The following is a 56,859-nucleotide window of genomic DNA, read 5'->3' as shown; positions in this document are numbered from 1 at the left end:
ATCACATGCTCCAGCCACTGCTCGCCCACGCCCTCGGCACGACGCTTCAGCAGTACCGGGTAGACCGCGTTCACCACCGCCTCCCGGTCCACGGTCTCCATGGCACGGCCGAACGCGGAGGAGATCTGCAACAGGTTGGCCATGCGGCGGATGTCCGCGGAGCGGTTGGTGCCGGCCGCGTGGAACAGCGCGGGGTTGAAGAAGACCGCGTCGCCCTTGGCGAGCGGTAGTTGGACCTGGTGCGCCTCGAAATAGGCCCGGAACTCGGGGAGCCGCCAGGCCAGGTAGCCGGGCTCGTACTTCTGCGAGTGCGGCAGGTACATCGTGGGCCCCGACTCCACGGGCATGTCGCGGTGCGCGACGGCGCCCTGGAGGGTGAGCGCGGGGGAGAGGCGGTGCACGTGCGCCGGGTACGCGGCGGCGACTGCGCCCGAGAGGAAGCCCAGGTGGTAGTCGCGGTGCACGGTCTGGGCGGCGCCGCCCGGGTTGACCACGTTGATCTGCGAGGTGACCTGGTAGCCGGGGCCGAGCCAGGCGCGGGCGACCAGGGCGAGCGTCTCGTTGGCGTAGTACTCGGCGAACGCGTCGGGGTCGTGCAGCGCCGCCTTCTCCAGGGCGTTCCACACCCGGTCGTTGGCGCCGGGCGCGGCGAAGTGGTCGCCGGAGCCGGCGCCCGAGGCGCGCTGCCCGTCGATCAGCGCGTCGAACACGGCGGTGGCCCGGTCGACGACCGCCGGGTCCCAGAACGCGCCCTTGAGAACGACGATGCCGGGGCCGTCGGCGAGGGCGTGGACCAGTTCGGCCGCCGTCTCCCGGTCGTCGTGCAGCCGGCCGGCCTCGTAGACCGGGACGTTCCGCTCCACGGCGCAGGCCCGCGGATACGCGGCGGGGTCGGTGGCGCGCTCGACGAGCGCGCGGAACGTGCCGAGGTCGCAGTCCCCTTCGGAGAGCCAGGCGCGGTGGGCGGGGACGGGAGTGGAGGACATCGGCGTCCTTTCGCTGACAGGGGCCACGCGGTGCTGCCATTCTTGTCCTGACAAACGCGGCGAACAACCATCAGGCAGCCATCAAAAATCCCTCAAGCCGCAGCCGTGGTCAAACCAAGGAGACGGTGATGGGCCACCCCTTCCCGATCAGGGAGATCGCACGTCAGGCGGGCCTGAGCGAGGCCACGGTCGACCGGGTGCTCAACGGCCGGGGCGGGGTGCGGCAGAGCACCGCGGACGAGGTGCGCCGGGCCATCGCCGACCTGGACCGGCAGCGCACCCAGGTCCGGCTGGTCGGCCGCACCTTCATGATCGACATAGTGATGCAGACCCCGGACCGCTTCTCCACCGCCGTGCGCGCCGCGCTCGAGGCCGAACTGCCCTCCCTGCACCCCGCCGTCGTACGCTCCCGCTTCCACTTCCGCCAGACGGGCCCGGCCGGGGAACTGACCGCCACCCTGGACCGGATCGCCCGGCGCGGCTCGCAGGGAGTGATCCTCAAGGCGCCGGACGTCCCCGAGGTGGCCGCCGCGGTGGACCGGCTGACCGCCGCGGGCGTGCCCGTCGTGACCCTGGTGACCGACCTGCCCGTCAGCACCCGGCTCGGCTACGTCGGCATCGACAACCGGGCGGCCGGTGCGAGCGCCGCCTACCTCGTGGGCCAGTGGCTCGGCGAGCGGCCCGGTAACGTCCTCACCAGTCTCAGCAGCGGCTTCTTCCGCAACGAGGAGGAGCGCGAGATGGGCTTCCGGAGTGTCATGCGCGCCCGGCACCCGGAGCGCCGGCTCGTCGGGGTCGCCGAGGGCCAGGGCCTGGACGCCACCCAGTACGAACTGGTCCGGGCCGCGCTGGAACGCGACCCGGACATCCGTGCCGTGTACTCGATCGGCGGCGGCAACATCGCCACCCTGCGGGCCTTCGACGACCTCGGCCGTTCCTGCGCGGTGTTCGTCGCGCACGACCTCGACCAGGACAACACCCGCCTGCTGCGCGAGCACCGGCTGTCCGCCGTGCTCCATCACGACCTGCGCCAGGACGTACGGGAGGCCTGCCGGCTCGTGATGCGGGCCCACGGCGCGCTGCCGCCCGCGGGCCCGACACTGCCGTCCGCGATCCAGGTGGTCACGCCCTACAACATGCCGCCCGGGGCCGGGGCCGGGGCCGGGGCCGGGTCCGTGTGACGTGCGGCGCCGCCCCTCGGCATCCTCCTCGGTATCCCCTTCGCCCCGGCGACCGGCCCGGCGGCCATGGGGAGCCGGCTCGTCGCGGTCCCCCGCAAGGTCCCGCCCGGCCGGTGGGCGGTCGGGTCGCGGCGCTGCCCGCACGCCGTCACGGAACCTCGGGAGTGACCCACGCACCGCTCTCCGCCGACCGCGTCATGGCCTCCAGAACGGTCGCGCTGTGCACCGCGTCCGGCAGGGTGGCGCCGTGCGGGACGCCCTCCGCGATCGAGCGCAGGAAGCGGTAGGCCTCCACCACCTTCAGGTCGTCGTAACCCATGGCGTTCGCGGCACCCGGCTGGAAGGCGGCGAACTCGCCGTGCCCCGGGCCCACATGGACGGTGCTGACGGGCTGGTCCTGGTACGCGGTGCCGCGACTGACGCCCAGCTCGTTCATGCGGCGGAAGTCCCAGAACACCGCACCCCTGGTGCCGTGCACCTCGAAGCCGTAGTTGTTCTGCTCGCCGACCGAGACCCGGCAGGCCTCCAGGACACCGCGGGCGCCGGAGGCGAAGCGCAGCAGGCAGTCGACGTAGTCCTCGTTCTCGACCGGTCCCGGCTCGCCGCCCGCGGCCCGGGCGTGACCCGCCGTGGCCGTCGTGGGGCGGGCCCGCTCGGGCAGGAAGACCGCCGTGTCGGCGGTCAGGGACGCGATGTCGCCGAGCAGGAAGCGGGCCAGGTCGGCGCCGTGCGAGGCCAGGTCGCCCAGTACTCCGCTGCCGCCGCGCTCGCGCTCGAAGCGCCACGTCAGGGCGCCCTCGGGATGGGCCGCGTAGTCACTGAAGAGACGGATGCGGGCATGCGTGACGGCGCCGATCTCGCCGGTGGCGATCAGGTCGCGGGCGGCCTCGACGGCGGGCGCGTTGCGGTAGTTGAAGCCGACGGCGCCCTGTACACCGGCCTCGGCCACCGCGTCCGCCACCGCGCGGGCGTCCCCGGCGGTCAGTCCGACGGGCTTCTCGATCCAGATGTGCTTGCCCGCCTCGGCCATCGTCACGGCGATCTCCCGGTGCAGGAAGTTCGGCGCGGTGATGCTGACCGCCCGCACGCGCGGGTCGGCGGCCACCTCGCGCCAGTCGCGGGTCGTCGAGGCGAACCCGAACTGGGCGGCGGCCTCCTCGGCCCGCCCCGGCACCTCCTCGGCGACCGTCACCAGTTCCGGGCGCAGCGCGAGGTGCGGATAGTGGTGCCGGACGCGGGCGTACGCCTGGGTGTGCACCCGGCCCATCCAGCCGAAACCGACGACCGCGACACCGAGTGCGTCGACCATGAGAGCCCCTTTTCGGACCTGTCCGTGATCTGTCCAGGCCACCCTGGGCGGGCATCCGCATCATGTCAACCTTTTGACAGGACAAACATCGGAGCATGAAAAACGCAAACAAAATTGTTGACAATGTTGTTTGGCTAGATTTACGTTCGACAGGCACTCACTCAGGGAGGGCAACCATGCCGAACCAAGCCCGTCCGGGCACCGGGGAGCAGGCCAAACAGCTTGCGCTCGGGCAGTTGCGACAGGCGATCCTGCGCGGCGACATGGCACCCGCGCAGCGGCTGGTGGAGAACGAACTCGCCGAGCAGTTCGGCGTGACCCGGGCCAGCATCCGGGCCGCGCTGATCGACCTGGAGTCCCAGGGGCTCGTCGAGCGCATCCGCAACCGCGGTTCACGGGTGCGGGTGGTGACCGTGGAGGAGGCGGTCGCCATCACCGAGTGCCGCCTGGTCCTCGAAGGGCTCTGCGCGGCCAAGGCCGCCGCCGCCGTCGACGACGGGCAGATCGCCCGGCTCAAGGACCTGGGCTCGGCGATGCGCAAGGCCGTGGGCGACGGGGAACCGCTGACCTACTCGGACCTCAACCACGAACTCCACGCCAGAATCCGGGAGTTCTCCGGCCAGCTCACGGCCGTGGAACTGCTGGAACGACTCAACGCCCAACTCGTGCGTCACCGCTTCCAGTTGGCGCTGCGTCCGGGGCGCCCGCAGCAGTCCCTGAACGAGCACCTGGCCATGATCGAGGCGATCGAGGCCAGGGACCCACAGGCCGCCGAGGCGGCCGTCCGGGCCCACCTCACCAGCGTGATCGAGGCGCTGCGCGACTGACACACGCACCTGACACACGCACCTGAGGCACCCACGTGAGGCACGCACCTCAGACACGCACCGAGGCGGGCGCCACCTGTCCACCAAGGAGAATCACCCATGACGTACGGCAACGCGCCCGCCGCCGTCCCCCGCTCGACCCTCGTCGTCACCGCGCACGCGGGGGACTTCGTGTGGCGGGCGGGCGGCGCCATCGCACTGGCCGCCTCGCGCGGGGAGAAGGTCACCATCGCGTGCCTGACCTTCGGCGAGCGCGGCGAGTCCGCCAAGGCCTGGCGCGAGGGCAAGAAGCTGGCGGAGATCAAGGCACTGCGCCGGGAGGAGGCCGAGAAGGCCGCCGCCACGCTCGGCGCCGAGGTCCGCTTCTTCGACGCCGGCGACTACCCGCTGACCGCCACCCCGGAGCTGACCGACCGGCTCGTCGAGGTCTACCGCGCCACCCAGCCCGACATCGTGCTCACCCACCCGGTCGAGGACCCGTACAACGGCGACCACCCGGCCGCCAACCGCATGGCACTTCAGGCGCGCATCCTCGCCCAGGCCATCGGCTACCCGGGGGAGGGCGAGATCATCGGCGCCCCGCCCGTCTTCTACTTCGAGCCGCACCAGCCCGAGATGAGCGGCTTCAGGCCCGAGGTCCTGCTCGACATCACCGAGGTGTGGGAGACCAAGCGCAAGGCGATGGAGTGCCTCGCCGCGCAGCAGCACCTGTGGGGCTACTACACCGACCTCGCCGTCCGTCGGGGCGTCCAGCTCAAGCGCAACGCGGGCCCCAATCTGGGCCTGGCGCACAAGACCATGGCCGAGGCGTTCATGCGCCCCTACCCGCAGATCGCGAAGGAGCTGGCATGAGCGGCGTCGTCGTCACCAACCCCCCCAAGGCCGACCCCGAGGACGTCGAGGCACTCGCCGCGTACGGTGTCGCCACCGTCAGCGAGGCCATGGGCCGCACCGGCCTGCTCGGCCCGGAGATCCGTCCCGTCCAGCAGGGCGTACGGGTCGCGGGCACCGCGGTCACCGTGCTCAGTTGGCCCGGCGACAACCTGATGATCCACGCCGCCGTGGAGCAGTGCGGCGAGGGCGACATCCTGGTCGTCACCACCACCTCCCCGTCCACCGACGGCATGTTCGGCGAGCTGTTCGCCACCGCCCTCCAGCGGCGCGGCGTCCGCGGCCTGGTCACGGGCGCGGGCATCCGCGACACCCAGGAGCTGCGGGAGATGGGCTTCGCCGCCTGGTCCCGTGCCGTCTCCGCACAGGGCACGGTCAAGGCCACCGGCGGCTCGGTCAATGTGCCGGTCGCCGTCGACGGACGGGTGATCCGCCCCGGTGACGTGATCGTCGCCGACGACGACGGCGTGGTGGTCGTCCCGCGCGAGCAGGCCCGGCAGGTCGCCGACGCCTGCGAGGCGCGCGAGCAGAAGGAGGCCGCCACCCGCGCCGCCTTCGTCGAGGGACAACTCGGCCTGGACCGCTACGGATTGCGCGAGAAGCTGAAGCAACTGGGCGTCACCTACCAGCCGTACGAGGAGTACGCCGCCGGGGAACGGACGTGACCGGCACCGAGGAGGTGCGCTGCACGCTGATGCGCGGCGGCACCTCCAAGGGCGCCTACTTCCTCGCCGACGACCTGCCCGCCGGCCCCGGCGCCCGCGACGGTCTGCTGCTGCGGACCATGGGCAGCCCCGACTCGCGCCAGATCGACGGCCTGGGCGGCGCCCACCCGCTGACCAGCAAGGTCGCGGTGGTCTCCCGCTCGGCCGACCCGGACGCGGACGTCGACTACCTGTTCCTCCAGGTCGCCGTGGACGCGCCGGAGGTCACCGACCGGCAGAACTGCGGCAACATCCTCGCCGGGGTGGGCCCGTTCGCCGTGGAGCGCGGACTCGTAGCGGCAGGCGACGCCGAGACGTCCGTACGCATCCGGATGCTCAACACCGGTGAACTCGCCGTCGCCACCTTCCCGACCCCGGGCGGACGCGTCGACTACACGGGGGACACCGCGATATCCGGCGTTCCCGGCACCGCCGCCGCGGTCGTCATCGAGTTCCCGCAGGGCGCCGGCCCCCTCCTGCCCACGGGCAACGTCCGCGACACCGTCGCCGGCACCGAGGTGACCTGCGTCGACAACGGCATGCCGGTCGTGCTGATCCCGGCCGCCGCGCTGCAGGCCACCGGCTACGAGACGCCCGCGGAACTGGAGCAGGACGCGGCGCTCACCGACGGCCTCCACGCCATCCGGCTGGCCGCCGGGCACCTGATGGGCCTCGGCGACGTCGAGGGCGCCACCGTGCCCAAGCTGACCCTGCTCGCCCCGCCCCGCGACGGCGGCGCGGTCGCCACCCGCACCTTCATCCCGGTGCGCTGCCACACCTCCATCGGCGTCCTGGGCGCCGCGAGCGTGGCGGCGGGGCTGCGCGTACCCGGCGGCGTGGGGGAGGGGATCGCCCAACTCCCCGAGTCGGGCGACCGCGTCCGGGTGGAACACCCCACCGGCTTCCTGGAGGTCGGCGTGGATCTCGACCCCGGCCCGCTCGTGGTCCGCCGTACCGCCGTCGTACGCACCGCGCGCAAGATCTTCGACGGCACCGTCTTCCCCCGGTCCGCCGCGACGGCGCCGGTCCCCGCACAACGCCCTGGAGGCCACCATGACTCCGCCGCTCGGTGACATCGCCCATGTCGGCCACGCCCAGCTCTTCACGCCCGACCTGGACGCGAGCGTCGCCTTCTTCACGGACTACCTGGGCCTGACCGTCAACGGACAGGGCGGCGACACCGTCTACCTGCGCACCTACGACGACTACGAACACCACAGCCTCGTCCTCACCGCCCGTGCACAGCCCGGCCTCGGCCGCCTCGCGCTGCGCACCTCGGGTGAGGAGGCGCTGCGGCGCAGGGTGGCGGCGCTGGAGGCGGCAGGGCGGCCGGGCAAGTGGGTCGAGGACGAGCCGGGCATCGGCGAGCTGTACCTCACCACCGACCCCGACGGGCACGAGCACGCCCTGTACTGGGAGAGCGAGCACCACCGGGCGCCCGCGGAACTGAGGCCGGCCCTCAAGAACCAGCCGCAGGCCAAACCCAACCGGGGCGTGGGCGTCCGCCGCCTGGACCACATCAACTTCCTCGCCGCCGACGTGCTCGCGAGCGCAGAGTTCCAGGAACAACTCCTCGGCGCCCGGCCCACCGAGCAGATCCGGCTCGACTCCGGGAAGATCGCGGCCCGTTGGCTGACCTTCACGAACAAGTCGTACGACGTCGTCTACACCGAGGACTGGACCGGTTCCTCCGGGCGCCTGCACCACATCGCCTTCGCGGCCGACACCCGCGAGGACATCCTGCGCGCCGCCGACCTCGCCATCGACACCGGCGTGTTCATCGAGACGGGCCCGCACAAGCACGCCATCCAGCAGACGTTCTTCCTGTACGTCTACGAGCCCGGCGGCAACCGCATCGAACTGTGCAACCCGCTCACCCGCCTGGTGCTGGCGCCCGACTGGCCGCTGATCACCTGGACCGAGGCCGAGCGCGCCAAGGGGCAGGCCTGGGGCCTGAAGACCATCGCGTCCTTCCACACCCACGGCACCCCGCCGGTCGCCTGACCGCACCGCTTCCACCGGGGGTGGGCCGCACGTCCACGTGCGGCCCACCCTTTAAATCGTTGCTGAGATTGTTAACAAAAGCGTTGACACATCTGGAGTGCGGTCTTTAGCGTCGCCCCATCACACGTCCCCCGTCCCCATCCCCTCCCCGTCCCCGTCTCCGTCCCCTCCAGGCACCGCCCCCTGGACGAGAGGAAACAACGATGTCCTCCTCCCCACCCGCGCTGTCCGCCCGCGCCAGCAGACTGGCCCTGCTGGTCGTCGGCCTCTGCTGGCTGGCCGTCCTCTTCGACGGCCTGGACATGTTCATCTACGGCTCGGTGCTGCCCCACATGCTCGAGGAGAAGGCCCTCGGCATCACCTCGGGCCAGGCCGGTGACCTCGGCAGCTACGCCACCTTCGGCATGCTCGTCGGCGCGCTCGCCGCGGGGACGGTGGCCGACCGGATCGGCCGCAAGAAGCTGATGGTCTCCTGCGTCACGCTCTTCTCGCTGGCCTCCGGCCTCTGCGCGGTCGCCGGGAGCGTCTCCGTCTTCGGCCTCGGCCGGACCCTGGCCGGTGTCGGCCTCGGCGGACTGCTGCCGACCGCGATCAGCATGGTCTCCGACTACGCCCCCCGGGGCCGCGCCGCCATCACCATCGGCCTGCTGATGACCGCGCACCACGCCGGCGGCATCCTGTCCGCCTACGTGGCCCTGTGGATCGTCGAGCCGCTCGGCTGGCGCGCCGCCTTCTGGGTCTGCGTGGTGCCGCTGCTCTTCGTCCCGCTGCTCCTGAGGTTCCTGCCCGAGTCGCTGACCTTCCTCGTCGCCCACGGCCGGGCCGAGGAGGCCCGCACGCTGGCCGGCCGCTACGACGTCGAACTCCCCGCGGCGCCCGCCGGGAAGCCGGTCACCGCCCGCTGGGAGAACCTGGCCAACCTCTTCCGCGGCCGCGAGTGGATCCAGACCCTGCTGTACTGGCTGGCCTCCTTCGGCGGACTGCTGCTCGTCTACGGCGTCGCCGTCTGGCTGCCCACCCTGATGCGCGGCGAGGGCTACGAACTGGGCTCCGCGCTGACCTTCGTCGTGCTGTTCAACCTCGGCGGCATCGTCGGCATGCTGCTCGCCGGCCGCGCCTCCGACCTCCCCCACGCTCGGCTTCGCTCGCGCGGGGGGACCCCCACCGGCGCGCCGCGCATCTCGGCGATCTGGTTCGCGCTGACCGCCTGCGGCGTCTTCCTGCTCAGCGTCCACATGCCGCTGACGCTGACCTTCGTGGTCGTCTTCCTCACCGGCGTCTTCCTCAACAGCGCCCAGACCATGGTCTACGCGACCGTGTCCATCGGCTCCGCCCCGGCCAACCGGGCCACCGCCGTCGGCTGGACCTCCGGCATGGGCCGCTTCGGAGCCGTCTTCGGCCCCTGGCTCGGCGGCCAACTGCTCGCCGCGAACAAGGGCGAGTGGGGCTTCACCGCCTTCGCGATCGCCGGCTTCTCCTCGATGGTCTTCATCGGCATCGCGGCCCTGCGCACGGCGAGGCGAACGGCTGCCGCGGGCCCGGTCGAGCGGAAGCTGTCTCCGGCCCACTGACCGCCCCGGGCTGTCAAGGGGCGCGGGGCTGTGACGTTATGCGGCTCCGCCGCGCGAGCGCGACCAGCCACGACGGACCCGCAGTCGGACACCGGCCCCGGCGCAACGGTGCTCAACCCCGCTCAGCCGACCGCAGGTCACGTCACCGTCCCCGGCGCGACAGCCACGCGGCCACCACCGCGCCGGAGACGTTGTGCCACACGGAGAAGACCGCGGCCGGGAGCGCCGCCAGGGGGCTGAAGTGGGCGGTGGCCAGGGCGGCGGCGAGGCCGGAGTTCTGCATGCCGACCTCGAAGGCCATGGCGCGGCTGCCGGGCTCGCCGAGCCTGCCGAGGCGCCCCGCGCCGTAACCGAGCGCCAGACCGAGCCCGTTGTGCAGCACGACGGCGACGAACACCAGCCCCGCGGCCGACTTGATGGCATCCGCGCTGCCCGCCACGACGACCGCCACGATCACGGCGATCGTCAGCGCGGACAGCCAGGGCAGCACCGGCAGCGCCCGCTGCACGTACCGGCCCGCGACGAGCCGTACGACGACGCCCGCCAGGACCGGCAGCAGCACCGTCTTGAGGATGTCGGTGACCATGGACCCGGCGTCCACCGGGAGGTACTCGCCGGCCAGCAGCAGCGTCAGCGGCGGGGTGACCAGCGGGGCGACGAGCGTGGAGACGGTCGCGACGGAGACCGACAGGGCGACGTCGCCGCGGGCCAGGTAGGTCACCACGTTGGAGGCCGTACCGCTGGGCGCGCAGCCGACCAGGATGACGCCGGCGGCGAGCTGCGGGGGGAGGCCGAGCAGGTGGGCGATCGCCCAGCCGAGGCCCGGCATGATGACGTAGTGCGCGACCAGCCCGAGGGCCACCGCCCAGGGACGTTTCACGACGCCGCGGAAGTCCTCCGGGGTCAGGGTGATGCCCATGCAGAACATCACGACACCCAGCAGGTACGGCACCGACTCGCTCCACCCGGTGAAACTCCCGGGGAGCAGCAGGCCGAGCGCGCCGGCCAGGAGGACGAGGACCGGGAAGACGGTCACGGCGCGGCGCGCGGAGCGATCGCCGGTGGCGCCGCCGCCGAGGGGCTCCGGCTGCTCCTGCTGCTCCTGCTGCTCGGGCCGCTCGGGCTGCTCGGGCTGCTCGGGCTGCTCGGGGCTGTCAGGCTGCTCGGGTCGCTCGGGGTGTTCGGGGTGTTCGCTTCTTTCGGTTCGCACCGTGCGAGGTAACGCCCGGTGGGCGGCGTGACGCAAAGCCGTCTCGCGATGTGATCATCCCAAGGATTCGCTGCGCCCGTTCGGGCCGGGCGTTCCCTCAGTCGCGGCCCATCTGGTCCTCGGCCGACAGGTGCTCCACCGTCCGGCCGGTCTCCGTGAACGTCCGCGTCACATGGCCCGATGAGTACACCCACAGGATGCGCAGCGGCGTGTCGCCGACGTTGCGGAACAGGTGGGGGACGGGGGAGGGGATGTACGTGGTGTCGAACCGCTCCAGCTTCGTCACCTCGCCGTCGACCCACACTTCCGCGTCACCTTCCAGGACCGTCACGTGCTCGTCGCAGTTGTGCGAGTGCAACGGCGCTCCGGAGCCCACCGGGTACACGCTCATGCCGCTGGTGATGCGGTTCTCCCCGCCCGCCGACGGCGTGGTGATCAGGGGCGTGGTGACGACGGCGCCGCCCCGGTCGAGCAGGGGCACGGACGCGGCCTTGACGATGGTGGTCATCCCGGGATTCCTCTCCACTTCAACATGTCGCGACGACCGACGTTAGGTCGCGCGGGCGGGAAACGGTGCCCTCTGGCGTGCAGGTTTACGTTGCAGTCCGAGAGGGGTGAGCATCTTCCGCCCGGCTGTACCGTCACCTGTCACCGCACGGCTCCCGACCCGTTTGCGGCAACGCGCCGGAAAGAAAAGGCAGGTATCGGCCAGATGAGGCTCCCCGTTCTCACCGAAGCGGAAATGGACCAGCGGCAGCAGGAGCTGGCCGCCCGAATCGCCGGCCGCCGCGGCGCGGTCCGCGGCCCCTTCCGGGTGTGGCTGCACAGCGCGGAGATGTGCGAACGGGCCGAGTCCCTCGGCGCGTTCGCCCGCTTCGACTGCAGCCTGCCGAAGCGCCTGCGCGAGCTGGCGCTGCTGATGGCGGCCCGCAACTGGGACGCGCAGTACTCGTGGAACGCGCATGTGCACCAGGCGATCGAGGCCGGAGTCCCCGAGGCCGCCGTCAAGGCCGTCGCCGAGAAGCGCGAGGCCACCTTCGACGACGCGGCGGACCAGGCGTTCTACCGGTTCTGCCGCGAGGTCCTGGAGGAGCACTTCGTCTCGGACGAGACCTTCGCCGACGCGCTGGCGCACTTCGGGTCCAGGGGCCTGGTCGACACCATCGGCGCGCTCGGCAACTTCACCATGCTCGGCATGTGCCTGAACACGTTCCAGGTGGACCTCCAGCCCGACAAGGAGCCCCCGTTCCCCGACGTCCGCGGCTACGGCCGGGTCGTCCCCCAGTCCGACGGGCCACGGCCGTGACCTCGCCCGCCACGACGGCCGACGCCGTCGTCCGCGTACGGGGCGTCACCAAGAGCTTCGGCGGAGCGGCCGCCCTCAAAGGCGTCGACCTCGACCTGCACCCCGGTGAGATCCACGCCCTCATGGGCATGAACGGCGCAGGCAAGTCCACCCTCGTGCAGGTGCTGTGCGGCGTACATCAGCCCGACGGCGGCACCGTCGAGGTGGACGGTCACCGGCACACCGGGCTGAACGTGCGCAAGGCCCGCAGGCTCGGCATCTCCTCGGTCCCGCAGCGCCGCGAACTGGCGATGGGCCTCACCGTCGCCGAGAACATCATGCTGGGCGACCTGCCGACCCGGCGCCTGGGCACCGTCGACTGGAAGGCCGTGCGGGCCCGGGCCGGCACGGCCCTGTCCGGTCTCGGCATCGGCATCGACGTCGACCGGATCGCGGGCTCGCTCACCGTCGCCGAGCAGACCATGGTCGAGGTGGCGCGGGAGGTCAGGCGCGGCGGCAAGGTGCTGATCCTGGACGAGCCGACCGCCTGCCTCAGCGCCCGGGACGCCGGACAGGTCCGCGCCCTGGTGCGCAGACTGCGCGACGAGGGCGTCGCCGTCGTCTACATCTCCCACTACATCGACGAGGTCATGTCCCTCGCCGACCGGGTCACCGTGCTGCGCGACGGCGGCCTCGTGCGCAGCGCCCCGGCCACGGAGACCGATCCCGCCGCACTGGTCCGCGACATGGTCGGCCGGGACGTCGTCTCGCGGCGACCCCGGCGCCCCGCGCACCGGGACGAACACGGACTCGCCGTCCGCGGACTCAGCCACGGCCACGCCATCCGCGACTTCACCGTCGAGGTGCGCAAGGGCGAGATCGTCGCCGTCCTCGGCCCCGCGGGCGACGCGCAGTCCCGGCTCTTCGACCTGCTCTCCGGACGGCGGCGGCCCGACGCCGGCGAGGTCCGCGTCGACGGCCGGCCCGTGCCCCCGGGTCGCGTCTCGGCCGCGCTCGCCGGCGGACTGCGCTGCGTCACCGGGGACCGCCGCTCGCTCGGCCTGGTCCAGAGCATGACAGTGGACGAGAACCTGATGCTGGCCGGCGACCGTTTCGCCCGGCGCAGGCTGCACCGCACCACCGACCTCGCCCGCCGCGCGGCCCCCGTGCGCGACACCTACGGGGTCGTCGCCCTCAGCGGCAACCCGCCGGTCGGCTCCCTGTCCGGCGGCAACCAGCAGAAGGTCCTGCTCGGCAAGTGGCTGGAGACCGAGCCGGTGGCCTGCTTCCTGGAGGACCCCACCAATGGCGTGGACGTCGCCGCCATGGCCGACATCCACACCCTCGTCGACGACCTCGCCGCACGCGGTGTCGCCGTCCTGCTCGCCTCCTCCTCCGCCGAGGAGGTCATGCGGCTGGCCGACCGGGTCGTCGTCGTGAGCGCGGGCCGCACGGTCGCCGAACACGACATCACCACCATCACCCGCGACGAGCTGGTCGCGACGGCACTCGGAGGTCAACCCCAGTGAGCCTCAAAACCCCCTCCGCCTCCCCGGACCTCGCGGCCGCCCCACCCCCGCGCCGCCGTGACCCCTCCCGGTCCGGGGCCCGCGGGCTGCTGCACGTCCCGCACGGCGGACTGGTCGTCGTCCTGATCCTGGTGTGCGTGTTCACCGCCGTCCAGGCCGACGCCTTCACCTCCTCGCAGAACCTGCTCAACGTGCTGCGCCAGGTCAGCGTGAACGCCGTCATCGCAGCCGGACTGACCCTGCTGATGACCTCGGGCGGCATGGACTTCTCCATGGGCAGCAACGCGGCCGTCACCCTGTGCGCGGGCGCCCAGTTGATCGACGGCGGCTGGTCCACGCCCGTGGTCGTGATCGTATGCCTGGCGCTGGCCACGCTGATCGGGCTGGTCAACGGGCTGGTGGTGACGTACACCCGGGTCGCGCCGTTCGTCGCCACGCTGGCCTCGGCGATGCTCCTCGACGGCGTCGCCCTGCTGGTCCTGGACGGCATGAGCGTCACCATCGGCGACAAGATGTCCTCGCTCGGCAACGACGAGATCGTGGGCGTGCCGTACCTGACCGTCGTCGCGGTACTGGTCCTGGCGCTGACCGGCGTCACCATGCGCTTCACCACCTTCGGCCGCGACGCCTACGCCATGGGCGGCAACGAGCACGTCGCCCTGCTCAGCGGCATCAACGTCAACGGACGCAAGCTCGCCCTGTACGCGCTCGCCGGTGTGCTGGCGGGCCTCGCCGGCCTCATGCTGCTCTCCCGGCTCGGCGCCGCCGCGCCCAACACCGCAGGCCTGCAGACCCAGTTGACCGCCGTCGCCGCCGTGGTCATCGGCGGCACCTCACTCGCCGGCGGCCACGGCACCGTCGTCGGCACGGTGTTCGGCGTCGTCCTGCTCGGCGTGGTCGCCAACGCCCTGAACCTGCTCCAGGTCAACAGCAACTACCAACTCGTCGTCACCGGCGGCGTCCTGCTGGTCGCGGCGATCATCAACGAGATCCAGCGCAGATCCTCGCCGGGCCATTAGAGGGCGTCATTCGGTCGACGACACCCCCTAGCCACGCCCGACCCCTCTCTCCCACGATGCAGGAAAGGCCCGACCCCATGATGCCCATCGCCCCCTCCCGTCGCCGCGCCGCCGCGGCCTCGCTCGCCGGCGTCGCCGCCCTGGTCCTGGCCGGCTGCGGCTCCGGGAACGACAGCGGGGGCGCCGCCGACGGCTCGGTCTCCCTCGGGTTCGTCAACGGCTCCAACACCCACTTCCACACCTGTCTGCTCCGCGCGGTCGAGCAGGAGGCCGAGGCCCAGGACGCCAAGGTCTACTCGGCCAACTCCAAGCAGGACGCCGGCACCGAACTGTCCAACATCGAGGACATGATCGCCCGGAACGTGGACGCCCTGATCGTCCAGACCGTGAACGTCGACGCGCTGGAGGGCGACATAACCAAGGCCAAGAACGCGGGCATCCCCATCTACCTGACCTCCGTGGCCACCTCCGACATGGCCGACGTGCTCGGTGCCGCCGTGGTCGACCTCAAGAAGGTCGGCGCGATGGACGCCGAGTGGATCTCCAAGGACGCGGCCGGGAAGGACGTGAGGGTCGGTATCGTGGCCGGCGCCCCGGGTGCCGCCTCCGACCTGTTGGTCGGCGGCTTCGAGGACGCCCTGCCGAAGACCGCGAAGGTGGTCGCCAACCAGCCCGGCATGTTCAACCCCGCCAAGGCCCAGGCCGTCGCCGAGAACATGATCCAGTCCCATCCCGACCTGGACTACGCCTTCGTCGCCAACGAGGAGATGGCCTTCTCCGTCCGCAAGGCCTTCGACGCCGCCGGCGCCAAGGACGTCAAGATCGTGTCCGTCAACGGCACCGAGGAGGGCGTCGCCGCTCTGAAGGACGGCCGTCTGTCCGCCACCGTCGCGAACTCGGCGGCGACCATCGGGCGGACCGCGGTCAAGAGCACGGTCTCGCTGCTCGACCAGCAGCAAGGTGATGACAAACAAGGTGTTGACAAGATCTCTGACATTCCTCTTGTCTTGGTCACCAAGGAAAACCTGAGCGAGGCTCCCCAGTACTGCCCGAAGTAGGGCCCCCACCGGGAACCGGCGCCCGACTCATCGTGTCTGAGCCGGCTCTTGCTCCCCGCCCCCGCCGCCGGTCGGGGCGGGGAGCGGCCTTCGGAGGAAGAACATGGACCGCCTGCTCCTCATGCACAGCTTCGTCACCGTCGCCCAGGTCGGCAGCTTCAGCGGCGCCGCAAAGAAGCTCGGCTCTTCGGGCTCCCTGGTCTCCCGGCACGTCGCCGAACTGGAACGCCAGGTGGGTGTCCGGCTGGTGAACCGCACCGCCCGCTCGGTGAGCCTGACCGAACCGGGACAGCGCTACGCGGAATTCGCCGCCCGCATCCTGGACGAGATCGAGGCCGAGGACGCCGGCATAGCCCAGCTCCACGACCGTGCCGAAGGCACCCTCAGCGTCATCTGCCCCAAATGGATAGGCAGCCTGGATCTCGGCGACGCCATCGCCGCGTTTTCCGCCGCCCACCCGAAAATCCAGATCCGCTTCGAACTGGGGGGAATGTCGGACCGTACCTACGATTTCCTGGACAGCGGATTCGACGTCGCCTTCCATACCCGCGACCTGCGCGACTCCAGCGTCCGGCTGAAGAAGATCTCCTCCCTGCCGTTCGTCCTGTGCGCGGCGGAGGAGTACATCAAGCAGCACGGTTCGCTCTCCCACCCCAACGACCTCGCCGCCCACGACTGCCTGGTGCACGTCAACGACCCGGTGTGGCGGATCGGCCACGGACACGCGAGCACCCTGCACAAGATCCGCAACATCGCCTTCTCGTCGAACTCCTACATCGCCCTGCAGAAGGCCGCCGTACACGGCCGGGGCATCGCCCTGCTGCCCCAGCGCCCGGCCTACGACGACCTGGTCTCCGGCGCCCTCCAGGTGCTGCTGCCGGAGTTGGCGGTGCCGGACCGGCCCCTGTACGCGATCTACGGCCCCGGCCGGGACACTCCGCGCAAGGTCAGCGTCTTCCTGGACTTCCTCGCCGGCTGGTTCGCCCGGAATCCCATTCCCGGCATCCGCTCCTGAGCCCGAGCAGCCCGAGCAGCCCGAGCAGCCCGAGCAGTACGAGCAGCCCGAGTACGGGACGACGGCGCAAGAAACGATTGCGAACCCCGGGCGCCCGACCCCATTGAGGCGCCCACCCCCGTAAACCTACGCTCGCCGGGCGAGACGGAAACGAGGAATCCATGGGAATCCAGAGAATCGAATCGGTCACCTACGGCATCGACGACCTCGACACCTGCGTGCGGTTCTTCGAGGACTTCGGCCTTTTCCTGGTGGAGCGGACCGACGAACACGCCGTGTTCGAGACGCGTACCGGACAGACCCTCCACCTCGACACCACCCCCGGCCCGCGGCTGCCGCCCCCCGTGGAGAGCGGACCCACCCTGCGGGAGGTCGTCTGGGGCGTCGACACCGCCGGGGAACTGGGCCGCCTGGTGGCCGCGGCCGGCCGTGACCGCGAGGTCCGCGAGAGCGCCGACGGCGTCCACCACACCGTCGACCACAGCGGCTTCGGCGTCGGCCTCACCCTCGCCCGGCCGAAGGATCCCGCCGTCGCACCCCGCCCCGCCAACACCCTGGGCAGCGTCCACCGCTGGAACCGCCCCCTGGACCCGCTCACCCGCGCCCACCCCCTGCGCATGTGCCACGTCGCCCTCAACATCGCCAAGGACGGCAAGGAGGAGGCCGTCGCCTTCTACACCGACCGCCTCGGCTTCCGGCCCACCGACGTGGTCGAGCCCATGGGCGTCTTCATGCAGGCCCCCGGCGACGACGACCAGCACACCATGCTGCTGTGCCACCGCCCCGACAAGGTGGGCGTCAACCACATCGCGTACGAGGTCCCCGGCTTCGACGACGTGGTCGAGGGCGGCAACTTCATGATCGAGCGGGGCTGGCGGGAGGCCCGCAGACTCGGCCGCCACACCATCGGCTCCAACGTCTTCCGCTTCCTGCACGCCCCCTGCGGCGGGCGCGTCGAGTACGCCGCCGACATGGACCGGGTCGACGACACCTACGAGACCCGCGTCCACGAGACGACCCCGCCGCACCACATCTGGGCCCTGCGCACCAACCGCGACCAGGACGCCCCCGCCTCGTCCTGAACCTCGTCCCGACCCACGTACCAACTCTCGTCCTGACTGACCCTCGTTCCGACGCCTGAGAGGGCACACACCCATGACCACCGATCACGGCCACCCCGCCGTCCGCATGTACATCGCGGGCCAGTGGTGCCGGGGCGGCACCGGCAACACCGCCCCCGTCGTCGACCCGGCCACCGAGGAGGTGATTGGGGACGTACCCCTGGCCACCCCCGCCGACCTGGACCGCGCGCTCGACGCCGCCACGGAGGGCTTCAAGGCGTGGCGTGCCACGCCCGTCGCCGAGCGCACCCGCGTCCTGCACGCCGCGGCCGACCTGATCGCCGAGCGCGCCCCCGAGATCGGCCGTGTCATGACCCGCGAGCAGGGCAAGCCGCTTCGCGAGTCCACCGGCGAGGCCCGCCGCACCGCCGAGACCCTGCGCTGGCACGCCGACGACGCCCGCCGCGCCTACGGCCGCATCATCCCCTCCGCCCCCGGCACCGTGCTGACCGTCCGGCGTGAGCCCATCGGCCCGGTCGCCGCGTTCGTCCCGTGGAACTTCCCCGTGGGCGGCCCCAACCGCAAGATCTCCTCGGCGCTCTCGGCCGGCTGCTCCCTGGTCATCAAGGCCTCCGAGGAGACCCCGGCCACGGCGATGGAACTGGTCCGCTGCTACGCCGACGCGGGTCTGCCGCCCGGCGTCCTCAATCTCGTCTTCGGAGAACCCGCCGAGGTCTCCGAGCACCTGATCTCCTCCCCGGCCGTCCGGCTGATCGCCTTCACCGGCTCCGTCCCGGTCGGCAGGCTCCTCGCGGCCCGTGCCGGCGAGGTCATGAAGCCCTCGCTGATGGAACTGGGCGGCCACGCGCCGGTGATCGTCTGCGCGGACGCCGACCCCGTGACGGCGGCCCGCAGCGCGGCCCGGGCCAAGTGGGCCAACGCCGGGCAGGTGTGCACCTCGCCGAGCCGCTTCCTCGTCCACGAGTCGATCGTGGCGGAGTTCACCGCCGAGTTCGTCAAGGCCGCCGAGGCGGTCGTCGTCGGCGACGGACTGGCGGACGGCACCACCATGGGCCCGCTCGCCAACGAACGCCGCCTCAAGGCCATGGAGCGCCTCACCGCCGACGCCGTCGCCCGCGGCGCCAGGATCCTCACCGGCGGCGAGCGGCCCGACCGCCCCGGCTACTTCTTCGCGCCGACCGTCCTCACCGACGTACCGGACGACGCGGAGCTGCTGTCCGAGGAGCCGTTCGGACCGCTCGCACCGATCCTGCCCTTCCGCGACCTCGACGACGCGCTCGCCCTCGCGAACTCGCTGCCCTACGGACTGGCCGCCTACGGCTTCACCGACTCCGCCGCGACCGCCGAGCGGCTCTCCGGCGCACTGGAGGCCGGCATCCTCTCGATCAACCACTGCGGCGGCTCCGTCCACGAGGCCCCCTCCGGCGGCGTCAAGGACAGCGGCTACGGCCGTGAGGGCGGCCCCGAGGCCCTGGACGCCTACCTGGTCACCAAGCGCGTCTCGCACCTGCTGGCGCCATGAGGTACGCGCGCGTCTCGGTCGGCGGGCGGGCCCTCTGGGGCCGCGTGGGGGAGCAGGACGTCCAACTCCTGTCCGGCTCCCCTCTCGAAGAGGCCGCCGCCGGCCACGACGTCATCGGTGCGGTGCCGCGCGCCGAGGCGCGGTGGCTGCCGCCCGTCGTGCCGCCGGTCTTCTACGCGGTCGGCATGAACTACCCGCGGCACATCGCCCACGCGGGAGCCCGCACCCCCGAGCGCCCCGAGGTCGGCTACCGCGCCAACAACGCCCTCACCGGCCACCGCGCGCCGATCGTCAAACCGGCCGAGGTCACCGGCCGCTTCGAGGCCGAACCCGAACTCGTCGCCGTCATCGGACGCACCCTGCGCCACGCAAGCCACGACGAGGCCCGCGAGGGCGTCTTCGGCTGGACCATCGGCAACGACATCAGTGCCCGCACCTGGCAGCACACGGACCGCACCTTCTGGCGCAGCAAGAACAGCGACACCTTCAAACCGATGGGCCCCTGGATCGAGACCGACGTCGACGCCCTCGCACAGACGACCACGCTCCGCGTCAACGGCGTCGAGCGGGCCGAGTTCCCGACCGGCGACATGGTCTTCGACCCCTACGACTACATCGTCGAGATCACCAAGCACCTCACCATGAGCCCCGGCGACGTGCTGTGGATGGGCGCCGAATCCACCTGCCACCTCGAGCCCGGCGACACCGTGGACGTCGAGATCGGCGGCATCGGCGTGCTGTCCAACCCCGTACTCCTGGAAGGGAATCAGTCATGAGCGCGGAACCCCGCTACATCCACCACGTCAACTTCCCCACCACCGACCCCGACCGGACCGCCGCCTGGTACACCAAGGTCTTCGGAATGAAGCGGATCATGCCCAAGTCCAACACCCGCGTGGTGCTGATGACCCGGGGCAACTTCGACCTGCACTTCACACCGGTCGAGGAGATGGAGCGCATGGCGCCCTACCACTTCGCCGTCGAGGTCGACGACTGGGACGACTTCCTCGCGCACCTGGGGGAGCTGGGCATCCGGCACACCAGGCCCATCCAGCGCCCCGAGAACCAGTCCAGGTTCTGCTACATCCACGACCCCGACCACACCATGATCGAACTCGTTCACCACGCCAAGCGCCCCAACTGACCTAGCCCGTCGAGGAGTTACCTCCCATGTCCTACGCCGACTCCGACGGCACCTCCCTCTACTACGAGCGCCACGGCAGCGGCCCGGCGATCCTCTTCGTGCACGGCAGCGGCGGCCACCACGCCGCCTGGTGGCAGCAGGTCGCCGCCCTGCGCGACGAGTTCACCGTCGTCACCGTCGACCTGCGGGGCTTCGGCCGGTCCGACAGCTCCATGCCCGAGTTCGACGGTCAGGACTTCCCCGGCGACGTGGTCGCGGTCCTGGAGGCCGAGGACCTCACCGACGTCATGCTGGTCGGCCAGTCCATCGGCTCCGTCGCCGCCCTGCGCGCCGGGCTGCTGCGACCCGAGCGCGTGAGTGCGGTCGTCCTCGGCCACTCCCTCGGCGGCATCAGCCACCCCGAACTGACGGAACTGGCCGCCGCCGACCGCGCCGAGGCCGTCCGGCTCCCCGTCCTCGACCGCCTGCTGACCAAGCGCTTCCAGACCGAACGAGCCGACCTCACCTTCCTGTTCCAGCAGATGGGCACCTTCAACGTCGCCAAGATGCAGGACCTGCGCAACCTCGACACCAACGGCCCCTCCCTGGAGGAGATCCGGGCCTGTGGCGTCAAGGTCGCCTTCCTCGCCGGCGAGAAGGACGCCGTACTGAGCGTCGGGACCGTCACCCGCGCCCACGAACTGCTGACCGGCTCACACCTGGAGATCGTCCCCGGCGCCCCGCACTCCATGTACTGGGAGACGCCCGAGCCGTACAACGCGGCCGTCGTCCGTCTGCGCCGCACCCTCACCGCCCCGAAGGAAGCCGCATGAGCAACATCACCCTCGACGCCGCCGAAGAGATCATCGCCGCCGCACACCAGCGCGCCCTGGCGATCGGCAAGGCCGTGAGCGTCGCCGTCGTCGACGCGGGCGGCTTCGTCGTCGCCGTCCGCCGCCCCGACGGCGCCCGCCCGCTCACCCCCGACATCGCCCGCGCCAAGGCGTACACCGCGGCCGTGATGCAGCGCCCCGGGAAGATGCTGAAGAAGTGGCAGGAGAACCAGCCCGTCTTCTTCTCCCAGCTCTCCCAACTGCCCGGCGCCGCCATGCCCATCCTCGCCACCGAGGGCAGCGTCACCATCAAGAAGGACGGCGAGATCATCGGCGGTCTGGGCATCGCCGGCGGCACCGCCGACGAGGACCAGGTCATCGCCGACGAGGTGCTCGCGTCCCTCGGCTACGAACTGGAGTTCGCCGCCTGGGGCGTCGCGGGCACACCCGCCCCATCCGGCTCCGCCTCCGGCTCCGGCTCCATCTCCGGAAGGGAGAGCTGACCATGGCCGACACGTTCAACTACCGCATCGACCACCACGGCAGCCTGGTCCGGCCGGCCGGGCTCGCGACCGAGGACCCCGGGGCGGTGGACGCGGCCGTGCGGGAGGCGGTCGTCCTCCAGCGCAGGCTGCGCTCCACCGTCGTCACCGACGGCGACTTCCCCCACGAGGACTTCCGCGGCGCCGTCCTAGACACCGTCCCCGGATTCCGGCGCACCGGCGAGACGGGTCCCGACGGGCTGGTCCGCTGGGTCGCCGAGACGCTGCCGAAGACGAACGGCCCGCTGCTGCCCGACTACGGCACCCGGCTCGCCGCTCTGACGGTGATCGCCCCGAAGGCGACGCTGCCGTCCCCGGCGTACCTCGCCGCGACCACGTTCGAGGCCGGCCACGGACCGTCCTCCGCGCGTGAACTGGGCGAAGCCCTCGCCGAGATCGTCCGGGCGGAGATCGCCCGGCTGGTCTCCCAGGGCGTACGGCTCATCCAGCTCGACAACCCGCTCCTGCTGGACCACGTCGCAGCCGGCGAACCGGCCACCGCCGCCGCTGCCACCGCCGCCACCACCCTGTCCTTCGAGGACGCTCTCGCCGTCGACGCGGCGGCGGTACGGCCGGCCGAGCGCCCCGAGGGCGTACGCATCGGCGTGTCGCCCGGCTGGGCGGCACCGGCCGCCGTGGACCGGGCCCGTGCCGAGCGCCTCTTCACCGCCGTCCCGGCCGACCGGTGGGTGCTGCCCCTCGACCGGGGCACCGAGGCCGAACTGGACCTCGTACGGGCGCTGCCCGAGGACCGGGACGTGTGCCTGGGCGTCGTGGACGCCACGGTGCCCCAGCTCGAGGACATCGACACGGTGATGAACCGGATCGACGCCGTCGGCGAGTTCAAGGACATCGAGGACGCCGCCGTCTCCCCGTCCCGCGGCTTCGCCGACGTCGCGTCCCAGCCGCTGCTGAGCGCCGAGGACCAGCGCAAGAAGCTCGTCCTGGTCGAGACGATCGCCCGCTACTGCTGGGGCAACGAATTCTGAACGAGGGCGCGGGCCGGGGCGCGCCCCGGCCCGCACTCCTCACGGCGATTCGGCCTTCACAGCGATTCGGCGAACGTCACCGACCGCTCCGTCAGCAGCGGCCACACCGTCTCGACGATCTGCTCCCTGAAGTGCGGCGCCGCCTTGTGCGCCTCGAACCCGGCGGCGTCGTCGTAGCGCTCGTACAGCAGGAAGCCGCCTGGTTCGTCCGCCACCGCGTGTACCTCGTACTGCTGGTTCGACGGTTCCGCGCGGGTCGCCTCCTGCGCCCTCAGCAGCGCGGCACGCACGGCGGTCCCGTCGGCGGGGGCGCAGCGGTAGTGGGCGACGACTGCGTAGGCCATGTCTCGGCTCTCCTCGGTTCCCGGCGGCGTCGGGCACACCGTCCGGCCTGCCGATTCCAGCATGGATCGACCCCCGGACGGCCTGCGCGCGACGCAACCAATGCCTGCCTCCGCGGGCCTGGTGAACCCGCCCCCGCATGGTGTGTCGTCACGGTCACCAGCACCGCGTCCGACGTGGCCGACGAAGGAAGAAGTGATCCGATGCGCACTCTGGAAACTCTCGTGGGCGGCGAGTGGGTGACGACCGGCGACTGGATCGACGTCCACGACCCGGCCGACGTCCGCGCCCCCGTGGCCCGCGTCCCGGCCCTGTCCCCGAAGGACGTCACCCGGGCCTACGACCACGCCGAGCGGGGTTTCGCCGTCTGGAGGCGCACCAGCCCCTTCGACCGGGCCCGCGTCCTCACCGACGCGGCCCGGCTGATCCGCGAGCGCCTCGACACCGTCGCCGCCGACGTCACCGCCGAGAACGGCAAGACCCTCGCGGAGGCCCGCGGCGAGGCGGGCAAGGCCGCCGACTTCCTCGACTACTACGCCGGCCTCGCCCGCCAGGGCTACGGCACCCTCCTGCACGACGCCCGCCCCGACACCCGTACACACACCCAGCGCGAGCCCATCGGCGTCATCCTGGTCATCAGCCCCTGGAACGACCCGCTGATCACCCCGGCCCGCAAGCTCGCCCCGCTGCTCGCCACCGGCAACGCCGCGGTGTTCAAGCCGGCCACCGAGACCCCGGCGTCGGGCCTGCACCTGGCCCGCGCCCTGCACGACGCGGGGCTTCCCGCCGGTGTCCTGAACGTCGTCACCGGCCGCACCGCCGAGATCGAGGAAGCCCTCCTCGACGACCCCCGGATCACCGGCATCACCTTCACCGGCTCCAACGCCGTCGGCAACCGCATCCGCCGCCGCCTCGCCGACCGCAACGTCCGCTTCCAGGGCGAACTGGGCGGCAAGAACGCCTCCGTCGTCCTGCGCGACGCCGACCTCGCCGCCGCCGCGAAGAGCGTCGTCGCCGCCTCCTTCGGCCAGGCCGGCCAGCGCTGCACCGCCACCAGCCGGGTGATCGTCGAGCGGCCGGCGTACGAGGAGTTCGCGCGGCTGCTGGTCGCCGAGGTCGACACCCTCACCGTCGGTCCCGGCACCGACCCGGCGACGCGTCTTTGTCCGCTCTCCAGTCCCCGGCAGCGGGACAGCGTCCTCGCCGACCTGGACCGGGCCGTCGAGCAGGGCGCCACGGTGCTCACCGGCGGCACGGCGGACGCCGAGGGCGACCGCGCCCACGGCTGCTACGTGCGGCCCACCGTCCTCGCCGACGTCACCCCCGAGACGGACATCTGGCGGGAGGAGGTCTTCGGCCCGGTGCTCGCGCTGCGCGCCGCGGACGACTTCGCCGCGGCCGTCGCGGCCGTCAACGACTGCGACTACGGGCTGGCCGCCGCCGTCTTCACCCGCGATCTCGCCTCCGCGTACCGCTTCGCCGACGAGGCCGAGTGCGGGCAGGTCGCCGTCAACACCACCACCACCGGCTGGGACGTCCACCTGCCCTTCGGCGGCTTCCACGACTCCGGCACGGCCTACAAGGAGCAGGGCGAAGAGGTCCTGCGGTTCTCCACCCGCGTCAAGACGGTCGCCGTCCACTTCGGCGCGTGAGAACGCGGGGGAGCGGCACGAACAGGAAGGAGGATGCCGATGGCTGACGAGACGATCGGCGTCGTCGGCGCGGGCATCGTGGGCCTGGCCACGGCCCGCGAGATCGCGCTCCGGCGCCCCGGCACCAGGGTCGTGGTGTTCGAGAAGGAGCAGCGGGTCTCGCAGCACCAGACGGGCCACAACTCGGGCGTCGTCCACGCCGGCATCTACTACACCCCGGGCAGCCTCAAGGCCGACCTGTGTGTGCGCGGGGTGTCCCTGCTGCGCGAGTACTGCCAGGACCGCGAGCTGCCCTACCGGGAGATCGGCAAGCTGGTGACGGCGGTCCGGCCGGACGAGCTGGGCCGCATGGAGGACCTCTACGAGCGGGCGAAGAACAACCACGTGCCCGACCTCCGCAAGGTCTCCCAGGACGAGATGAGGGAACTGGAGCCGCACGCCGCCGGCATCGCCGCCCTGCACTCCCCGCGCACCGCGATCACCGACTACCCGGCGATCGCCCGGGAGTTCGCCAAGGACGTCACCGAGTCGGGCGGCGAGGTCGGACTCGGCTTCCCCGTCACCGGCATCACCACCGTGCCCGGCGGCGTCGAGGTGGCGTCCGGGCAGGACCGCGTGAAGGTGGACCGGCTGATCCTGTGCGCCGGCCTCCAGTCCGACTCGGTCGCGAAGCTGGCGCAGGACGGGCGGGAGCCGCGGATCGTCCCGTTCCGGGGCGAGTACATGCTGCTCAAGCCGGACCGCACCCACCTCGTCCGGGGCCTGATCTACCCGGTGCCGGACCCGCGGTACCCGTTCCTCGGCGTCCACTTCACGCCCCGCGTCGACGGCTCGGTCGAGGTCGGCCCCAACGCCGTACTGGCCCTGGCCAGGGAGGGCTACACCCTGGGCAGGGTCTCCCCGCGCGACCTGCTCGGCCTCGCCGCGTACCCCGGCTCGTGGCGGATGGCGCGCCGGCACTGGCGTACCGGCGTCAAGGAGTACCGCGGAGCCCTGTCCACGAAGGCCTTCATGAAGGACGCGGGGCGCTACGTCCCCGGTGTCGGCGCGGGGGACGTGGTCCGCGGGGGCGCGGGCGTACGCGCCCAGGCACTGGACCGGGACGGCACCCTGGTGGACGACTTCCGTATCCACCGGGTGGGCCGGATCACCGCCGTGCGCAACGCGCCCTCGCCGGCCGCCACCGCGTCCATGGCGATCGCCGAGCACATCGCCGACGCGGCCCTCGACCGGGAATGACTCCCAAACCCCCTGCGTACGGCACGTTTTCGCGCAACAAGTGGTTGCGCTCCCGACGCTCCTGCAAGGGCCCGCGCCCCACCTAGCGTTCCTTCCACACCACCGAGTCACCGCGTCCGAGCGTTCCCGAGAGTTCCCCAGAGTTCGCGAGAGCTCTCGGGAGTCCCGAAAGTTTCCGAGAGAAAGAGCCCGCGCATGTTCGTCGTCGACACCCAGATCCACATCTGGAAGGAAGAGACCCCGGACCGCCCCTGGCTCCCGGGCGCCCGCGAGCGCATCCGCCTCAACGGCCACCGCGAGGACCCCTTCTCCTACGAAGAGGCCCTGGAGCTGATGGACGAGGCCGGCGTCAACCGCGCGCTGATCCTCCCGCCCTCCTGGGAGGGCAACCGCATCGACTACGCCCTGGAGGCCTGCGAGGCCCACCCGGACCGCTTCGGCATCATGGCCCGCGTCCCGCAGGACAATGAGGCCGAGGGCACCGCGATGCTGAAGGACTTCGCCCAGAACCCGCACATCAAGGGCACCCGGCTCACCTTCCACCGCCCGCAGGACCGCAACTGGATGATCGACGGCACCAACGACTGGTACTGGCCGATCGCCGCGCAGCTCGGCATCCCCACCATGGTCCACGCCCCGATCTGGAAGCGCGAACTGGGCGAGATCGCCGCCAAGCACCCCGAGCTGAAGATCATCATCGACCACATGGGCATCATGGCCCGCTGCGTGGACGACGCGATCGGCTACTGGGTGTCGGAGACCGCCGACCTGGCCGCCCACCCCAACATCTACGTCAAGCTCTCGGCGCTGCCCGGCTACTCCACGCAGCCCTTCCCGAACAACAACATCCAGAAGTACGTGCGCGAGATGGTCGACAAGATGGGCCCGCAGCGGTGCTTCTACGGCACCGACATCACCCGCCTCCTCGGCCACGGCATCACGTACACCGACACGATCGAGCAGTTCACCAAGCACTGGGACTTCACGCCCGAGGAGCTTGAATGGATCATGGGCCGCGGCATCTCCGAGGTCCTGAACTGGCCGATCGAGGGCTGAGGAAACACACGAGATGACGGACAGCAAGAACAGGCCGGGCGCCGACGGCGGTGACGCTCTCGTTTCCGCCCTCACCGCCGTCGGCGCCGACTACGTCTTCTGCTCATCGGGGTCCGAATGGGCCCCGGTGTGGGAGTCCCTGGCCCGGCGCCACCGCGACGGGGAGCCGGCGCCGGAGTACCTGGACCTCACCCACGAGACGGTGGCGGTCGGCATGGCCACCGGCTACGGACTGCTCGAACGCCGCCCCCAGGGCGTACTGCTGCACGCCGCGCCCGGTCTTCTCCAGGGCTCCATGGCCGTGCACGGCGCGCTACTGGCCGGCGTCCCGATGCTGGTCGCCTCCTCCGAGTCGACCACCTACGGCGACGGTCCCGGCCAGGACCCGGGCGGCCAGTGGTACCGCAACCTGTCCATCGTGGGCGGACCGCACCACGTGGCCCAGCCCTTCACCAAGTGGGCCAACGAGGCCGCCGACATCAGCACCCTGCCCACGATGGTCACCCGGGCGGCCGAACTCGCCTGGCGGGCCCCGGCAGGACCCGCCTATCTGAACATCCCGGTGGAGACCCTGCTGGAGGACTGGGACGGCCGCGAGGCCAAGCCCATCGTGGCGCCCGGCTCGACCCACTCCTCGCCCGAGGAGGTCGAACCGGTCGCCCGGATGCTCCGCGAGGCGCGGAACCCGGTGGTCGTCACCGAGACCGCGGGCCGTGAGGCGGGCGGCTTCGAGGCCCTGGTCGCCTTCGCCGAGGCCTGGAACATCCCGGTCGCCGAGCCCGACTCGGCGGTGTGCGGCAACTTCCCGCGCACCCACCCGCTGCACGCCGGCAGCGACATCGGCCCGTGGATGGACGAGGCCGACCTGATCCTCCTGGTCAACTGCCGCGTCCCCTTCTACCCGCCGAGCCGCAGGCCGTCGAAGGCGAAGATCGTCGTCATCGACCAGGTGCCACAGCGTCCACACATCACGTACCAGGTCCTCCTCGCGGACGCGTACCTGGAGGGCAACGTCGCCAACACCCTGCGCCAACTGGCCAGGCGGGCGAAGGACCTGGACGGTGCGGCGGTGGCCGTGCGGCGCGCCGCCCAGGAGGAGCGCCACGCCGCCGAGCGGGCCGCAGTCGCCACCGCCGAAACGAAGGCGGAGCAGTCCGAGGGCGTCGACCCGGTACTGGTGGCCGCCACCCTGCGCGGACTGCTGACCGGCCGGGACGGCATCGTCGTAGACGAGACGATCACCCACAGCCGCATCGTCAAACGCCACCTCCGCACCACCGACCCCGACTCGTACTTCTACGTCCAGGGCGGCCTCGGCCAGGGCATCGCCGTCGCGCTCGGCGTCAAACTGGCCGCGAGACAGCGCCCGGTCGTCCTCACCGTCGGAGACGGCGCGTTCACCTACAACCCGGTGATCCCGTCGTACGACGCGGCGAAGGCGTACGACCTGCCGGTGCTCGTCGTCATCTTCAACAACCGGGTCTACAAGTCGATGAACCTCAACCACCGCCGCTTCTACCCCGAGGGCGCGGCGGCCGACACCGGCGAGTGGCTCGGCACCGACCTGCACAGGCTGCCCCGGCTCGCGGCCTTCGCCGAACCGTTCGGCATGCACACCGAGACCGTCGAGACCACCGACGCCCTCGCGCCCGCTCTGGAGCGCGCGCTGAAGGCCGTGACGGAAGGCACCACCGCCGTAGTCGACGTCCTAGTCACCCGCTGACCGACCCAGGAGACCCCGCACCATGACCGACACACCCACGCCCACAGCCGATCCCGGGCCGGGGAAGGCCCGGAAGGTCCGCGTCCCCGCCGACGACCTGAGCGCCTTCGCCGCCGCTCTCCTGGAGAAGGGCGGCCTGAGCGCCGAACACGCCCGCACCACCGCCGACGTCTTCGTCTGGGCGGCCCGGCGCGGCATCGAGTCCCACGGCGTCGCCCGCGTCCCCGCCTACCTCGACCTGCTCGCCAAGGGCGTCGCCAACACCGCACCCGACCTCAGGTTCGAGTCGACCACCCCGGCCGCCGCCGTGCTCGACGCCGACCGCGCCCCCGGCCCGGTCGCGCTGAGCGCGGCGGCGCAGGAGGCGGTGCGGCGCGCGCGGACCAACGGCATCGCCTCCGTCGGCGTACGCGGCACCGTGCACACCGGCGCCATCGGCTACTACGTCTCGAGGATCGCCGAACAGGGCCTGGTCGGCCTCGGCTTCGTCGCCGGCATGCCCAACATGGGCTACACCGGCGTGAAGGGCGCCGCCGTCGCCACCAGCCCCCTCGCCATCGCGGTACCCGCCGCCGACCACGCCCCGCTCCTCCTGGACATGGCCACCGCCACCATCGCACTGGGCAAGATCCGCCAGGCGAGGGCGAACGGCACCCCGCTGCCGGAGAACGCCGCCGCCACCGAGGACGGCACCCCCACCACCGACCCTTCCCTGGCCGTCATGCCGCTTCCGCTCGGCGGCGCCAAGGGCTCAGGCATGTCCATGGCCTTCGAACTGCTGACCAGCGTCCTGGTCGGCGCGCCGATCTTCTCGGCCTTCCACTCCGACGACCCGGCCGGCCGCAGGCACCGCCAGAACGCCCTGCTCATCGCCCTCGACCCGACGGCTTTCGGCGGGAGCGCCGCGGACTTCAGGGCCGCCGTGGACGACACCCTCGGCACCCTGAAGGCCCTGCCGGTCGCCGACGACGCCGACGGCGTGTACTACCCCGGCGAGCGCAGCGCCGCCATCGCCGTGGAGCGCGGCGCGGTCGGGGTACCGGTGGCACCGAAGGTCTGGCACGACCTCACCGAGCGGGCGGCCGACTCCGGAATCACGCCGCCCGCGACCACGTAGTACCCCCGTACGTCGTCGGCCGCCCCGGAGGGGAGGGGCCGGCCGGCGACCCCTCCCCGCGGTGTGGATGGGGTAGGCTTGACCAGCGCGATCACGGCTCACACGAATCGCGCACCGGGACGTGGCGCAGCTTGGTAGCGCACTTGACTGGGGGTCAAGGGGTCGCAGGTTCAAATCCTGTCGTCCCGACGGTGCAAGAGGGCTTCGAGCCCAGGTCAGGGCCTTGTCTCACTTAGGTGAGGCAGGGCCCTTGATCATTTTGGCAGTGGTGTCGGGTCTCTCCAACTGCGGCAGGCATCGTGAGCTGCCGAAGCAGCCTGGAAGCGTACGGTGGCAGCGTGGCAAACGAAGCCCTGGGGAAGACCCTGCGTCGCTTGCGCCGTCTGGCCGCTTTGACGCAAGAAGAGCTGGCTGAGCGCTCCGATGTGTCCGTCGATGTGATTCGTCAGCTCGAACAGGGGCGGAAGCACTCGGCGCGGCTGCCCACACTGCACGCACTGGCCAACGGTCTCGGCGTGGAACTGACCACGCTGCTGGGCGACCCTCCGGCGGTCGCGGCAGGCGGAGAGAGTGACGGACCGCGATTCGTCGCCGTGCGCCGGGTCATCATGCCCGCGCTATGGGGGCCGGATCCGGAACCGACCGGCCAGGGCTTCTCGATGGACCGACTGCGCGAGCACATCGCAGACGGCTGGTCGCAGTATCACGCAGCCGAGTTCGACGCCGTGTTGAAGAGCCTCCCCGACCTGATCACCGAAGCGCGTTCCGCCTCGGTGTCGGGGAGCGACGACGACCGCAGGGCCGGTTTCGCGGCCCTGGGCAAGGCGCTTCAGCTCGCCGGGCACGCCGCCGTGCGCATGGGCAAGACAGACCTGGCCCTCACGAGCCTGGAACGCGCCATACGCGCAGCGGAGCAGTCCGCAGACTCGCTCTTGACCCCCATGATCGTGAACTCTGTCGCCTGGACCTACCAACGGCAGGGTCGCCTGGAAGACGCTCTGGGGATCGCCCTTCGCGCGGCTGAGGCCGTCGAAAGCGGCGGCCACACGGACACTGCCGACGGGCTGAAGGTGTGGGGGGCCCTCACCATGAGTGCCGCCACGTCCGCCGCGCGCAGCGGCGACTACGAACGGGCGGCGGAGTTGATGGCGGGGGCGGAGAAGGAAGCGGCCCGCGTCTCCAAGCTGCCTGCGGGCAGCGACAACCGCATGGTCAGCGTCTTCAGTCCGTCGTCGGTCCGCATCGAACGCGTCCGCCTCGCCGTGCAGTACGGGCACCCGCATGATGCCTTGGCCCTGGCCAAGGGAATGCGGCTGAGCAAGGACACTCCGCCGTCCTGGCGGACGTGGCTGCTGCTGGACGTGGCCCGAGCGCACACGGACACCGGCGATGCCGCCGGAGCAGTGAAGGCGCTGGAGTCCCTGCGCCGGGTGGCACCGACGTGGATGCGGCATCACACGTTGGCCGTAGCCATCGTGCGCGACCTGTGGGCCCTTCCCAACCACCCGCCGGGACTCCGGCCGTTGGCGGAGTTCCTGGGAGTCAGCGAATAGCGTGGTGAAAGTGGGACGTTGCGCCCCTGTCACCCTTCTTGGCACGTCGCTTACATGAATGGTCACGCCCCGCGACCTCGTGAACGTCCGGGGCTGCGGCCGACCTGAAAGAGCAACTGACGTGCCGAATCCCATGGACGCGCAGTCACGAAAGCAGCCCCGGCGATGCTTGCCGCTCACCGTGGCCGGCCCCACCGGGCACCCCGGCTACAGCGCGACCCTGCCGCGTGAACCGGGGAGCGCGGCTACCGCCCGGCGTCTGGTGCACGTCGCCTTGGCAGCATGGCGACTGGAAGAGCTGTCCGACGTCGCGGCCCTGATCGTCTCCGAGCCGGTGACCAACTCCGTGAAGCACGCCCGGAGCCATTCCATCCGGATCACCGTCACCCGGCCCGAGGCAGTGCGGGTGCGTATCGGTGTCGCGGACAAGTCGAAGAGTTTCCCGGTGCCCCGGGAGCCGAGCGCCGAGGACGAGGGCGGGCGTGGCCTGGCGCTCGTGGAGGCGCTGGCCGAGGACTGGGGCACCGATCCGTTGTCGTGGGGGAAACGGGTGTGGGCAGAACTGCATGTGAAGGGGCACGAATGACCGGCAGAAAGGGAGGGCGCGCGTGGGTGGGCGACCTGATCCACGACGAGGAGGCCGACCGGCGCCGCATCGTCGCGGACGTACGTGGTGGAGCCATGTGGGTGCTGCGGCCGGAGTACGGACCGGGTCAGTGGACCTCCGAACGGCCGGATCGACTACGGGTGATCAAGACCCGTAAGGAGAGGCTGCGGGACCGGGATACCTGATGCTCGAAACGACAGAAGCCCCGGCTCGGTGGTGGTCACCGGCCGGGGCTTCGTTGCCTCACGCTCGGCACTCGGACTCGTTGTGCTGAGCCAGACTATGTGGGACCTGACCCGGGCTTTTCCGCTCTCGTGACGTCGGCTCCTCATGCAGTTCGTGTTCCTGCGCTGCTCTCGGGGACGCAAATTTGCGATCGTCGGCGCTGCGGCAGGAAAGCCTGTGGGGGGCCGTGCCGGTGATGAAGGCACCGTCTGGCGAGCCGGCCGCTTCATATGTGCGTTCGTAGAGGAGCACCTGCGCGGAGCCCGCGGCCACATGCACTTGCACGGCGACCGCCGCCTGCATCGGTGGTCGCTATGTATCGTGTGAGGACTCACGACACCCCCTCCCCGCGCCGCCGGCCGAGTTTGCTGCCCTGGTATTCGGTCAAGAGCCATCCTCCTGCGTCCTGCGTCCTCGCCATCCGTTCGCTCTCAGCAGTGACGGTCGGATGAGCAGGCGAGAGCCGCATATGCTGCTTGCGGCTCAACTGTCGATGCGAGAGGTATCTCTTGAGCAGGCTACTGGACGCGTTCGATGCTCGCGTTTCTCCAAGTGACAGGATCTTCGGCCTGTATGACACATCCGTCGATACCTATGGGATGGATGCGGATTCCACGAAGTGGTTGCTCTCCGCCCCCGGTCTCGTGTACATGCAGGTACCGGCCCAGGTTATTCGGGCCACTGTGCGGCTGGAGAGCTGGTCCATTCTCCCTCCGGAAGAGGATGTCCAATGGTTCGGCCGAGAGGAGGTGGAGGTGCGACTTCCTGGCGGCGACCTGGCCATCCATACCATCGACGGGGGGCGGCAAGAGGTCCCGCTGATCCTGCCCTCGCCCGGCCTGTACACGATGCGGTGGCAGTGGATGTTCAACAGCGAAAGCGGTCCCTTCACCTCACCGCTTTCGTGGCGCACCCTGGAGGTTCCTCCGGTACGGGATGAGAGACTGAACGACAGGGATCTTTACTGCCTCGTCCAAATCTGGCGCACCTCCGCCGAGTGAAAAGGAAGCGGGGCCGGTCGGTGACCGGCCCCGCAGCACTGTCGGTGTGACTGGATCGCTCCAGGTCAGTCGCCGATACGGATGATGTACGGATCGTGGCTCAGGATACGGTCGTTGTCGTACCAGGCGCCTAGACGGCGCCCGGCTTCCTGATTCTCGGTCGGGTCGATGTAGCGGACGGAGAAGTCGTTGAGGTACTCGTCACCTTCGTACTGGTGACGCGCGGCCCCCTCGTAGCTTGATGCGAAGGGGAATTCGTCGCAGTCGAGGTTCTCCCCTTCGGCGGGACGTCCGGGCATGCCGCTGCTGTTACAGGTGGAGGAGACTATTGCACGATTGGCGTCGTAGCGGTCTCGTTCGGTCACCCCGTAGCCCGGCACCAGGCGGTGCATCGGATCCAATGGATCTCCGCCGGGAACGTTCTTGCCGGTCTTCGTCGGGTAGGTGCTGTCCGGGTCGTCGAGAGCGTCGCCGATGTGGTCCGCGACCGCTGCGACTCCGAGATACGGCTCGCCGCCCGTGTTGGGTACGCTCTTGTCGCTTCTGTCGTAGCGCAGAGCGGGTGTGGCGTCAGGGAACACGGACCCGAGCTGGGCCCGTTGGTTGTAGGCGGCGCTGTCGAAGCGCACCTCTCCTTCTTCGCCTTCGGACGGAATGACCTGACCGTAGCCAGGGATGGTGAATTTGAGGACCGGGGTGAACAGCCCCGTGGCAATCTGGTCGCCGTTGGCGACGTCGGGTGTCTTGGGCGCTGCTGACCACAGGTCGAACTTGGTGTCGCCGTCGGCGTTCCACTGGCTGGGCGAATCCTCGCGGCCCTCGTAAATCCCGTCGAAGCATGCGTCTTCGTCCCTGGCTGTCGATGGGACTCCGATGGCCCAGTCGCCCTCGCATTCCAAGGTGGCTTCCAGCTTGGAGCCTGCCTTGTTGAAGTCTCCGTTGGTGGTCTTGACGTCGATGTTGAAGTCGAACTCGGCGTACCGCGTGTAGGGGCCGGCGTCCAGGCCGCCGATCTTGCCATACCCGATGAGTGTGTTCCGCGAGATGAAGAGGCCCTTGATGTAGCATCCGGGCGGCCACAGGCCACAGCGGATGGCGGGCATGACCGTCAGGGTTTCCTGGCAGTACGAGAACCGGTTCTTGATCCAGCCGGCCCTGTTGTCCGAGTCGTCGGCGTTCACGCACTCATCGACGTCGGCGATGTAGTCGTACGGGTCGAGGCCGTTGTTCTCTGGCTTGCGGCCGCGTATGAACCGGTCGCTGGGAGTGGTGTACGTGCGCTCCCAGACCGCCTGCGTCTCCACGGGCTCGACTGCCGAAGGGCCGGTGCGCGGCAGCACACCGAGTGCCTCGAGGTTGCCGTCCCGGTTCAAGACTTCCTCGATCCGGGCGGGGTCGGCGATCAGTTCGGGGTTGTTGATCGTGTAGGAGTCGCCAGGCTGGAGGTTGGTGGGGACCCCGGAGGCCGCAGTCTCCACAACGAACGTCCGCCACGGGGACCAGCCCAAGTTGTAGTGGGTTCCGTCGTAGGCGTTGGTGCGGAACTTGTACGCCTTGCCGTCCGTCAGTTGTCCATCCGGGACCTGAACGCTCGCCCACTCACCGGGCTCCACGTAGTCGGAAACGAGCACGCCGTCCCCGGCCGGCGTGGTGATCGGCGTATTGGTCTCAGCGTCGTAGACCTGGAAGCTGCCGCTGACCCGGTCACCGTCCGCATCCTCGAACTTGTCCCTGAGGGTCGGGGTGAGGGTGTTGACCCCCCACACGCCTTCGTAGGACCTGAACGGAGGGCCGGCCTGCTGAGCCGATCCGTCCTGCGGACGGTAGTTGTATGTGACCGTCAGCTTGGGCTGATTCGCCGACGCATTGGCCGAGTTGACACGCTTCCAGGCCGCGACGGCGTCAGTGGCGGCGCGCAGACCCATGTGACCGCGGGTCGCCTTGGCGGATGCCCAGGTCTGCACGAGCGTGTCGACGTCGGCGTTGATCCATCCGTCCGGCTGGCTGCTGGTACAGCCCGGGTTTCCGCGCGTCTCGGCGGACGAGTGGTACTGCTGCTTCCAGGTGGGCTGGTTCGTCCACCTTGACGAGGTCGACGGCGCACTCGTGTCCCAGACCGTCCAGCTCTGAACGGAGCAGTCGGTGTTGCCGGAGTGGAAATTCCACAGCGCCAGGTTCGTGTCAATGATCAACGCGTCCTGGATGGGAGTGGTGTCCCAGACGATGAAGGACCGCGCGGTGCGGGGCGTTCCGTCCGCGTTGATGGTTCCGGGGTTGCCGAGGTCGAGTTCGACGTCATTGGACCAGTCGACCGTCTCGCCCTGCTGCACGTACGTGTCGTAGGCGCTGGCGAGGGCGGAGGTGGAGGGGTCGACCGTAACTGGGTAGTGCGTCTTCTTGTCGACGAGGAAGTCGGCGTCCGGGGTGACGACAAGGTCGATCTCACCCTGCCCCTTGTCCACGACCTCCATGTCCACACGTGCTCGTCGCGTGTGTTCGCCGGATACCTTGTCGACAGCCGAGTCCCACATCACCGGTGCGGGCATGGTGGCCCGGACATCCCCGGTCTCGGCGTCGGTGAACACCACCGAGTCGTCCTTGCCGGCCTCGGCGGTCATGCCCTCGGCCCGCACTGGCAGGGTGTACGTGAAGTTCCCGCCGTCCGGCTTCTCGCTTATCTCGACAAATTGCTCAAAGCCTGTCCGGGTCGCTTCGACGATCACATCGGCGCCGGGGACAGCGTCCTGGTAGCGGGCGCGGGTGCCATTGAGTTGCGGTTCGGGCAGTCCGCCCTTCCACTGGAGAGTGATGCTGTCCTCGCCACTGCCCAGAGTGACCAGGTTTCGCGCCGAGGAGTCCTGTGTGGCGCTCAAGGACTTGGCCCGGGAGCCGCCCTTACCCGCGAGGCGCAGGCCGTTGGGATGCTCCTTGGCCCGCACCGAGCCGTCAGCGGCCCTGGTGAGGGTTACGTCGACCTTTCGCCAGGCACCGTCCCGCCATACCCGCTCAGGGCCTGCGGTGAGTTCGGTGGTCACCGTGCCGTCAGGGTTGGCTACCGTGGACGACGTAGCGGTCGTTTCGTCGGGAGCGGCGACCTTCTTGCCCGTGCTCTTCGCCTCAGCAACTGCCCAGCCGAGGGAGCCCTTGACGTGCGTAGCCGCCTTCTTCGCGGCTGTCTTGCTGTCTGTGGCGTCGGACAGCCGCGCCACGGACTGGGCCGCCGAGGTGTCCTCTGACACGTGCTGCGTGGCAGCGCCCGCCCCACCCACAGCGAGTGAGCCTTCCGCGAGGATCAGCAGGGCGGTGCCTACCGCCAGCTGTCCCGTCCGTCTTTTCCTGCTTTTCCTGGTACGGGATATTCGCGCGTGCACCAACCGCACACCCTTTCTTCACTCGGCAAGGTCTGCAGGCACTGTAGGGTCACGTGATCACTCGCGATCGTCCGCGAGATGAGATGACTGAAACGTGGTCACGGCCCCGGTAGCTGGAGCTGGTGGACACCGAACCGCAGCGTTCCAAACGTCGCGGACGTCACGTCACACTGGTCGTCCATCAGGCTGAATAGCGGCTCTTGACGCGGTAGGGAACCAGCCTCCATCAGACCCAGAACGGTTCAACCGGGATGACACCCATCTCCAGGCGGGCCAGCCCTTCTGTGTCCTCCGGCTCAAGTGGGGCGACCGCCTGAGCGATGGAATCGAGGAGAACGGGGTCGCCTGCGAAGCGGTGCTTGTCGAAGTACTCCGTGGCCCTACGCCCTGAGCGGAGCACAAAGTCCTCAGTCAGGTGGGATGCGGCATGGACCTGTCGTGCCAAGTCTGAAGAAGCTGCAAGACCGGGGTGTCTCATCAACTGTCCTCTTCAGCAGGCGAGGAGCACAGGACAGTAGGGCTTCCGCCACTCACCGAGTTCGCTACACAGGGCCTGAGCCAGAACCGCATCGCATGAACATCACGCCCCTGTCTGGCCTCACGGCCGGACAGGGCATCTTTGTGCGTTTTCGGAAGGTTACGCGCCGAGCGAGTCGATCAGATGGTCGTCGAGATCGGCGAACCAGTGCTCCCGCCGCCATGGCCGCAGCTCGTGGCGAGCCCGCCGCAGCCGGATCGACGCCACGCGGCCGCCCGTCGTGGACGCTGCGTCGATGCAGCCGTGCAACAGGCCGGCCGCCGACTTGGGCTCGTCGAGGCGGATCCGGGCGAGAGCCTGATCGGTCGCAACGATCGCTCGCTGCACCTGCTCGCGTGGCGCCAGCAAGGCATCGGCCGAGGCGGCGAAGTAGTCGTGCGCCTCGGACGCGTCACCCACGTACAGCGACGTGATGCCCTCGAAGCCACGCAGGTGCGCCGGCGAGAACGACATGCCCGCCGGGTCGCCGTCCCGGTTGCTGTCCATGTCGTACCAGGCGAGGGCGAGCGAAGTCTGCGCACTCTTCTGCACGCCGCGCCTCGCCGCGATCTCAGCTTGCAGCGCGTGCGCCCGAGCACGGATTGTCACGCTGCCACCAGCGCGAGCATCCCGCACGGCGGCGTCGACGAGCTGCTGCGCCGCGTCCACCCCGGGGGTTGAGTAGAGGGTGACCAGGGCGTGACTCATGTGGACGACAGATCGGTGCCACAGCGCACCAACAGCGCCGGCCGCAGTGGTCGCCGCGGCGTACAAGGCACGCGAAGCGTCATCGTCGCGTGTTTCGAACGCCAGTCGGCCGCCGAGCGTGTACGCCTGCGCCGCTACCGTCTGCAAGCCGGGCAGTAGCCCGTCGGGGACCGGGCCTTCGAGTAGCCGACGGCACGACTCGATCACCGGGGAAAGCAGCAGTTGCAGACGTACGAACGGCAAGGATCCGACACGCTTATTCACGTCACCGACGACTGCGCGCAGTGCGTCGAGCACGCCCTCGTCGAGCCGGCCGGGATCGGCGAGCGCCGCCGACAAGCCGTCCTCTGCCGACGGGCCGAGCAAGGCAAGCATTCCGGCGCCGGTGTCGGTCGCCGTGCGCATCAGTAGCGTCCGTAGCTCGTCGAGACGCCGTTCGCTCTCTCCGAGGTAAGCGAGTGCGTCGAGCAGCTCGGCGGCGTCGGAGCCCGGGCCGAGAGCGATACGCCCGTCGCTTCCTCGGGCGTACAGGTGGGCGAGCAGGAGTTGATATCGCTCGGCGGGCAGGACTGGCGCTTTGCTGGATTCCCAACGAGCGACGGACCGCTGCACACTCGCGACGCTCGCGTCGAGCGGCTGCCCGAGGTCGGTCGCTTTACGGATCACGGCTCGGGCGGTGTCCGCGAGGGACCAACCACGCGCGAAACGCAACCGCTTGAGCGTGGCGGCGCCAACAAATCTGTCGTACGCGCTCATACCGTCATGATGCACGTTTCCGGGCTCACACGGGCACGATCAGCCGTGGTTTCCCCTGCACGGCTGCATAGTTGATCGTCTGCCACGTTCCCGACCCGCCCTCGGCGCCATCGAGGGGGAACCCGAGCGTCATGTCGGTGCGATCGACCATGTACCGGTTCCGTGCGTGAAACGCGGGCGTCTGCAACTCCGCGGCGCCCAACTCGACGATGTCGTCGATCCGATCGCGGCACCGCTCGATCGCCTGCCGTGCTTCCGCCGGTTGCTGCGCGACCATACCGGGCACCACGACGGTCAGCCGCGAAACGGTGTTCCCGGCAAGCCACAGCAGCGACAGGCTGTCGATGCCGCGCGCGCCGCCGATGTAGAACCGGGCGTCGGGCGTCGCCCATGGTGAGAGGTAGCGGTCGAACAGGTCACTGAACCAGATGAGTTCTCGGTGTTCGGTCTGCCGCGTACCAGTGATCGCCGCAGCTAGAGACATTGATCATCTCCGTGTCATAGGTTGTCAGGTTCCGCGCGTGAACGCGCCGCGGTGCAATCTGCCCATGGACGCGATGACCGCATCGGCCATTCTGGTCGAACAACTCACGGCGCACGGGCCGTCTGTCGCCAAACAGGACGACGGTACGCTCAGCGTGACAAATCCCCAGTACGCCCGTGTCGGCGAGAACGTCACCGTCGGCGGAAGCTGCTACCTCACCAACTACGGGTACGAGATCGGGCAGCACGGCGATGAGCCCGCCACCACCGACCGCGTTGCATTCCTGCTCGGACTCCCTGTCCGACAGGCGGTGGCCAGGTGACTACGACACGGCACTCCGTCGACGCCGACGAGATCACCCGGCTGATCTCTGAAGCACTCAGCGCGACGGGCACCCTGCCGCCCCTGTCGCGGCTGGAAGAGCTGGACAAGGCGCTGCGCGGGGAGATCGAGCGGCTTGTTCCCCTGGCACAGCGTCAGGCCGACGCCGCCCCGCTGCGCTCCCGCACGTGGTACGCCCGGATCCAAGCCTCCGAGCGCGCAGAGGACGCGATGCAGTACCAGCTCGGCGCGGCCCCGCTCGCCGGGGCGATCCACGTGGGCGAGCTGGCCCGCCGAGTGTGCGAACTGCACGAAGCGATCGAGGGCAGCGGACCATGATCTGCGCATACTGCGACAAGCCGATCGAGGGCGAGCCGCGCGCGATCATCCCGGATACCGCTTCGGGCGCTGCGCCGACGGTGTACGTCTGCCCGTACCCGTGTCGACCGGCAGTGCCGCGACAGACCGCTCCCTCGGGTTTCGGGAGTTGAACCCCCGCCGGCGCCACAGGGCGAACGTGGCGCCGGCGGGCCCAACGTCATCGGCACGTGCTGTTCGCCGATCGTGCCGGTGACGCGGGGCAGGCCCGTTCCTCGTTCCCCCTCGGGGGTGGGCCGCTCACCGCCGTACCAGTTCCTCCGGCTCGACACGCATTGCGTCGGCGATCCGGATCAGGGTGTCCAGCTTCGGCGAGGAGTGGCCCTGCTCGATGCGGTTGTACGCCGCGGCGTCGATCCCGGACCGGCCGCGCGCGTCCCGTCGGCAACGACATCCAGCGAACCCGTATCGGCTACGCGCGCCGCGACCTCGGCTCAGCCCGCGCCGAAGCCCTCGCACGGCTGGACGCCGTCGGCCTCATCCGCATGGGGCCCCGGCATGACGTGACGCTGTTGGCGAATCGGTCGGACGGCCGTCGGCCCGTGTTCCGGGGCTCATGATTGGACAGTTTGTCACGGCGACACGCCGCTGAAATGGAGCCTCTGCCGGGACAGACTGTCCGAACACCGGCCGCTACGGGATTCGCCAACAGCATCATGACGTGACCGGGCCCGCCGCCTCCCCCGAAGCAGCGGGCCCGGTGTGCCGCGGAACGTCTGCCCTCCCCCGAAGGAGACGTTCCGCGGCCGGCCCCCGGCGCCGGTCTGTGGCCACGGCGCCCGGGCGTCTGTGAGCCGCGCGGTCACCAGCACATGACCGCCGTCTCGCCCGCGCCCCACGAGGAGTACAGGCGCACCCGGACGACATAGCGGCGGCCCTTGACGAAACGGGCCCTGATCGTGGCGTTGCGGGGTGTTCCCCCGTCGTCGAGTCCGGCGAGGTAGCGGGGCACGCCGTCCCGCTCCTCGAAGATGACGACGACGGCGTCGCTGTCGCCGAAGGTGCCCACGGAGTACTCGCGGGTCTCCGGCGGGTCCACGCGGAAGTCGGCCTGCTCACCGGGTCCCAGACCCAGCGGCACCGAACGGAACGGCACCAGTGGACCCGGCCGGCCGATGGGCGGGTACCAGCGCAGGGCGAACTCCTTGTCGGCGGCGGAGAGGGTACCGGGCGGGTGCAGACCGGAGCGGTAGTGCTCGGGCTCCAGTATCAGCCCCGACGGGAAGGGATACTCCATGATCGACTGCGGGTCCCAGACCGGGCCGTTGACCTCGTCGCCGTCGAGCTTGCGCAGGATGTTGTGGAAGGTCCGCTCCCGGCTCCAGTGGTTCGGCGGGCCCGCCAGTTCGGCGTAGACCGCCTCGTCGTCCCAGAGGATGCCGGCGAACGGGCTCTGGTGCTCGTGGAGCATGCCGAGCGCGTGCCCGATCTGGTGCAGGGCCGTCGCGCGCTCACCGGGTGCGGTCAGGTCCCAACCGAAGTTCATCGTACGGTCGTTCAGACCCACCCGGAGCGCGTCCTTGCCCACCGCCGACCAGGACCCGTCGCCGGGCTGGAAGCCGATGCGCAGCTCCGCCTCCGAGCGGTCGCGGACCTCTTCGAGGTCGATCCCGATGCCGAGGTCCCGCCACTCCCGGAAGCAGTCGCGCACCACGTCCCGCTGCTCGTCGGTCCCCACCCACGAACCCCGCCGCGGCCGCCCGGTGCCCGGCATCGGAACCACGGAGGTGTCGGTGTCGCCGCCGAGGAAGCAGTAGTGCAGAACGGTTCCGTTGACCCACATCCGCTGCCCGCCGACCAGCGCGGCGACGCGCTCGGCGGCCAGCCCCGGTGCGAGCACGGGGGCGGGCTGCTGCGCGAGCGAGCAGTAGCGTGCGGTCATGGCCCCCAGCGTGCCGTCCGACCCGGCCCGGGCGCCTGAGTCGAGGGGTACTCAAGTCACCCTGTATCAGGGATGAGTATCCCGACTCATGTTGCTGTGACGACTACTCTGCGGGACGCGAAGACGCTGGAGATGCCCTGGCCGTTCACCGGACGGGCGGACGAACTGGAGCTGGTGCGCCGGTCCGTGGCCGCCGGACGGGCCGGCCTCGTGCTGACGGGCCCCGCGGGCTCGGGCAAGACCAGGCTCGTGACTGAGGCCGTACGCGGCACCGACTGCGCCAGGGCCGCCGGGACGCCCGAGACCCAGGACATCCCCTTCGCCGCGTTCGCCCATCTGCTGCCCGAGACCGTCACCCTGCACCGGGCGGTACAACTCCTGTCCGGCGTTCGGCTGCTGCTGGTCGACGACGCGCACCTGCTCGACGGCGCCTCCGCCGCCCTCGTGCACCAGCTCGCCGTGCACGGCCGCACCCGGCTCCTGGTCGTCGCCACCGACGGCGTCCCCGTGCCGGGCGCGGTGTCCCGGCTGTGGTCCGGGGAACTGCTGCCGCGCCTCGCCCTGGAGCCGCTGCCCCGAGAGGAGACCGCCGAACTCCTCACGCAGGGCGCGGGCACCGGCCTGGAGCCGCTCACCGTCGACCGGCTGCACCGCCTGTGCCGGGGCGACCTGCGGCTGCTGCGCGAGCTGCTGACCGCCGTACGCGAGGAGGGGCTGCTCGTGCCGGTGTCTGACACCGAGCGCCGTGCGTGGCGGGGGCCGGTACCCCTCACCGCGACGGTCCGTGAGCGCACCGCCCACGTCCTCGGCCGTACCCGCCCCGGGGAGCGGGAGACGCTCGAACGCCTCGCCTTCGCCGAGCCCCTGCCCCTCGACCTGGACACCCTCGACGTGCGGACCCTGGAGCAACTGGAGGCCGAGGGCCTGGTCACCGTCGACGACCACGGCGCCACCCGCCTCGCACACCCCCTGCACGGCCCGGTCCTGCGCGCCGCCGCGGGCCGGCTGCGGGCCCGGCGCCTGGCCCGCACCCCCCAGGAGTGCGGCCCAGCCCTGGAGGCGGAGCGGGCGGCCCTCGCCCTGCGCATCGAGCAGGCCGACGTACGGGCGACTCAGACCCCCGTGGGGGAGTGGCTGGCGGCCGAAGGAGCCCCGCTGCCTGCGCCGTACGCGGCGCTTCGGGCCCGGTTCGCCCTGCTGCGCGGCCGCCTGGGCGAAGCCGCGGCCTGGGCGCGCGAGGGCCTGCGGACCCGGCCCGACGACCCGTCCTGCCTGGCCGAACTGGCCTCGGCCGTCGCACAGTCCGGCGACGCGCCGAAGGAGAACGAGGGGGCTGCCCCTGCCCCGTCCGTCTGGACCGCCGCCGCCCGCGGCGACCTCGACGCGGCGGTCCGGCTCGCCGCCGCGGGCGACCCTTACGACCCGTACGACGCGTACGACGCCGTGCGGCTCGGCGCTCCCGAACGGGCGGCCGGCCGGCTGACCGGCGTCTTCGCCGCCCACGCCGACGCCCTCGCGCGCGGTGACGGACCGGCGCTCGACCGCGCGGCGGAGGAGCTGGAGCGGCGCGGATTCCTCCTCTTCGCGGCCGAGGCGCACGCCCAGGCGGTACGCGCCCACCGCGACCCGCATGCCGCCCGCAACGCCCGTACCCGTGCCGTCGCCCTCGCCCGGCGCTGCCAGGGCGCCCGCACGCCGGCTCTGTCCGGCCTGGCGCTCGGCGAACTCACCGCCCGCCAGCGGCAGATCGTCACCCTCGCCGCCTCGGGTCTGAGCAACCGGCAGATCGCGGAGAGACTCACCCTGTCCGTCCGCACCGTCGGCAACCACCTCTACGGCGCCTACACCCGCCTCGGCGCGGGCGACCGCGGCGCCCTGCCCTGGCTGATGGAACTGCCCGAACCCCAACCGGCCTGAAGCCCGAGCCCTATCCGTCCTGCCACCGTGACCCGACCGGCCTGCGCCCGAGCCCCAACTTGGCCTGAGGCTCGAGCCCTATCCGTCCTGTGCCCGCGCCCAAACTGTCCTGCGCCCGCGGCCTTCCGGCCTGCGTCGGAGCCCTATCAGGCCTGAGCCCCGCGCCCTTCCGGCCTGCGTCGCGGCCCTAACCGGTCTGGGGCCTGCGCCCTGACCGGCCTGCGTCGCGGCCCCAACCGGCCTGAGGCCTGCGCCCCGACCGGCCTGCGCCGGGGCCCCAACCGGCCCGAGGCCCCCGCCCCAACCGGCCCGCGCCCGCCGCCCTCTCAGGCCGCGCCGAACGCGGAGAAGGCCCAACCCGTCGCCTGGTGCACCGCGTCGCCCGGCAGGGCGGTCCGTGCGTCGCGCAGTGCCTCCGCCAGGGACAGGCCGGCGTCCAGCCCTTTGTGCAGCGCGAGCATCAGCGGCACCACCGCCGCGTCGTTGACCGGCGCGGTGCACGCCACCACCCCTGCCGTGCCCAGCGGCAGCAGGGCGGTGACCAGTCCGAGCAGCTCGTCGGCGCCGACCGACGCGAAGCGGGCGGTGTCGCAGCAGGGCAGGATGATGCGGTACGGGCTGCGGTCCAGCCGCTCGAGGTCGTGCACGATCAGCGGCCCGTCCGCCATCCGCAGCGACGAGAACAAGGGGCTGTCCGCGCGGAAGGTCCCGTGCGCCGCGATGTGCGCCAACGCGGCCCCGTCCAACTCCCGCAACACCCGCGGCACCCGCGCCTCGTCCCCCTCCAGGACGGTGGGCTCCGCGGCCCACGCCGCCCCGCCCCCCGGCGTCCCCGGCGTCCGCGGACCCCCGTACCGGTCGGAGAGTTCGGGCACCTCCGCACCCTCGCTGGCCAGTCCGGGGCCGCGCACCAGTACCTGGCGGCCGCTGGGCGGGGGAGCGGTTTCCCTCGCGCGGAGCCAGCTACTCGCCGACGGCGACACGCTCAGGACCCGTTCGCGCAGTGCGGGCAGCAGCGCCCACGGCACCCGGTGCAGCCGGCCCGGCGGGACCACGACGACCGGACCGGTACCGAGGTGTGCCGCGGCGGGCCCGAGCAGCAGCTCCTGAAGGCGCGCGCCCGCCGCCTCCACCAGCGGCAGCCGCGCCTCCGCCCCGGGGTGGGCCAGCCGCCGCAGGCCGGCCTGTACGTGCTCGGCCTCCCGCTCCGCCTCGGCCAGCAGCCCCGCCTCGAACCGCCGTACCCGTCCCTGCCCGCACAGCAGTACGTGCACGCGCCCGTCGAGCACCGCCAGCTCCACCAGCCGTACGTCGTCACCCAGCCGCCGCAGCAGCCGCCCCACGTCGAACCGGTCGCCGTCGTCGGGAGCCGCACCCCGCATGTGCAGGGTGCGGGAGCGGATGTCCCGTTCCAGGCGCCGCTGTTCGCGCTCCAGGGCGGGGGCGGGCCGGCCGCCGTCCGTGCGGGCCTCCTCCGCGCGGGCGGCGAGTTCCCGGAACGCCGTCATGGCGCTCAGCAGCACCGGATCGGCCGGCGGCCGGGTCGGCGGCGCCGACAGCACCGTCGCCCGCCAGCGCTCGCTCCACACCAGCAGCCGCCGAGGCCCGCCCGAGACCAGGCTCGCCCGCTGCGCCAGCGCCGCCAGCTCCGCGCCCTGCGCGGTGGCCCTGGCCCGCAGCTCCGAGGCGCCCAGCGTCATCCGGTGGTCGTCGAGGACGTCGAGACCGCGCCGGCAGGCCTCCAGCACGCCCCGCGCCGACCCGGCCGCCCGCGCCCGCAGCGCCTGCGCCGCCCAGCCCGTCATCCGCGCCAGCGGCGGCCCGTTGTGGCGGCTGCGCGCGGCGACCGCCAGATGCCGTTCCGCGTCCGCCGTCCAGCCGAGTCCCAGCGCGATCCGCCCCGCGAGGAGTGACGCCTCCGGCGCGGCCGGCGCCCCGAAGGCCGCCAGCCGATCCGCCACCGCCGCCGCGTCCGCGACCAGCCGGCCCGACCCGCGTCCCGTCGCGACCCGCGCCTCGATCAGCACCAGCCGGGCATGCGTCTCGTACCAGGTGCGCCGCTGGGCGGCGAACAGCCGTACCGCGAGTGCCGCGCGGGCGAGCGCCGTCCGCGGATCGTCCGCGAGCCGGGCCGCCCGCGCGGCGACCAGCAGCAACTCCCCCTTGCGGGTGGACTGCCCGCCGATCCCGTCCAGCGCGGCGATCGCCCCGTCCGCCTCGGTCAGCGCCTCCGTGGCCAGCCCAGCCGCCATCAGGACCTCGCACCGCCGGATGGTCAGCATGAACGTCGGCGTGCCCAGCTTCGCGTACCGCTCCTCCGCCTCGTCCAGCAGCCGCAGCGCCGCCGGCACGTCACCCGAGCGGAACGCCGCGAGCCCCCGGCTCTCCACCGCGTCGGCCTTGTCGTGCTCCTGGCCGGTGGTGTCCCACAGGGCCTCCGCCGCCGTGAAGTCGGCGTCCGCCCGTTCCACCGAACCGAGCGCCAGATGCACGGTCGCCCGCAGCGTCAGGGCCCGCGCCGTCCAGATCACGTCGTCCGCCTGCCGCAGCACCGGGATCGCCCGCCGTACGTCCTCCAGCGCCTCGCCGTGCCGGCCCAGTACCCACCACACGTACGCCCGCCGGAACAGCACCCGCGCCCGGGTGTGCCCGGTGCCGCGCGCCACGCCCTGCTCGAACGCGGCCAGACCGTCCCTGGTGCGACCGGAGTGCACCAACGCGACCCCGAGTGTGGCCAGTACGTCCGCCTCCCGCTCGGCCGAGTCCGCGCGGGCGGCGAGATCGCGGGCGCGCCGCAGGTGGGCGAGGGCCCGCCGGGTGTCGCCGAAGTCCCGCTGCCAGATGCCGATGACCTGATGGGCGATCGAGGCGTGCAGCGGTGAGGGATCGGCGCCGAGCAGCTCCTCCGCCCGCGTCAGCGCCTCGCCCGGGGCGGCGAACACCATCGGCAGGAGTTCGAGAACCGAGTCGTCGTTTCCCGCTGTCACCCCACGGATGGTAGTGCTCCGGAACCATGCCACACAGGTTCGAGTCTGTATCAATCAGCCACCCCGGGACTCTGATTGACGACCGCGGCCACCACTTCACCACGACCGTCACCGCCGCCGCCCCAGTGGAGGACATGACATGGCACCACAGCGATTCCGCGAGCAGTTCGACCAGATCCAGCGCTCGATGCCGGACGTTCCGCTGGTGATGGGCCCGGACGACTCCGCCGAGTTCTTCTACGAGAAGGGCGTCGTCCTCGCTCGCGACGGTGAGGAGGCCCGCCTCGTCGAGGACACCGTGCGCGACCACTTCACCACGACGGCCGACCTGACCCCGGACCACGTACGCCGGACGAGCCCCGAGACCAACCGCACCGGCGTCACCCGCATCCAGGTCGGCGATCCCGGTGAGGGCGACCGCGGCGGCGACCCCACCGTCGCCCACGCCCTGCGCTCCCTCAGGACGAGTGAGGGACGCGCGGGCCGCAGGCTGATCAGCCGCAACCACGTCGTCTCGATCGCCGTCAACGCCTGCCCGGGCGACGAGCCCGTGCCCGTCCCGCTGAGCGAGCCGCCGAACCCGGCCGCCGACGGGACGCCGTACGACGCCGGGACCGCCGTCGGCGTCCTCGTCATCGACACCGGCCTGATGCACGACTACCGGTCCTACCCGCTGCTCGCCCACACCGACGGCGACGCCCAGATCAGAGAGTGCGACGACGACGGCGTCCTCCAGCAGTACGTCGGCCACGGCACCTTCATCGCCGGGCTCGTCGCCGCCGTCGCCCCCAACACCGAGGTGACCGTCCTCAACACCCTCAACGACGCGGGCGCCATCCTGGAGTCCGAGCTGGGCGAGAAGCTCTTCGAGGCCGTCGACCGCGACGGCTGGCCCCAGGTCCTCAGCCTCTCCGCGGGCACCTCCAACGGCCGCACCGACGGCCTGCTCGGCGTCCAGGCCTTCATGGAGGAACTCCGCGACCAGCGCACCCTTCTCGTCGCCGCCGCCGGCAACAACGCCAGCGCCACGCCCTTCTGGCCCGCCGCCTACGCCGACCTGCCCGGCTGGGAGAACTCCGTCCTGTCGGTCGGCGCGCTGCGCTCCGACGGCGAGTTCGGCGCCTGCTTCAGCAACCACGGCGGCTGGGTCAAGGCGTACGCCCCCGGCGAGCGGCTCACCAGCGCCCTGACCGGCTTCGGGGCGCCCGTGCCGTACATCTACCAGCACTCCACCTACGACGCCTGCCGGTTCGGGTTCGCCTACCCCTGCACCTGCCAGTACCCCCGGCACAACGGGGTGCTGAGCGAGCCGGGCGAGGCGCCCGCCAAGCCGGACCAGGTGATGTTCGAGGGGCACGCGCAGTGGAGCGGCACCTCCTTCGCCACCCCGGTGGTCGCGGGGCTGGTCGCCTCCCACATGACGGCGCACAAGGAGACCGACCCGCGTGCGGCCCGCAAGCAACTGCTCGCCGCCAACACCGAGTACGCGGAAGTGCGCGGGGCGCACGTGCCGGCGCTGCTGCCGCCCACCTGGCGCCCGGCCCCCTTCGACCCGCCGGCCGGCGGGTCGTGAGCTGCCTGACGACGGTCGGAACCACCCCCTCCACGGCGTACGATGACGTGTCGTACACGAGGGGTGGGACCGTGGACCGTGCAGATGTCGGGGCGCTCGTCCAGTCGGCCGCCGACGGGGACGCGGCGGCCTGGAAGTCACTGGTGGACGGGCTCGGCCCGCTGGTGTGGTCCGTCGTACGGTCGCACGGACTGTCCGACGCCGACGCGCACGAGGTGTACCAGACCGCCTGGTTCCGGTTCGCCCAGCACCTGGGGCGGATCCGTGAACCGGAGAAGACCGGGTCCTGGCTGGCGAGCACGGCACGGCACGAGTGCCTGAAGCTGCTCAAGGCCTCGAAGCGGTGGACGCCGACCGACGATCCGCAGCTTCTCGACCGGCCGAGCGAGGACCGTACGCCGGAGGAGTCGGTGCTCGACTCCGAGGAGGCCGCCGCGCAGACCGAGCGCGTGCGGCTGCTGTGGCAGGAGTTCGAGGAACTGGGCGAGCGGTGCCGCCAGTTGCTGCGGGTGCTGATCTCCTCGCCACCGCCCAGTTATCAGGAGGTGTCCGCCGCGCTGGGTATCGCGGTGGGCAGCATCGGGCCGATGCGCCAGCGCTGTCTGCGCAGGCTGCGCGCCCGGTTGGAGGCACGGGGGACGATATGAGCGATCTGAACGACGACTTCGAGGACGACGAACGGACCGACGAACGGACCGGCGAACGGGTCGACGAACGCGCCGACGGGACGTTCACGGACGAGGAACTCGGCAGCGGGCTCCTGGAGGAGGAACTGCGGCAGGCCGCCGCGATCCTGGACCCGGTCCCGGCCGAGTTGCGGCGGCTCGCCGTCGACGCCTTCGCACTGCACGACCTGGACGCCCGGGTCGCCGAGCTGACCTTCGACTCGCTGGTCGACGGCATCCCGGTCAGGGGAGAGACGGACCCGCCGCGGATGCTGACCTTCCGCGCGGACGGGGTGACCGTGGATGTCGAGGTGACTGCGGACGGCCTGATCGGCCAGGTGCTGCCGCCGGGGCCGGCCGGCATCGAGGTGCTGAGCGGCCCGCGCGCCCACGCCCGGCTGACGACGGACGAGATGGGCCGGTTCACCGGCGAGGCCCCGCCCACCGGCCCGTTCGCGCTGCGGCTGCGGACCGGCCGGGAGGTGGTCGTGACGGAGTGGCTGCGCGCCTGAGCATGCCTGCGCCTGCCTGAGCGCGCCGTCGTCTACCAGGCGCAGGGCAGGATGCGCGGGCCCCGGATCATGGTCTTGCGGCGCCAGGCCACCTGGTCGGCGGGGACCGCGAGCCGCAGGCCCGGCAGCCGCTCCAGCAGGGTGTCGACGAGGAGTTCGGTCTGCATCCGGGCGAGAACGGCACCCGTGCAGAAGTGGTGCCCGTTGCCGAAGGCCAGGTGCGGGTTGGGATCGCGGTCGAGGTCGATCCGGTCCGGGTCGGGGAAGACGTCCGGATCGCGGTTGGCGGCCAGGTAGGAGACGTACACGGGGTCACCGGCGGCGACGCGCACCCCGCGCACCCCGCGCACCTCGACGTCCTCCAGGGCGATGCGGGCCAGGCCCACCGAGGTGCGGTGCGAGATCCAGCGCAGCAGCTCGTCCAGGGCGGCGCCCCGCGCCTCGGGACGTTCCCGCATCCGGGACATCAGCTCGGGGCGGGTCAGCAGCAGGTACAGCATCTGGCCGACGTTGTGCGTGACGGCCTCCCCGCCGATCTGCAGCGGCCCCGCGAGCCCGACGGCCTCCGTCTCGCCGACCTCGCCGCGGCCCACGGCGGCGCCGAGCATCGAGTACACATCGCTGCCGCTGCCGCTGCCGCTGCCGCTGCCGCTGCCGTCGTTGCGGGCCCGCGCGCGGACGGTCTCGGTGATCCACCCGTACAGGCCCTGTTTGGCCCGCTCGGCGGCCTCGGCGCCGCCCGAGGTGGAGATGATCTGCCGGGTCCAGGAGTGCACGCGCTCCCGGTCGGCGGCGGGTACGCCCATCACCTCGCTGACGACGGTGATCGGGAAGGGCTCCAGGACCCGCTCGACCAGGTCCGCAGGCGGCCCCTCCTGGACGATCCCGTCCACCAGGCCGTCCAGGATCCGCTGCGCCCGGGGCCGCAGCTCCTTCGTCGCGCCCACGGTGAACGCGCCCGCGACCGCGCGCCGCAGCCGGTTGTGGTCGGGCTGGTCGGCGAAGGCGAGTGAACCGGGGCGCGGCTTGAAGTGCGGCGCGAGTCGCGTGATCTGCCGCTTCGTCACCTCGGCCCGTCCGAAGCGCGGATCGTTCGTGATCGCCTTCACGTCGTCGTACCGCGTGGCCAGCCAGGCCCAGCCCTCGCCGTGCGGCAGCCGGACGCGGGTCAGCGGCCCCTCGCGCATCAGATCGGCGAGGACCGGGTCGAACTCCGGGCCGTCCAGGTCGAGGGCGGGCCAGTCCCGTACCTGGGGCGGGGACTGGCCGGTGAGAGCGGTGGTCTCCTGCGTCATTCCCCCACCCTCACCGCGCACCCGCCCGGCTGTCGCGCGGGAGTGCTCCAGCCGGTGGGCGGGCAGCGGGTCAGCCGGACACGGCAGCGGGTCAGCCGGACACGGCGTCGACGAGCGCCGCCAGCGACGCCGCGAGGCGCGACAGGCCGGGCCCGGCCGGACCGCCCGGCTCGGCCATGTAGGTGTCGCGGCGGATCTCCACCATCAGCGCGCCGACCTCGCTCCGCTTCCGGTAGAAGTCGAGCGGCACGTACGTCCCGCCGAACGGGCTGTCCAGCCCCGTCTCGCCGCACGGGGCGAACGCCTCCCGGGCGGCGGTGAGCAGCTCGGACGGCGTGTGGAACGCGTCGGTGCCCAGGCATACGGGCGGGCGTGGCCCCTCGCCGTGCAGCTCGTAGGGGAGCGGCTCGCTGGGGTAGGAGTGCACGTCGACGATCACGGCCCGGCCGGTGGCCGCGAGCCGGTCCGCGACCGCCTCGGTCATCGCTCGCGCGTACGGCCGGAAGTACCGCTCGATCAGCGGTTCCGGATCCGTGTCGCCGGACCGCAGCACCTCGCGGTGCGACGTCCGCGTGTACACGGCGCCCATCCCGACGGCTGTCATCTCCTCCCGCTCGTCCGGAAACCTCTCGGGGTCGACGACCAGCCGCGACGCCCGGTTCACGAACCGCCAGGGCGCGACACCGGCCAGACGGGCCGCCGCCTCGGCGATCTCCGCTGTGTGCGAGTCGGTCATGTGGTCCAGCTCCCGCTCCAGCTCCGCGTCGGACAGGACGATGCCGGGACGGACGCCGGCCGGGACCGCGCGGGAGGAGTGGGGCACGTGCAGGATCACCGGGGACCGTGCGGCCCCCGGCAGCAGCTCGAAGGCGGTCGGGACGTCGCTCATGGGGCGGCTCCGAGGGCGTCGTGACCCGGAGGAGCTGATCGCGCCCCGGGAGTGGGTGAACAGGCGGCACCCCGCCTCCGAGGGGACGGAGACGGGGTGCCGGGTGTGCCTGCTGGCCGGGGAAGGATCAGGCGAGGGAGGCCAGCGCCGCGTTCCAGGTGGCCGACGGGCGCATGACCTCGGCGGCCTTGGCCGGGTCGGGCTGGTAGTAGCCGCCGATCTCGGCCGGCTTGCCCTGTACGGCGGTCAGCTCGTCGACGATCTTCTGCTCGCCCGCGGTGAGCGTCTCGGCGAGCGGCGCGAAGGCCTTGGCCAGGTCCGCGTCGTCGGTCTGCTTGGCCAGCTCCTGCGCCCAGTAAAGGGACAGGAAGAAGTGGCTGCCGCGGTTGTCGATGCCGCCGACGCGACGGGTCGGGGACTTGTCCTCGTTGAGGAAGGTCGCCGTGGCGCGGTCCAGGGTGTCGGCGAGGACCTTGGCGCGGGTGTTGCCGGTGACCTCGGCGTACTGCTCCAGGGACGGCACCAGCGCGAAGAACTCGCCGAGGGAGTCCCAGCGCAGGTAGTTCTCCTTGACCAGTTGCTGCACGTGCTTGGGCGCGGAGCCGCCGGCGCCGGTCTCGAACAGACCGCCGCCCGACATCAGCGGGACGACCGACAGCATCTTGGCGCTGGTGCCCAGCTCCAGGATCGGGAACAGGTCGGTCAGGTAGTCGCGCAGCACGTTGCCGGTGACGGAGATGGTGTTCTCACCGCGGCGGATACGCTCCACCGACAGCTTGGTCGCCTCCACCGGGTTGAGGATCCGGATGTCCAGGCCCTCGGTGTCGTGCTCCGGCAGGTACGCCTTCACCTTGGCGATCAGGTTGGCGTCGTGGGCGCGGCCCTCGTCCAGCCAGAAGACGGCCGGGTCGCCGGTGGCGCGGGCGCGGGTGACGGCCAGCTTCACCCAGTCGCGGACGGGGGCGTCCTTGGTCTGGCAGGCGCGGAAGACGTCTCCGGCGGAGACCGTCTGCTCCAGCACGGTGTTGCCGTCGGCGTCGACCAGGCGGACCGTGCCCGTGGTGGGGATCTCGAAGGTCTTGTCGTGGCTGCCGTACTCCTCGGCCTTCTGCGCCATGAGGCCGACGTTCGGGACCGAGCCCATGGTGGACGGGTCGTAGGCGCCGTTGGCGCGGCAGTCCTCGATGACGGCCTGGTACACGCCGGCGTAGGAGGAGTCCGGGATGACGGCGAGGGCGTCGTGCTCGCCGCCGTCCGCGCCCCACATGTGACCGGAGGTGCGGATCATGGCCGGCATGGACGCGTCGATGATGACGTCCGAGGGCACGTGCAGGTTGCTGATGCCCTTGTCGGAGTCGACCATCGCCAGCTCCGGGCCCTCGGCCAGCTCGGCGTCGAAGGAGGCCTTGATCTCGGCGCCCTCGGGGAGGGACTCCAGGCCCTTGTAGATGCCGCCCAGGCCGTCGTTCGGGGTGAGGCCGGCCTTGGCGAGCGCCTCGCCGTACTGCGCGAAGGTCTTCGGGAAGAAGGCGCGGACCACGTGGCCGAAGATGATCGGGTCGGAGACCTTCATCATCGTGGCCTTCAGGTGCACGGAGTACAGGATGCCCTCGGACTTGGCGCGGGCGATCTGGGCCGTGAGGAACTCGCGCAGCGCGGCCACGCGCAGCACGGAGGCGTCGACGACCTCGTCCTTCTTCACGGAGACGGACTCGCGCAGCACCGTGGTGGTGCCGTCGTCGCCGGCCAGCTCGATCCGCAGCGTGCCGTCCTCGGCGATCACCGCGGACTTCTCGGTGGAGCGGAAGTCGTTCTCGCCCATGGTCGCCACGTTGGTCTTGGACTCGCCGGTCCAGGCGCCCATGCGGTGCGGGTGGTTCTTGGCGTAGTTCTTCACCGAGGCCGGGGCGCGGCGGTCGGAGTTGCCCTCGCGCAGGACCGGGTTGACCGCGGAGCCCTTGACCTTGTCGTAGCGGGCGCCGATGTCGCGCTCCTCGTCGGTCTTCGGGTCGTCCGGGTAGGCCGGCAGCGCGTAGCCCTGGCCCTGGAGCTCGGCGATCGCGGCTTTGAGCTGCGGGATGGACGCCGAGACGTTCGGCAGCTTGATGATGTTGGCCGCGGGGGTCTTGGCCAGCTCGCCGAGCTCCGCCAGGGCGTCCGGAATGCGCTGGTCCTCGGTCAGGTACTCCGGGAACAGGGCGATGATGCGGCCGGCCAGCGAGATGTCGCGGGTCTCGACCGCGACACCCGCCTGCGAGGCGTACGCCCGGATCACCGGCAGGAACGAATACGTCGCCAGGGCCGGGGCCTCGTCAGTGTGTGTATAGATGATGGTCGAGTCAGTCACCGGTGCTCCGCTCCACGTCTGCAACATTGCTCGACATCAAGATATCTCGTGACCGGCCCTGGCTCGACAGGGGTGGTGCGGAGATTCCGGACACCCTGCGGTCACCGGACACACCGCGGTCACCGGAAACTCCGCGGTCAGGGGAGCGGGACAACGTCGGCGTCCTCGCCCGCCCGCTGCTGCGGGAACGTCACGGCGGCCCCCTGCTGGAGCGCGACCGTCCGGGCGGGCGACGGAATCCGGATGCCCTCCGCGCGGTAGCGCCGGTGCAGGCGCTTGATGAACTCGTGCTTGATCCGGTACTGGTCGCTGAACTCGCCCACGCCCAGGATCACCGTGAAGCCGATCCGCGAGTCGCCGAAGGTGTGGAAACGTATCGCCGGCTCGTGCTCCGGCACCGCGCCGCCGACCTCCGTCATCACCTCGGCGATCACCTCGGTCGTCACCCGCTCCACGTGATCCAGGTCACTGTCGTAGGAGACACCCACCTGGACCAGCACTGTCAGTCGCTGCTCGGGGCGCATGAAGTTGGTCATGTTCGACGTCGCGAGCTGCCCGTTCGGGATCACGACCAGGTTGTTGGACAGCTCACGGACGGTGGTCTGGCGCCAGTTGATGTCCTCGACGTAGCCCTCCTCGCCGCTGCTGAGCTGGATGTAGTCACCGGGCTGCACGGTCTTCGAGGCCAGGATGTGGATGCCCGCGAAGAGGTTGGCCAGCGTGTCCTGGAGGGCCAGCGCGACCGCCAGACCACCGACGCCCAGGGCGGTGAGCATGGGCGCTATGGAGACGCCCAGCGTCTGCAGCATCACCAGGAACCCGATGGCCAGCACCAGGATCCGGGTGATGTTGACGAAGATCGTGGCCGACCCGGCGACCCCGGAGCGGGACGTCGTCAGGGTCCGCACCAGACCGGCGACCACCCGGGCCGCCGTCACCGTCGCCACGAAGATCAGCAGGATCGTCAGCACCTGGTTGACGTGGTGCTGCACCGTCCGCGTCAGCGGCAGCGCCGCCGCCGCCCCGGCCACGCCGCCCGCGGCCGCCGCCCACGGCGCGAGCGTGCGCAGCGCCGCCACGACCACGTCGTCGCCGCCCCAGCGGGTGCGCCCGGCGTGGCCCGCCAGCCACCGCAGCAGCACCCGCAGCAGGAACGCCCCCAGCAGGCCCGCGCCCAGCGCGATGCTGGCGGGCACCAGGTGGTCCATGGCCAGCTCCTCGGTCACCGGCCGCCTCCAGGGGGCACGGCCGCGGCGAAGCCCTTCGCCGACGACCGGATGTGATGGTTCGTCACGTCGTCACCTGCTCGATACCTACGGGATGTCGGGGGAGTGGAGATGTCGGGGATGTCGGGGATACGTGACCCGGCCTGTTCGTAGAACGGTTCGACCCGCGCGACCGCTCATCCTGCCGCATCCCGGCGGTGGTCCGTACCCTGCCGAACCGTGCCGACGGGCTGGGCGGGGCGTTTCAGACGATGCCCTCGGCCAGTTCCGCCTGCTCACGGTCGTCGCCGTACGCCGCGGTCGTCGGAGTGCCGTACGAACGGCGGGCGACGAACCACCACACCGTGGCCAATACCAGTACGACGACCAGGGCGACGGCGGCGTAGTTCATCGTGCCGACCGTCACCGGCGACGACTGGGGGAGGCAGAACAGCACGGTGACGAACGCCACCCACACCACCGCGACCCACCCGACCGGCCTGCTCCACCGCCCCAGGTTCCACGGCCCCGGTGTGAACCGGTCGCCCGCCCGCAGCCGCAGCAGCACCGGGATGGCGTACGCCGGGGTGATGCCGATGACGTTGATGGCGGTCACGGCGCCGTACGCCGTCGCCGAGTACAGGGACGGCACCGCGAGCAGGCCGGCCACCACCACCGCCAGCCACACCGCGGCGACCGGGGTCTGGGTACGGGCCGACACCTTGCGCCACAGGGCCGAGCCGGGCAGCGCGCCGTCCCGGCTGAACGCGAACACCATGCGGCTGGCGGCGGCCACCTCCGCGTTGCCGCAGAACAACTGCGCCACGATCACCACGAGCAGCAGCGCGCTCGCGCCGTCCGTGCCCAGTCCGTCGAGCAGGATCTGTGCGGGTGGCACCCCGGTCGCGGTGTCGCGCGTCGCGTCGTAGTCCTGGATGGCGAAGGTCAGTCCGGCCAGCAGCACGAAGCCCGCCAGCCACGACACCCAGATGGCCCGCACGATGCCGCGCGCCGCCGACACCGAGGCGTTCGAGGTCTCCTCGGACAGATGGGCGGAGGCGTCGTAGCCGGAGAACGTGTACTGGGCGAGCAGCAGGCCGATCGCGGCCACGTACAGCGGGTTCTCCCAGCCGGTGTCGTTGACGAACTCGGTGAAGACGAAGGACGGCGACTGGTGGTGGTCGGGGACGATCACCAGCGCGCCGACGATCAGCGCGACACCGGCCAGGTGCCACCACACACTGACGGAGTTGAGCACGCTGACCAGCCGCACGCCGAAGAGGTTGAGGGTGGCGTGCAGCAGCAGGATCACGACGAAGATCAGCATCGTCTTCTCCGGCGTCGGCTCGAAGCCCCACTGGAGATTCAGGAACGCGCCCGTGAACAGCGCCGCCCCGTAGTCGATCCCGGCGATCGCGCCGAGCAGCCCCAGCAGGTTCAGCCAGCCGGTGTACCAGCCCCAGCGGCGGCCGCCGAGCCGGTCGGCCATGTAGTACAGCGCGCCGGACGTCGGATACGCGCTGGTGACCTCGGCCAGCGCCATCCCGACGCACAGCACGAACAGGCCGACGCCCGCCCAGCCCCACAGCATCACGGCGGGGCCGCCGGTGCCCATGCCGAAGCCGTACAGGGTCATGCAGCCGGACAGGATCGAGATCACCGAGAAGCTGATCGCGAAGTTGCCGAAGCCGCCCATGCGGCGGGCCAGCACGGGCCGGTAGCCGAGTTCGCGCAGGCGCTGTTCCTCGTCGGTCGCGGCGCCGGACGCGGCGCGCGGCCCTGGAACGGACGGTTCAGAGGGGCGGGACATGCGAAACCTCCGGGGACGGAAGGGTGGGGGGTCGGTGGGGGTCAGTG

General features: G+C 71.2%; 50 protein-coding genes and 1 tRNA gene (1 of these 51 only partly in view). 35 read left to right on the top strand and 16 right to left on the bottom strand.

What is annotated here, in order from left to right; all coding sequences use genetic code 11:
* A protein-coding gene (locus tag KUM40_RS18690) for a phytanoyl-CoA dioxygenase family protein (protein ID WP_217167123.1) crosses the window boundary here: on the bottom strand, window positions 1-986 show its 5' portion. It extends 175 nt beyond the left edge of the window; 986 of the gene's 1,161 nt are visible here — the first part of the coding sequence; its start codon is at window positions 984-986; its stop codon lies beyond the left edge, outside the window.
* Window positions 987-1,114: 128 nt separating this feature from the next.
* Here KUM40_RS18690 and KUM40_RS18685 point away from each other — a divergent pair, with 128 nt between their 5' ends.
* Window positions 1,115-2,167 (top strand): LacI family DNA-binding transcriptional regulator, encoded by a 1,053-nt coding sequence (locus KUM40_RS18685; RefSeq protein WP_217167122.1) that lies wholly within the window; start codon window positions 1,115-1,117, stop codon window positions 2,165-2,167.
* Window positions 2,168-2,315: 148 nt separating this feature from the next.
* On the opposite strand, the gene KUM40_RS18680 is transcribed toward KUM40_RS18685, so the two are convergent.
* Window positions 2,316-3,476 (bottom strand): Gfo/Idh/MocA family protein, encoded by a 1,161-nt coding sequence (locus tag KUM40_RS18680; RefSeq protein ID WP_217167121.1) that lies wholly within the window; start codon window positions 3,474-3,476, stop codon window positions 2,316-2,318.
* 176 nt (window positions 3,477-3,652) lie between these two features.
* Between KUM40_RS18680 and KUM40_RS18675 the strand changes: the two genes are divergently transcribed.
* From KUM40_RS18675 to KUM40_RS18650, 6 genes are all read left to right on the top strand, one after another.
* Window positions 3,653-4,303: a GntR family transcriptional regulator gene (locus tag KUM40_RS18675; RefSeq protein WP_217167120.1), complete on the top strand. Its 651-nt coding sequence runs from the start codon at window positions 3,653-3,655 to the stop codon at window positions 4,301-4,303.
* Between the two features lie 99 nt (window positions 4,304-4,402).
* Window positions 4,403-5,155, top strand: a complete 753-nt coding sequence (locus tag KUM40_RS18670) for a PIG-L deacetylase family protein (protein ID WP_217167119.1) — start codon at window positions 4,403-4,405, stop codon at window positions 5,153-5,155.
* Window positions 5,152-5,859, top strand: coding sequence for a 4-carboxy-4-hydroxy-2-oxoadipate aldolase/oxaloacetate decarboxylase (locus KUM40_RS18665; RefSeq protein ID WP_217167118.1), 708 nt, complete (start codon window positions 5,152-5,154; stop codon window positions 5,857-5,859). The genes KUM40_RS18670 and KUM40_RS18665 overlap by 4 nt, the downstream gene beginning before the upstream one ends.
* The gene (locus KUM40_RS18660; protein WP_308401186.1) at window positions 5,856-6,971 is read left to right on the top strand and encodes a 4-oxalomesaconate tautomerase; all 1,116 of its coding nucleotides are present in this window, start codon (window positions 5,856-5,858) and stop codon (window positions 6,969-6,971) included. The genes KUM40_RS18665 and KUM40_RS18660 overlap by 4 nt, the downstream gene beginning before the upstream one ends.
* Entirely contained in the window at window positions 6,952-7,902 is a 951-nt protein-coding gene (locus KUM40_RS18655; RefSeq protein ID WP_217167117.1) for a VOC family protein, read from the top strand. Before KUM40_RS18660 ends, KUM40_RS18655 begins: the two co-directional genes overlap by 20 nt.
* Window positions 7,903-8,105: 203 nt before the next feature.
* Window positions 8,106-9,473, top strand: a complete 1,368-nt coding sequence (locus KUM40_RS18650; protein WP_217167116.1) for an MFS transporter — start codon at window positions 8,106-8,108, stop codon at window positions 9,471-9,473.
* Between the two features lie 142 nt (window positions 9,474-9,615).
* On the opposite strand, the gene KUM40_RS18645 is transcribed toward KUM40_RS18650, so the two are convergent.
* Window positions 9,616-10,683, bottom strand: coding sequence for a bile acid:sodium symporter family protein (locus KUM40_RS18645; protein WP_308401185.1), 1,068 nt, complete (start codon window positions 10,681-10,683; stop codon window positions 9,616-9,618).
* Window positions 10,684-10,780: 97 nt separating this feature from the next.
* Window positions 10,781-11,191: a cupin domain-containing protein gene (locus KUM40_RS18640; protein ID WP_217167115.1), complete on the bottom strand. Its 411-nt coding sequence runs from the start codon at window positions 11,189-11,191 to the stop codon at window positions 10,781-10,783.
* Between the two features lie 204 nt (window positions 11,192-11,395).
* On the opposite strand from KUM40_RS18640, the gene KUM40_RS18635 reads away from it, so the two are divergent.
* From KUM40_RS18635 to KUM40_RS18580, 12 genes are all read left to right on the top strand, one after another.
* Window positions 11,396-11,989, top strand: a complete 594-nt coding sequence (locus KUM40_RS18635; RefSeq protein WP_374227392.1) for a carboxymuconolactone decarboxylase family protein — start codon at window positions 11,396-11,398, stop codon at window positions 11,987-11,989.
* Window positions 11,986-13,497, top strand: coding sequence for a sugar ABC transporter ATP-binding protein (locus KUM40_RS42455; RefSeq protein WP_217167114.1), 1,512 nt, complete (start codon window positions 11,986-11,988; stop codon window positions 13,495-13,497). Before KUM40_RS18635 ends, KUM40_RS42455 begins: the two co-directional genes overlap by 4 nt.
* The gene (locus KUM40_RS18625) at window positions 13,494-14,516 is read left to right on the top strand and encodes an ABC transporter permease (protein WP_308401184.1); all 1,023 of its coding nucleotides are present in this window, start codon (window positions 13,494-13,496) and stop codon (window positions 14,514-14,516) included. The genes KUM40_RS42455 and KUM40_RS18625 overlap by 4 nt, the downstream gene beginning before the upstream one ends.
* Before the next feature lie 56 nt (window positions 14,517-14,572).
* Window positions 14,573-15,574: a sugar ABC transporter substrate-binding protein gene (locus KUM40_RS18620; RefSeq protein ID WP_308401183.1), complete on the top strand. Its 1,002-nt coding sequence runs from the start codon at window positions 14,573-14,575 to the stop codon at window positions 15,572-15,574.
* Window positions 15,575-15,677: 103 nt separating this feature from the next.
* On the top strand, window positions 15,678-16,589 hold the full coding sequence (locus KUM40_RS18615) for a LysR family transcriptional regulator (protein WP_217167113.1): 912 nt from the start codon (window positions 15,678-15,680) through the stop codon (window positions 16,587-16,589).
* 161 nt (window positions 16,590-16,750) lie between these two features.
* Window positions 16,751-17,671 carry a VOC family protein gene (locus KUM40_RS18610; RefSeq protein WP_217167112.1) on the top strand — a complete coding sequence of 307 codons (921 nt, stop codon included), beginning with the start codon at window positions 16,751-16,753 and terminating at the stop codon, window positions 17,669-17,671.
* Window positions 17,672-17,744: 73 nt separating this feature from the next.
* Window positions 17,745-19,193: an NAD-dependent succinate-semialdehyde dehydrogenase gene (locus tag KUM40_RS18605; protein WP_217167111.1), complete on the top strand. Its 1,449-nt coding sequence runs from the start codon at window positions 17,745-17,747 to the stop codon at window positions 19,191-19,193.
* On the top strand, window positions 19,190-19,969 hold the full coding sequence (locus tag KUM40_RS18600) for a fumarylacetoacetate hydrolase family protein (protein WP_217167110.1): 780 nt from the start codon (window positions 19,190-19,192) through the stop codon (window positions 19,967-19,969). Before KUM40_RS18605 ends, KUM40_RS18600 begins: the two co-directional genes overlap by 4 nt.
* Window positions 19,966-20,337: a VOC family protein gene (locus tag KUM40_RS18595; RefSeq protein WP_217167109.1), complete on the top strand. Its 372-nt coding sequence runs from the start codon at window positions 19,966-19,968 to the stop codon at window positions 20,335-20,337. Before KUM40_RS18600 ends, KUM40_RS18595 begins: the two co-directional genes overlap by 4 nt.
* A 26-nt stretch (window positions 20,338-20,363) precedes the next feature.
* A complete protein-coding gene (locus KUM40_RS18590; RefSeq protein WP_217167108.1) occupies window positions 20,364-21,149 on the top strand; it encodes an alpha/beta fold hydrolase in 786 nt (261 codons plus the stop codon).
* A complete protein-coding gene (locus tag KUM40_RS18585; RefSeq protein WP_217167107.1) occupies window positions 21,146-21,652 on the top strand; it encodes a heme-binding protein in 507 nt (168 codons plus the stop codon). Before KUM40_RS18590 ends, KUM40_RS18585 begins: the two co-directional genes overlap by 4 nt.
* 2 nt (window positions 21,653-21,654) lie before the next feature.
* Window positions 21,655-22,680 carry a methionine synthase II (cobalamin-independent)-like protein gene (locus KUM40_RS18580; protein ID WP_217167106.1) on the top strand — a complete coding sequence of 342 codons (1,026 nt, stop codon included), beginning with the start codon at window positions 21,655-21,657 and terminating at the stop codon, window positions 22,678-22,680.
* Between the two features lie 56 nt (window positions 22,681-22,736).
* On the opposite strand, the gene KUM40_RS18575 is transcribed toward KUM40_RS18580, so the two are convergent.
* The gene (locus KUM40_RS18575) at window positions 22,737-23,024 is read right to left on the bottom strand and encodes a putative quinol monooxygenase (protein WP_217167105.1); all 288 of its coding nucleotides are present in this window, start codon (window positions 23,022-23,024) and stop codon (window positions 22,737-22,739) included.
* Window positions 23,025-23,225: 201 nt separating this feature from the next.
* On the opposite strand from KUM40_RS18575, the gene KUM40_RS18570 reads away from it, so the two are divergent.
* The 10 genes from KUM40_RS18570 (at window position 23,226) to KUM40_RS18525 (ending at window position 33,195) form a co-directional block, all read left to right on the top strand.
* A complete protein-coding gene (locus KUM40_RS18570; RefSeq protein WP_217167104.1) occupies window positions 23,226-24,674 on the top strand; it encodes an aldehyde dehydrogenase in 1,449 nt (482 codons plus the stop codon).
* Between the two features lie 39 nt (window positions 24,675-24,713).
* Entirely contained in the window at window positions 24,714-25,913 is a 1,200-nt protein-coding gene (gene lhgO / locus KUM40_RS18565) for an L-2-hydroxyglutarate oxidase (RefSeq protein ID WP_217167103.1), read from the top strand.
* A 195-nt stretch (window positions 25,914-26,108) separates the two neighbouring features.
* Entirely contained in the window at window positions 26,109-26,969 is an 861-nt protein-coding gene (locus tag KUM40_RS18560) for an amidohydrolase (protein ID WP_217167102.1), read from the top strand.
* Window positions 26,970-26,982: 13 nt separating this feature from the next.
* Window positions 26,983-28,692, top strand: coding sequence for a thiamine pyrophosphate-dependent enzyme (locus tag KUM40_RS18555; RefSeq protein ID WP_217167101.1), 1,710 nt, complete (start codon window positions 26,983-26,985; stop codon window positions 28,690-28,692).
* Between the two features lie 22 nt (window positions 28,693-28,714).
* Window positions 28,715-29,809 carry an Ldh family oxidoreductase gene (locus tag KUM40_RS18550; protein WP_217167100.1) on the top strand — a complete coding sequence of 365 codons (1,095 nt, stop codon included), beginning with the start codon at window positions 28,715-28,717 and terminating at the stop codon, window positions 29,807-29,809.
* Between the two features lie 115 nt (window positions 29,810-29,924).
* Window positions 29,925-29,998 (top strand) — tRNA-Pro (locus KUM40_RS18545).
* Between the two features lie 149 nt (window positions 29,999-30,147).
* Window positions 30,148-31,362 carry a helix-turn-helix domain-containing protein gene (locus tag KUM40_RS18540; RefSeq protein ID WP_217167165.1) on the top strand — a complete coding sequence of 405 codons (1,215 nt, stop codon included), beginning with the start codon at window positions 30,148-30,150 and terminating at the stop codon, window positions 31,360-31,362.
* 181 nt (window positions 31,363-31,543) lie between these two features.
* The gene (locus tag KUM40_RS18535; RefSeq protein ID WP_374227391.1) at window positions 31,544-31,948 is read left to right on the top strand and encodes an ATP-binding protein; all 405 of its coding nucleotides are present in this window, start codon (window positions 31,544-31,546) and stop codon (window positions 31,946-31,948) included.
* Window positions 31,945-32,154 (top strand): hypothetical protein, encoded by a 210-nt coding sequence (locus KUM40_RS18530; protein WP_217167098.1) that lies wholly within the window; start codon window positions 31,945-31,947, stop codon window positions 32,152-32,154. Before KUM40_RS18535 ends, KUM40_RS18530 begins: the two co-directional genes overlap by 4 nt.
* A 549-nt stretch (window positions 32,155-32,703) precedes the next feature.
* Window positions 32,704-33,195, top strand: coding sequence for a hypothetical protein (locus tag KUM40_RS18525; RefSeq protein ID WP_217167097.1), 492 nt, complete (start codon window positions 32,704-32,706; stop codon window positions 33,193-33,195).
* Between the two features lie 65 nt (window positions 33,196-33,260).
* Here KUM40_RS18525 and KUM40_RS42680 read toward each other — a convergent pair whose 3' ends face one another.
* From KUM40_RS42680 to KUM40_RS18510, 3 genes are all read right to left on the bottom strand, one after another.
* Window positions 33,261-36,434, bottom strand: a complete 3,174-nt coding sequence (locus tag KUM40_RS42680) for a DNRLRE domain-containing protein (RefSeq protein WP_374227390.1) — start codon at window positions 36,432-36,434, stop codon at window positions 33,261-33,263.
* A 769-nt stretch (window positions 36,435-37,203) separates the two neighbouring features.
* Window positions 37,204-38,547 carry a hypothetical protein gene (locus KUM40_RS18515; RefSeq protein ID WP_217167095.1) on the bottom strand — a complete coding sequence of 448 codons (1,344 nt, stop codon included), beginning with the start codon at window positions 38,545-38,547 and terminating at the stop codon, window positions 37,204-37,206.
* 25 nt (window positions 38,548-38,572) lie between these two features.
* Entirely contained in the window at window positions 38,573-39,031 is a 459-nt protein-coding gene (locus KUM40_RS18510; RefSeq protein ID WP_217167094.1) for a hypothetical protein, read from the bottom strand.
* Window positions 39,032-39,095: 64 nt separating this feature from the next.
* On the opposite strand from KUM40_RS18510, the gene KUM40_RS18505 reads away from it, so the two are divergent.
* Complete coding sequence (locus KUM40_RS18505) at window positions 39,096-39,353, top strand: hypothetical protein (RefSeq protein ID WP_217167093.1); 258 nt, start codon at window positions 39,096-39,098, stop codon at window positions 39,351-39,353.
* Entirely contained in the window at window positions 39,350-39,691 is a 342-nt protein-coding gene (locus tag KUM40_RS18500) for a DUF6415 family natural product biosynthesis protein (RefSeq protein WP_217167092.1), read from the top strand. Before KUM40_RS18505 ends, KUM40_RS18500 begins: the two co-directional genes overlap by 4 nt.
* Before the next feature lie 279 nt (window positions 39,692-39,970).
* On the opposite strand, the gene KUM40_RS18495 is transcribed toward KUM40_RS18500, so the two are convergent.
* Entirely contained in the window at window positions 39,971-40,189 is a 219-nt protein-coding gene (locus KUM40_RS18495) for a helix-turn-helix domain-containing protein (RefSeq protein ID WP_217167091.1), read from the bottom strand.
* Window positions 40,190-40,532: 343 nt separating this feature from the next.
* The gene (locus tag KUM40_RS18490; protein WP_217167090.1) at window positions 40,533-41,612 is read right to left on the bottom strand and encodes a hypothetical protein; all 1,080 of its coding nucleotides are present in this window, start codon (window positions 41,610-41,612) and stop codon (window positions 40,533-40,535) included.
* 72 nt (window positions 41,613-41,684) lie between these two features.
* Between KUM40_RS18490 and KUM40_RS18485 the strand changes: the two genes are divergently transcribed.
* The gene (locus tag KUM40_RS18485; protein WP_217167089.1) at window positions 41,685-43,529 is read left to right on the top strand and encodes a LuxR C-terminal-related transcriptional regulator; all 1,845 of its coding nucleotides are present in this window, start codon (window positions 41,685-41,687) and stop codon (window positions 43,527-43,529) included.
* Window positions 43,530-43,855: 326 nt separating this feature from the next.
* On the opposite strand, the gene KUM40_RS18480 is transcribed toward KUM40_RS18485, so the two are convergent.
* Window positions 43,856-46,474 carry a CHAT domain-containing protein gene (locus tag KUM40_RS18480; RefSeq protein WP_217167164.1) on the bottom strand — a complete coding sequence of 873 codons (2,619 nt, stop codon included), beginning with the start codon at window positions 46,472-46,474 and terminating at the stop codon, window positions 43,856-43,858.
* Between the two features lie 181 nt (window positions 46,475-46,655).
* On the opposite strand from KUM40_RS18480, the gene KUM40_RS18475 reads away from it, so the two are divergent.
* The 3 genes from KUM40_RS18475 to KUM40_RS18465 all read left to right on the top strand — a co-directional run bounded on the left by KUM40_RS18475 (window position 46,656) and on the right by KUM40_RS18465 (window position 49,266).
* Window positions 46,656-48,089, top strand: coding sequence for a S8/S53 family peptidase (locus KUM40_RS18475; protein WP_217167088.1), 1,434 nt, complete (start codon window positions 46,656-46,658; stop codon window positions 48,087-48,089).
* Between the two features lie 71 nt (window positions 48,090-48,160).
* Window positions 48,161-48,736, top strand: coding sequence for a sigma-70 family RNA polymerase sigma factor (locus KUM40_RS18470; RefSeq protein WP_308401181.1), 576 nt, complete (start codon window positions 48,161-48,163; stop codon window positions 48,734-48,736).
* Window positions 48,733-49,266 carry a hypothetical protein gene (locus tag KUM40_RS18465; protein ID WP_217167086.1) on the top strand — a complete coding sequence of 178 codons (534 nt, stop codon included), beginning with the start codon at window positions 48,733-48,735 and terminating at the stop codon, window positions 49,264-49,266. The genes KUM40_RS18470 and KUM40_RS18465 overlap by 4 nt, the downstream gene beginning before the upstream one ends.
* 32 nt (window positions 49,267-49,298) lie before the next feature.
* Here KUM40_RS18465 and KUM40_RS18460 read toward each other — a convergent pair whose 3' ends face one another.
* The 5 genes from KUM40_RS18460 to KUM40_RS18440 all read right to left on the bottom strand — a co-directional run bounded on the left by KUM40_RS18460 (window position 49,299) and on the right by KUM40_RS18440 (window position 56,812).
* Window positions 49,299-50,561 carry a cytochrome P450 gene (locus KUM40_RS18460; protein ID WP_217167085.1) on the bottom strand — a complete coding sequence of 421 codons (1,263 nt, stop codon included), beginning with the start codon at window positions 50,559-50,561 and terminating at the stop codon, window positions 49,299-49,301.
* A 91-nt stretch (window positions 50,562-50,652) separates the two neighbouring features.
* Window positions 50,653-51,450 (bottom strand): N-formylglutamate amidohydrolase, encoded by a 798-nt coding sequence (locus tag KUM40_RS18455; protein ID WP_217167084.1) that lies wholly within the window; start codon window positions 51,448-51,450, stop codon window positions 50,653-50,655.
* A gap of 127 nt (window positions 51,451-51,577) precedes the next feature.
* Window positions 51,578-53,797 (bottom strand): NADP-dependent isocitrate dehydrogenase, encoded by a 2,220-nt coding sequence (locus KUM40_RS18450; RefSeq protein ID WP_217167083.1) that lies wholly within the window; start codon window positions 53,795-53,797, stop codon window positions 51,578-51,580.
* A 137-nt stretch (window positions 53,798-53,934) separates the two neighbouring features.
* Window positions 53,935-55,005, bottom strand: coding sequence for a mechanosensitive ion channel family protein (locus tag KUM40_RS18445; protein WP_217167163.1), 1,071 nt, complete (start codon window positions 55,003-55,005; stop codon window positions 53,935-53,937).
* A gap of 262 nt (window positions 55,006-55,267) precedes the next feature.
* Complete coding sequence (locus KUM40_RS18440) at window positions 55,268-56,812, bottom strand: amino acid permease (protein ID WP_217167082.1); 1,545 nt, start codon at window positions 56,810-56,812, stop codon at window positions 55,268-55,270.
* Window positions 56,813-56,859: the final 47 nt, after the last annotated feature.

Source organism: Streptomyces sp. AC512_CC834, from assembly GCF_019049325.1.
Taxonomy (GTDB): Bacteria; Actinomycetota; Actinomycetes; order Streptomycetales; family Streptomycetaceae; genus Streptomyces.
Note: the sequence above shows the minus strand (reverse complement) of the source record. Positions and strands in the feature narration are given on the sequence as shown.

What these genes read in the sequence shown, in the direction of transcription:
- KUM40_RS18550 (WP_217167100.1), top strand. Translation starts at nt 28,715, where the DNA reads ATGACCGACACACCCACGCCCACAGCCGATCCCGGGCCGGGGAAGGCC.
- lhgO (WP_217167103.1), top strand. Translation starts at nt 24,714, where the DNA reads ATGGCTGACGAGACGATCGGCGTCGTCGGCGCGGGCATCGTGGGCCTG.
- KUM40_RS18455 (WP_217167084.1), bottom strand. Translation starts at nt 51,450, where the DNA reads ATGAGCGACGTCCCGACCGCCTTCGAGCTGCTGCCGGGGGCCGCACGG.
- KUM40_RS18655 (WP_217167117.1), top strand. Translation starts at nt 6,952, where the DNA reads ATGACTCCGCCGCTCGGTGACATCGCCCATGTCGGCCACGCCCAGCTC.
- KUM40_RS18575 (WP_217167105.1), bottom strand. Translation starts at nt 23,024, where the DNA reads ATGGCCTACGCAGTCGTCGCCCACTACCGCTGCGCCCCCGCCGACGGG.
- KUM40_RS18620 (WP_308401183.1), top strand. Translation starts at nt 14,573, where the DNA reads ATGCAGGAAAGGCCCGACCCCATGATGCCCATCGCCCCCTCCCGTCGC.
- KUM40_RS18675 (WP_217167120.1), top strand. Translation starts at nt 3,653, where the DNA reads ATGCCGAACCAAGCCCGTCCGGGCACCGGGGAGCAGGCCAAACAGCTT.
- KUM40_RS18460 (WP_217167085.1), bottom strand. Translation starts at nt 50,561, where the DNA reads ATGACGCAGGAGACCACCGCTCTCACCGGCCAGTCCCCGCCCCAGGTA.
- KUM40_RS18515 (WP_217167095.1), bottom strand. Translation starts at nt 38,547, where the DNA reads ATGAGCGCGTACGACAGATTTGTTGGCGCCGCCACGCTCAAGCGGTTG.
- KUM40_RS18590 (WP_217167108.1), top strand. Translation starts at nt 20,364, where the DNA reads ATGTCCTACGCCGACTCCGACGGCACCTCCCTCTACTACGAGCGCCAC.
- KUM40_RS18475 (WP_217167088.1), top strand. Translation starts at nt 46,656, where the DNA reads ATGGCACCACAGCGATTCCGCGAGCAGTTCGACCAGATCCAGCGCTCG.
- KUM40_RS18510 (WP_217167094.1), bottom strand. Translation starts at nt 39,031, where the DNA reads ATGTCTCTAGCTGCGGCGATCACTGGTACGCGGCAGACCGAACACCGA.
- KUM40_RS18605 (WP_217167111.1), top strand. Translation starts at nt 17,745, where the DNA reads ATGACCACCGATCACGGCCACCCCGCCGTCCGCATGTACATCGCGGGC.
- KUM40_RS18635 (WP_374227392.1), top strand. Translation starts at nt 11,396, where the DNA reads ATGAGGCTCCCCGTTCTCACCGAAGCGGAAATGGACCAGCGGCAGCAG.
- KUM40_RS18530 (WP_217167098.1), top strand. Translation starts at nt 31,945, where the DNA reads ATGACCGGCAGAAAGGGAGGGCGCGCGTGGGTGGGCGACCTGATCCAC.
- KUM40_RS18610 (WP_217167112.1), top strand. Translation starts at nt 16,751, where the DNA reads ATGGGAATCCAGAGAATCGAATCGGTCACCTACGGCATCGACGACCTC.
- KUM40_RS18680 (WP_217167121.1), bottom strand. Translation starts at nt 3,476, where the DNA reads ATGGTCGACGCACTCGGTGTCGCGGTCGTCGGTTTCGGCTGGATGGGC.
- KUM40_RS18445 (WP_217167163.1), bottom strand. Translation starts at nt 55,005, where the DNA reads ATGGACCACCTGGTGCCCGCCAGCATCGCGCTGGGCGCGGGCCTGCTG.
- KUM40_RS18555 (WP_217167101.1), top strand. Translation starts at nt 26,983, where the DNA reads ATGACGGACAGCAAGAACAGGCCGGGCGCCGACGGCGGTGACGCTCTC.
- KUM40_RS18580 (WP_217167106.1), top strand. Translation starts at nt 21,655, where the DNA reads ATGGCCGACACGTTCAACTACCGCATCGACCACCACGGCAGCCTGGTC.
- KUM40_RS18480 (WP_217167164.1), bottom strand. Translation starts at nt 46,474, where the DNA reads ATGGTGTTCGCCGCCCCGGGCGAGGCGCTGACGCGGGCGGAGGAGCTG.
- KUM40_RS18685 (WP_217167122.1), top strand. Translation starts at nt 1,115, where the DNA reads ATGGGCCACCCCTTCCCGATCAGGGAGATCGCACGTCAGGCGGGCCTG.
- KUM40_RS18615 (WP_217167113.1), top strand. Translation starts at nt 15,678, where the DNA reads ATGGACCGCCTGCTCCTCATGCACAGCTTCGTCACCGTCGCCCAGGTC.
- KUM40_RS18440 (WP_217167082.1), bottom strand. Translation starts at nt 56,812, where the DNA reads ATGTCCCGCCCCTCTGAACCGTCCGTTCCAGGGCCGCGCGCCGCGTCC.
- KUM40_RS18560 (WP_217167102.1), top strand. Translation starts at nt 26,109, where the DNA reads ATGTTCGTCGTCGACACCCAGATCCACATCTGGAAGGAAGAGACCCCG.
- KUM40_RS18600 (WP_217167110.1), top strand. Translation starts at nt 19,190, where the DNA reads ATGAGGTACGCGCGCGTCTCGGTCGGCGGGCGGGCCCTCTGGGGCCGC.
- KUM40_RS18505 (WP_217167093.1), top strand. Translation starts at nt 39,096, where the DNA reads ATGGACGCGATGACCGCATCGGCCATTCTGGTCGAACAACTCACGGCG.
- KUM40_RS18665 (WP_217167118.1), top strand. Translation starts at nt 5,152, where the DNA reads ATGAGCGGCGTCGTCGTCACCAACCCCCCCAAGGCCGACCCCGAGGAC.
- KUM40_RS18595 (WP_217167109.1), top strand. Translation starts at nt 19,966, where the DNA reads ATGAGCGCGGAACCCCGCTACATCCACCACGTCAACTTCCCCACCACC.
- KUM40_RS18670 (WP_217167119.1), top strand. Translation starts at nt 4,403, where the DNA reads ATGACGTACGGCAACGCGCCCGCCGCCGTCCCCCGCTCGACCCTCGTC.
- KUM40_RS18585 (WP_217167107.1), top strand. Translation starts at nt 21,146, where the DNA reads ATGAGCAACATCACCCTCGACGCCGCCGAAGAGATCATCGCCGCCGCA.
- KUM40_RS18465 (WP_217167086.1), top strand. Translation starts at nt 48,733, where the DNA reads ATGAGCGATCTGAACGACGACTTCGAGGACGACGAACGGACCGACGAA.
- KUM40_RS18490 (WP_217167090.1), bottom strand. Translation starts at nt 41,612, where the DNA reads ATGACCGCACGCTACTGCTCGCTCGCGCAGCAGCCCGCCCCCGTGCTC.
- KUM40_RS18485 (WP_217167089.1), top strand. Translation starts at nt 41,685, where the DNA reads ATGAGTATCCCGACTCATGTTGCTGTGACGACTACTCTGCGGGACGCG.
- KUM40_RS18650 (WP_217167116.1), top strand. Translation starts at nt 8,106, where the DNA reads ATGTCCTCCTCCCCACCCGCGCTGTCCGCCCGCGCCAGCAGACTGGCC.
- KUM40_RS18570 (WP_217167104.1), top strand. Translation starts at nt 23,226, where the DNA reads ATGCGCACTCTGGAAACTCTCGTGGGCGGCGAGTGGGTGACGACCGGC.
- KUM40_RS18640 (WP_217167115.1), bottom strand. Translation starts at nt 11,191, where the DNA reads ATGACCACCATCGTCAAGGCCGCGTCCGTGCCCCTGCTCGACCGGGGC.